The sequence below is a fragment of the Streptomyces sp. NPDC028305 genome, assembly GCF_055569495.1.
The window spans coordinates 1-55,875 of record NZ_JBVHTN010000001.1 but is presented as its reverse complement, the minus strand read 5'-3'; the positions used below and the strand labels follow the sequence as shown (position 1 = coordinate 55,875).

Below are 55,875 nucleotides of genomic sequence, written 5' to 3'. Positions count from 1 at the left end.
TTCCGCAGACCTCGCAACGTGCCATGGGGCACAGGGTGCGGGCTGCGGGGCGCGGTGGGGGAGCGGCGGGCGGGCGTGTTGGGCCGACTTCACCTGTTTGGTGCGGGGGCCACATCCCGCAGCAGCTGGGTGAAGGCCGCCTCGTCGATGACCGGGGTGGAGAACGACCGGGCCTTGGTGAGCTTGGAGGTGAAGGACTCCGGGTCATTGGTGACCAGCAGGCTGGTGAGCCGGGAGACACTGGTGGCCACGTGCAGCCCGGCCTCGGTCGCCTGATCCTCCAGCAGCTCGCGGTCGATCGAGGTGTCGCCGGAGAACGCCACCCGCATGCCCTGGACGAGCTGCCCGCCCGGCTCGTAGCGCCCCGGGTTGGGGTACGGGCAGGCCGGGCGCTTGCGGCTGGGGCGCCAGCCCGTCTGGCGGTACGACCGCTGGTAGCCGATCGCCGCCCGGGGGGTGTCGGACCACTCGGCCAGCGGCTGGCAGGCCAGCAGGGGCAGCCGCAACCCGCCCGCGGCGGCCGCGTGCAGACTCGGCTGGAAGGTCTCGGCGAGCACCCGCGCGTCGTCCAGGGCGTGGTGGGCGCGCTGCTGGACCACTCCGTAGTGCGCGGCCAGGGACTCCAGCTTGTGGTTGGGCAGCGGCAGGCCCAGCTCCTTGGAGAGCGCGATGGTGCACAGCCGCTGCCGCACCGGCGCGGCGCTCCTGGCGCGCGCGTACTCCCGGGCGAGCATCGACCAGTCGAACACCGCGTTGTGCGCGACCAGCACCCGGCCGTCCAGGCGCCCGGCCAGCTCGCCCGCGATGTCCGCGAAGAGCGGGGCGCCGGCCAGCACATCGGCGGTCAGGCCGTGGATCCACACCGGGCCCGGGTCGCGCTGCGGGTTGACCAGGGTGTACCAGTGGTCCTGCACCGCGCCCCGCGCGTCCAGCTGGTAGACCGCGGCGGACACGATCCGGTCGTCTCGGGCGAGGCCGGTCGTCTCGACGTCGACGACCGCGTATCCCTCCGGATAGTCGGCCGGCCACGGGGAGGGCGGCGGTGCGAACCGTGGTGCGGCTGCCATGCGGTCATCGAGCATGGTCAATGAGGATACGGGCCGCCGCCGACACCCACGCGCGCCCGGGCCCGAAACGGAGCCGGCTACGGGGATGTGACGGCGCCTCGGGTTGTGGCCGAGGGGCCGCGGATCACGGGGTGGTGCGGCACGGTCACTTCAGGGCTCCCATCGTGACGCCGGTCCGCCAGTAGCGGCGCATCGCCACCATCATGATCGCCATGGGCACGATGGACAGCAGCGCGCCCGTCAGCACCAGGCTGGTCAGGTCGACGCCGGACTCCAGGCGGTTGCCGGTCCAGTTGTACAGGCCCAGGTTGAGGGTCCAGTTCCGCTCACCGCGCAGCACGGTCAGCGGGAGGAAGAAGGCGTTCCAAGTGTTGACGAAGGCGAGCAGGAACACGGTGGCGCCGCCCGTCGTCATCATCCGCAGCACGATGCTGAAGAAGATCCGCAGCTCGCCGGCGCCGTCGAGGCGGGCCGCTTCCAGGAGTTCGTAGGGGATCGTGGACTCGGTGTACACCTTGGCCAGGTACACGCTGAACGGGTTGATCAAGCAGGGGATCAGCATCGCCCAGGGCGTGTCGACCAGTCCGATCTCCGAGAACAGCAGGTACAGCGGCAGGGTGAGCAGGGCGAGCGGAATCAGGAACGAGCCCACTACGCACGCGAACACCACGTTGCGCCCCGGAAACTCGAAGCGGGCGAGGCCGTAGCCCGCGGCGAGGGCGACGAGGGTGCCCCCGAGGGATCCGACGCCCGCGTACAGGAACGAGTTGAACGTCCAGCGCAGGAAGATGCCGTCGTGGTAGGTGAACAGCTGGTGCAGGTTGTCCCACAGGTGCATGCCGGAGAACCACAGGCCGTTCGTCTGGTACAGCCCGACCCGGTCCTTGGTCGCGGCGACGATCAGCCACCACACCGGGAACATGCTGTACACGCTGGCCAGGATCAACCCGATCAGCAGGAAGCGCTGACCACCCCGCCCGCGGGAGGCGCCGTCCGGGCGGGTCAGCCGCCGGACGGTAGGGACGGGGGGCCGTTTGGTGTCGTTGTCCATCAGCATCATGAGTCGGCCTTCCTCGAGGTCAGCCGGTAGAAGAGGAAGGAGGCCACGCCGAGGATGAGGGCGAGCAGCACCGACAGGGCCGCGGCGTAGTGGTAGTTGCCGGAGTTGAACGCCTGGTTGTAGATGACCATGATCGGGGTGAAGCTGTCGCTGACCGTCTGCGGAGTGACGTTCCGGAACAGGGCGGGCTCGTTGAAGATCTGGAGCATCTGGATGATCGAGAGCAGACCGGTCAGGACGAGGGCGCCGCGCACATGGGGGATCTTGATGCTCCGGGCGATGCGGATCTCCGAGGCACCGTCCAGCCGGGCCGCCTCGAACAGCTCACGGGGCACACCCTGGAGCGCCGAGTAGATGATCACCATGTTGTAGCCGATGCCGTGCCAGGTCAGCAGGTTGCCTATGGACGGCCAGACCATCGAAGGCGCGAAGAAGTTCCAGTCGAACCCGAAGAACTCGCCGAGCGGCGTCAGCGGCCCCACGGCGGGGCTGTAGAGGTTGACCCATACGATCGCCGCGACCACCCCGGGGATCATGTAAGGGACCAGCAGGAGGATCCGGAACCGGCCGGCCGCCCGCGAGGTGAGCGCGTCCAGGAGCAGCGCCAGCACCAGGCTGATGAGCAGCATCACCGGGATCTGCACGCAGGCGAACAGCACGACCCGCAGGATGGAGTTCATGAACGCCGAGTCGGTCAGGCCATGCTGGTAGTTGTCCAGGCCGACGAACTCCTTGGTGGCGCCGCCGAGCCCGAGTCCCGACTGCTTCTCCAGGAACAGCGACTGGTAGACGGCGTACCCGATGGGGAGCAGGTACAGGAAGACGAAGCCGAGCTGGAAGGGCACCGTGAAGGCGGCGCCCTTCCAGCGCTGGGAACGGACCATCGGGTGCGCCTCAGCCCTTGACGTTGATGCCGCGGGACTTCAGGTCGTCGACCGTCCACTTCTGCATGTGCGCGAGCAGGTCGGTGACCTTCTGCTCCTTGTTCATGACCTTCGCCCAGCCGCTCTGCAGTTCGGTGAACATCGCGGTCCAGTTCGGCCCGAAGGTCCAGTCGGTGGTGACCGTGGCCAGACTGTCCGTGACGACCTTCTTGGCCGGTTCGTAGTTCTTGCCGAGCAGCTTGGAGGAGATCGCCTCGGCGATGTACGCGTTGCTGTCGGCCAGTGCGGGCATCACGCCGTTGCCGGTCTCCGGGCTCGCCATCGTCTTGACCGCGCCGGTGTTGGTGGACATCCACAGCGCGGCTTCGGCGGCCTGCTGCTGGTTCTTGCACTGCTTGGTCACCAGGGTCACGCCGCCGCTCTGGTTGGTGCCGGCCGGCGTTTTGGCCGCCTCGCCCTGGAACGTCGGCCACGGCGACAGCGCCCACTGGCCGTTGGACTTGGTGAAGTTCTGCACCATGCCCGCCATCTGCCAGGTGGAGATCTGCCGGGTCGCCGTGCCGCCCTTGTCGTAGTTGCGCTGCACGGCCGCGTAATCCGCGAAGGACAGCTTGGAATTCAGGTCGTTGTCGATGATCTCCTGGATCACCTTCGCCGCCTTGAGGGTGCCCTCGTCCTGGAAGTTCACCTTCCAGGAGTTGCCGTCGATGGCGTACCAGTGCGCTCCCGCCTGCATGGCGAGCACCTCCAGGGTGCTCGGGTCCTCACCGGCGTAGTTGGTGATCTTGATGCCGTGCTTCTTCAGCACCTTGCCCGCGGCGATGAAGTCGTCCCAGGTCGCGGGCGGCTTGAGACCGTACTTCTCGAAGATGTCGGTGCGGTAGATGGTGAAGGCGGGCGCCGAGCTGGTGGGGACGCCGTAGATCTTGCCCTGCACCTGCGCGCCGGCCCACGACCCGGCGTTGAACTTGTCCTTGCTCGGCTCCACGTACGTGGTGATGTCGGCGAGCGCGCCCTGGGAGACCCAGGTCGTCACATACTCGGCGGTGTTCTGCACCAGGCAGGGCGCGTTGCCGGCCTTGACCGCGTTGGTCAGCTGCTTCTGCATGGTCAGCTGGTCGGTGACCTTCGTGTACTCGAGCTTGACGTCCTTGTGGCTGGCGTTGAACGCCTTGACGACGGCTTCTTGGCCGTTGGCCCAGCCCCAGAAGGGGAGGGTCACCGGACCGGAAGACCCGGAGGACGCGTCGTCCCCGGATCCGCCGCAGGCGGAGAGCAGACCTGTCAGTGCGAGACCGGCGACGGCGGCGCGGGCGAACCTTCGCCTGGGGCTGGTGAAGTTCATCGGACCGTAATCCTTCGGAAAGTGGGCGTCTCAGAACGAGAGGACGGCGGCTCGGGGCGTTGGCCAGGAACGGCGTTCCGGAGACCGTCGGCTTGCGGGTGCGGGGACCCGCCAAGCAAAAGCTGTAGTAAGCGGTTCCAGGACGGTAGGCCGACGGCTCCGCAGATAGCAAGAGGCGTGCGGGAAATTGTTACGGCCGGCTGTCCGTGGGATCACGTTCGAGCGAGGGTCGGCCGCCCCTCGACTGTGCGAAGTCACCACAGCTCATAGCGGGTCTTGCCCAGGTCGTCGCGGCCTCGGGCGAATGCCGGGCACCGACTCGGTGGGGCGGGTGAACAGTGCCGGTAAACGCTTTCGTAACGTGGTGCTGGGAGCGGCGTTACGCGGGCCGGGCGGGCGGTTGCACGGAGTGTCGTACGACGACATGGGTGCCCAGCACCAGATGGTCGCCGTCGCTGCCCCGGCGGCGACCCGGTCCGGCCTCGCGCCGGTCGGCCACGGCGCGCAGCGCCACGCGGCCCATTTCCTCGTACGGCACGTGCACGGTGGTCAGCTGGGGGGTGAGCTGAGAGGCCAGCGGGATGTCGTCGTAGCCGACGATCGACACGTCCTCGGGCACCCTGAGGCCCGCCGCGCGCAGCGCCTGCATGGCCCCCGCGGCGACCACGTCGGTTCCGGCGAGTACCGCTGTGAAGTCCACTCCCTCCCGCAGGCTCGCCTCCACCGCGTCGTACCCGTGCCTGTAGTCGTAGGAGCCGTGCCGCACCATGCCCGGATCGAAGGGCACGCCGTACGCCTCGAAGGCCCGCTGGGCGCCGCTCAACCGGTCCTGGGCCGTGGTGAGGTCGGCAGGGCCCGGCAGCACCAGGACCCGCCGGTGGCCGACCGACAGGAGGTGGCTGGCCATGGCGTACGCGCCGCCCCCGTTGTCGTAGTCGACCGTCGTCGCCGGGACGTCGCCCTCCAGCGGCGGTCTGCCGACCAGCACGAGGTGTGAGCCCGCCGCGTCCAAGGAGCGCGCGAACCGACCCATCCGTAGCTGGTACTCGTCGAAGTCGTAGGCACCGCCGAGCAGGACGACCGCGGCCACGCCCTGCTGGCGCATCAGGTTCACCAGCGCCAGCTCCCGCTCGGGATCGTCCCCGGTCGTGCCGACCAGCGAGAGCCAGCCGCGCAGCGAGGCGGCCCCCTCGACACCCTGAGCCACGTGGGCGAAGGCCGCGCCGGTGATGTTGTTGATGAGGATCGCCACGGTCGGTGTGCCGCCACCGGCCAGGGAGCGGGCGTGGGCGTTGGTGACGTAGTCCAGGTCCTGTACGACCTTCATCACCCGGCGGCGCAGGTCGTCCGACACCGGATAGTTGCCGGACAGCACGCGCGACACGCTCGCCACGGAGACGCCCGCGCGCTCCGCCACGTCGCGGATGGTTGCCCGCCCGGCGTCAGCCGGCGCCTTACGCTGACTCACGTTGCGGCTCCTTCGCCGTAGTGACCGGTCGGTGCTGAAACCGTATCCCATCGTTACTCCTGGCAGGACTGCTTGTGGACGGCAGGACCGCCTGTCGGCCGCGGGGCGTCAGGCCACCCGGGCGAGATCCGCGTGCCGCACCTCGTGTGCCAGCGGAAGGCCCGCGGCCAGGCGCTCCAGCTCCTCCGTGACGATGCGGCCGAGCCGCTCCATCTCGTTGCCGAGCGAGCCCGCGATATGCGGGGTGAGGAAGACGTTGGGGAGCGTGTACAGCGGGGAGTCGGCCGACAGCGGCTCGGGTTCCGTGACGTCGAGGACCGCGTGCAGCCGGCCCGTGGCCAGCTCGTCGGTGAGCGCTTCGGGGTCGACCAGCGCGCCCCGGGAGGTGTTGATCAGCACACCGCCGTCCCGGATCAGGGCGAGCCGGGCCCGGTCGAGCATGCGGTGGGTCTCAGGGATGTCGGGGGCGTGGAGGGAGACGATGTCGCTGCGGCGCAGCAGATCTTCCAGGGACAGGAGGCCGACGCCGAGCGCGGCGGCCTCGGCGGCGTTCACATAGGGGTCGTAGAGCAGGACCTCGAAGTCGAACGGCCGCAGCAGGTCGAGGAGGCGACGGCCGACGCGCGAGGCGCCGATGATCCCGATCCGGCGGCCGAGGTTGCCGGTGGTGGCGGTCTCGGCGGGGGAGGGGCGGGCGTGTGTGGCGCGAAAGCGCTCGCGGTGCGTGAACGCGTCCTTCCCGGTCAGCAGGATCATCGCGAGCGTGTACTCGGCGACCGGCAGCGCGTTGCCGGTGACCGCGCTGGAGACGCTGATGCCGCGTTCCCACAGGGCCTCGCCGATGAGCGAGCGGACGGAGCCCCCGGCGTGCAGGACCGCGCGCAGGCGGGGCGCCGCGGTCAGGGTGTCCGCGTCGAGACGGGGGCAGTCCCAGCCGGTGATCAGCACCTCGGCGTCGGCCAGCGCCGCGATGGCACGCGGTGGGGTGAAGTCCTGGAGGACCAGCGAGGGGTCGATCTCGGCTGTCTGCTTCAGCCGTGCCATGAGAGGCGGGGGGAGGAGCAGGGGGAGGTGCACCGGATCCATGGCGAACACGGCCCTCGGCAGCTGGGCGCTGGGCATGACCCTCCTGAGGTGCGTGCGGGAAACATTTTCTGAAAGCGTCTTCTACGCTATATCCGGCCCGAACGAGGGTCAATCGATGGGCCCGGTGGCCGGGGCCCAGAAGCCGGGGCGGAAGCGACCTGGTGGTTCCCGGGGTTTTTCGAAAGTGTGAGAGGACTCTTGACGTACTTTCCGGACAGGCAGACACTCTGGCCACCGGTTGTAGGAACCGTTTGCTACCTGTTACTTCGCCTCACTCCGGAGGGAGCACGGATCCGTCGCCGGGATGTCGACGTCCGGCGTCAAGCGACCTGCCTGGAGTGACCTCCCGTATCTCTCATCTCCCTCTGTAAGCGCAAGGAGTTACGCATGTCCCCGTCCCCGTCACGCCGCACCGCCCTCCAGGCGGCCGGCGCCACCGTGCTCGCCGCCGGTCTCACCAACCTGACGGCCACGGCGGCCCGGGCGGAGGATCCCTCGCCCGGCGTGCCCCAGTTGGTGACGTACACCGTTCCGGCGGGAGCCCCGGTCAACACCGGCAGCTTCACCGTAAAGGTCCGTGTTCCCGGCGGCAGTTGGCAGACCCTCGGCGTCTACCGGCCCACCCTCGCCGAGATCAATCCCGCCACGGGCAGCAAGAAGCAGTACAACTCGAGCCTCGCCCACTTCGACTTCTCGGGGCAGGTCGAGGTCGAGGTGACGTACATCAAGGGCGGTGTGCAAAAGGTCCGGGTGCGGCCCGATTCCTACGGCATCAAGCCCGACGTACTCGCCGACACGCTCCGGTTCACCCTGGACAGACCGCGCAACATCGTCGTCCAGATCAACGACGACATCTTCGACTCCCTGCACCTGTTCGCCCGTGAGATCGAGAAGAAGCGGCCCAAGGCCGACGACCCCGACGTCATCTACTTCGGCCCCGGCATCCACAACACCGCCGACGGCTTCCTGAACGTCCCCTCCGGCAAGACCGTGTACGTCCACGGTGGCGCTGTCCTCAAGGCCACGGTCGTTTTCCGGGACGTGCGGAACTCCCAGCTCATCGGCCGGGGCATGCTCGCGGGGACGAAGGACGGCGGCACCCTCGTCGAGAGCTCGAAGAACATCGACATCGGCGCCGTCACCATGCTCAACCCCAACGGCTACGCCCTCAAGATCGCGGAGTCCACCGACGTCTCCGTCGAGGGCATGTGCTCCTTCAGCTCCAAGGGCTGGGGCGACGGCATCGACATCTTCTCCAGCACCCATGTCACCATCGACGGCGTCTTCATGCGCAACTCCGACGACTGCATCGCGATCTACACCCACCGCTGGGACTACTACGGCGACACCAAGAACATCACCGTCAAGAACTCCACCCTCTGGGCGGACGTCGCCCACCCCATCAACGTGGGCACGCACGGCAACACCGATGACCCCGAGGTCCTGGAGAACCTCACCTTCAAGAACCTCGACATCTGCGACCACCGCGAACCCCAGATGGGCTACCAGGGCTGCCTCGCGCTCAACGCGGGCGACTCCAACCTGATCAGGAACGTGCGCGTCGACGGCATGCGCGTCGAGGACTTCCGCTGGGGCCAGCTCATCCACATGCGCGTCATGTACAACACGAAGTACAACACCTCGGTCGGCCGCGGCATCGAGAACGTCTACGTCAAGGACCTCTCCTACACCGGCAAACCGCTCGCGACCTGCATGGTGCTCGGCTACGACGCCGACCACCCGATCAAGGACGTCACCTTCGAGAACCTCGTCCTGGGCGGCGCGGTCATCGCCGACTCGATGAAGAAGCCCGGCTGGTACCTCACCACCGACTTCGTGCCGATGCACGTCAACGAGCACGTCACGAACCTCAGGTTCATCACCACCGCCGAGGCAGAGGCGGCCGCAGCGTCATGACGACCCCCGCACCGAGCCGCCGCGGCTTCCTCGGCGGCACCGCGGCCCTGCTGCTGGCCTCGGGCGCGAGCGGACTGCTCGCGCCCGGCCCGGCGCAGGCCCAGGACAACACCGGCCTCCGGGCCTTCGCCCACCCCGGGCTGCTGCACAGTGCCGCGGACCTCGCCCGGATGAAGTCGGCGGTCGCCGCCAAGGAATCCCCCGTCTACGACGGATACCTGGCGCTCGCCGCCAACGCCCGCTCCCAGGCGTCGTACACCGTGCAGAACACCGGCCAGATCACCTCCTGGGGCCGTGGCCCCTCCAACTTCATGAACCAGGCCGTGGCCGACTCGGCCGCCGCCTACCAGAACGCCCTCATGTGGTGCGTGACCGGCGAGCGCGCCCATGCCGACAAGGCCCGCGACATTCTGGGCGCCTGGTCGGCCTCGCTCACCGCCGTCACCGGAGCGGACGGCCCGCTCGGCGCCGGGCTCCAGGCCTTCAAGTTCGTCAACGCGGCAGAGCTGCTGCGGCACACCGGCTACGACGGCTGGGACATGGCCGACATCACGCGCTGTGAGGAGTCCTTCCTGCGCGTGTGGTATCCGGCCGTGTCGCCGTACATGCTGTACGCCAACGGCAACTGGGACCTCACCTCCCTCCAGACCATCCTCGCCATCGGCGTCTTCTGTGAGGAGCCCGCGCTCTTCGAGGACGCCCTGCGCTTCGCCGCGGCCGGCGCGGGCAACGGCAGCGTCCGGAACCGCGTCGTCACCGACGAGGGCCAGGGCCAGGAGAGCGGCCGCGACCAGGCCCATGAACAGCTCGCCGTCGGCCTGATGGGTGACGCCGCGCAGGTCGCCTGGAACCAGGGCGTCGACCTGTGGGGCTTCGACGACCATCGCATCCTGGCCAACGCCGAGTACGCAGCCCGCTACAACCTGGGCGGCGATGTCCCCTTCACACCCGACCTCGACCGCACCGGCAAATACATCAAGACGACCGTCTCGAACAAGGTCCGCGGCACGCTGCCGCCGATCTACGAGATGTACTACGCCCACTACGCCGGTGTGCGGGGCCTGGACACCCCGTACACGAAGAGCGCGGTCTTCCGGGGCACGGACGGCGCCCGCGTCGTCGAGGGCGGCAACGACGACCTGCCGAGCTGGGGCACCCTCGCCTACGCGGGGGCCAAGGCCCCCTCGCCGGCCGCGCCCACACCGCCGGCCGGCGTCACAGCGGTGGGGAAGGACCAGGCCGTCACCGTGACCTGGCTGCCCTCCGCCTGGGCGGACTCGTACGCGGTCCTGCGCGCCACCAGCCCCGAGGGCTCGTACGAGCGGATCGCCTCCGGCATCGACAAGCCGACGTACACCGACAGCGACGTACATGCCGGACGGATGTACTACTACACAGTCAGCGCCACCAACGCGCTGGGCACGAGCGGCCACTCGGGCCGGGCGTCGGCCACCGCCGGGCTCCCGGGCCCCTGGTCCACCCGGGACGTGGGGGACGTCGCGATCCCCGGCTCCGCCGCCTTCGACGGCGAGCGCTTCGTCCTGGAGGCGAGCGGCACCGCGGACACCTACCGCCTGGCGCACCTCCCGCTGTCCGGCGACGGCACGGTCACCGCGCGGATCGTGTGGCCGCTCAGCTCGCAGTACTCCAAGATCGGCGTCACCGTGCGCGGCTCCCTCGACGCGGCCGCCCCGCACGCCTCGATGCTGATCCAGGGGCTGCCGCTGCACACCTGGAGCGGCGTGTGGACCGTGCGCCCGAAGGCCGGGGCGTCCGTCTCGGCCACCGGCAGCACCCCCGTGCCGCCGTCCCAGCAGGAGTCGATCACCACCAAGGCCTCCTTCCCGATCTCCGACCTCGGTGAGCTGCCCGAGTCGGCCACACCGCTGGAGGCCCCGTACGTCGAGGGCGCGGGCGACGGCTACCGGCTGCGGGCGCCGTACTGGGTGCGGGTGACCCGGAAGGGCAGCCGCTGCACCGGAGCCATCTCCCCGGATGGCATCCGGTGGACGGAAGTCGGCTCCACCGAGGTCGACCTGGGGGGTACCGCGTACGCGGGGCTCGCGCTCACCTCCTGCCTGGGCGTCGACGAGGACTACGCCGAGACCGGCACCGGCGCCTTCGACAACGTCACCGTGACCTCCGCCTCCGGCGAGGGCTGGTCGGTGCCGCGCCCCGCGCGCACCGCCACCGACCTGCGGGCCCGGGCCGGCGCCGACGCCGTCGAGCTCGCCTGGACGGATTCCGACCCCGCCGCCCGCTACACCGTGCTGAGAGCGGCGCGCGCGGGCGGCCCCTACGGGACGCTCGCCACCGGCGTCCAAGCGGTCGGCTTCGGCACCCGGGTCCGGTACGCGGACGCGACCGGGACGCCCGGGAAGACGTACCACTACGCCGTCGCGAAGACCAGCACGAGCGGGCGCGGACCGCGTTCGACCTCGGCGAGCGCCGAGATGCCGAGGCCGTCCATTCCCCGACTCACCTCCCCAACCACCGCTTTCGCCAACAAGGGCGCCGACTTTCGCCATCTGCTGCGGGCCTCGCACGAGCCCATACGGTTCACCGCGGTCGGTCTGCCCGAAGGCCTGCGCATCGACAAGCGCACCGGACTCGTCTCCGGAATCCCCACCGAGACCGGAGAGTTCTCGGTCACGACCACCGCGGGCAACGCCTCCGGGACGGCATCCGGCACCCTGACCCTTACGGTCGGCACGCCCCCACCCGACCCGTGGTCCCACGGCGATCTCGGCGATGTCGTCCTCGACGACCGTGCCTTCGGGACCTTCGGCGTGGTGGCGATCCGTACCCCGGGCAGCACGTCGTACCACGAAGGGACCTTCACCGTCCGCGGCGCCGGTGTGGACCTGACCGTCAACAACCAGGGGATGACCGGGCAGTTCGTGCGGCAGCCCGTCATCGGGGACTGTCAGGTCACCGCCCGTCTCATCTCTGGTACCGGTGCCACCGCCGACCGCGTCGGCCTGCTGATGGCCAAGTCCCTGTCCCCCTTCGACCAGGCGGCCGGAGCGATCGTCACGGCCGGGACCAGCGCGCAGCTCATGCTGCGCACCACCGTGGCGGGCGCCTCCGCGTTCTCCGGCACCACCACCGTCCGACTCCCTCTGCTGCTGCGGCTGACGCGCACCGGGACCGCCTTCGCCGCGGCTGTCTCGGCCGATGACGGCGCCACGTGGACCTCCCTCGCCTCCGGGGAGATCTCCGGCTTCGGTGACGCCCCCTACTACGTGGGTCTCGTGGTCTGCTCCCGCAGCCCGCTGGCCCACAGCGCCACGCGGTTCGAGGAGGTGAGCGTCAGCGCACCGGGCTGAAGGTGCCCCTCACTCCGCGACCGGCAGCCGGCGCAGCCTGACCACGCTCGCCGGGTCCGAGTGCCGGTCGTGGCTCAGCTCCCAGCCCAGCTCGCGGGCCGCCCGGACGACGTACTCGGCGCCGACGCCGCGGAAGCAGCGCAGCTCGACGTCGTACGGGCCGGGCGGCGGGGGCTTCTTGGCGGCACGGGCGTCCGCTTCCTTGCGGGTCCACTCGGCGAGCTTCTTGTCGACGCGCGCCCGGTAGAAATCCGCGTCGCCCTCGTGCAGCAGCTCGGGGAGCGTCACACACCAGCGCGGCCACACCGCCACGCGGTCCCCGGCCCAGTCGATCAGTGAGAAGAAGCCCTTCTCGAACCCGGGTATCAGCGCGAGCACCTCCCCGACGACCGCGACCGCGAGGAGGACCAGGAAGCCGGCCACCAGCAGCACCCACCACACCGGCAGGACCAGCACGGTGAGCAGGAACACGGGCACCAGCAGGGCCAGGGGACGGGCGGGGAGCGGCCCCCAGGCGTCGTCGCGCTCCACGGACGGTCCTCTCACGGCATCGGGCATACGTACGGGCCGCCGGGCGGAACCCGCCCGACGGCCCGTGCATTGTGTCAGTCTCCTACTTGGCGACCGCGTCCAGGGCGTCCGCGATGCCGGCCCCGTAGAAGCCGTTGTACGCGGGGCTGCCCTCGCACACCGCGTCGACCTTGCCGTCACCGTTGATGTCGTACGGGTCGGGGCAGGCGGTGTCGTCGGCCTGGGCCTTGAGCAGCGCCTTGACCTGCCCGGCGGAGGCGTGCGGGTGGGTGCTCTTGATGAGCGCCGCCACACCGGCCACATGCGGGGAGGCCATGGAGGTGCCCGCCATGTAGCCGTACTTGCCGCCCGGGAGGGTGTTGTAGATGAGCCCGCTCTCCGCCGGGGGCGCCGGCTTCTGGTACACGGTGCTGTCGCCGCCGGGGGCGGCGATGTCGATCACACCGAGACCGTAGTTGGAGAAGGAGGACTTGAGCCCCTTGGCCCCGGTCGAGGCCACGGTGACCACGCCCGGCAGCTGGGTGGGGATGTCCAGGCAGGTGCGCGGGTCGATCTCGCGGTCGCCCGGGGTGGTGTCGTTGGGGCTGGAGGGGTCGGTGATGGAGTCGGCGGCCAGGTCGTAGCTCTCGTTGCCCGCCGCGGCCACATTGACCACGCCCTTGCGCTCCGCGTAGCGCGTGGCGCGGGTGACGGCGTCGACGAGGGCCTTCTGGTCCGGGTCGGTGGTGCAGTTGAAGTACCAGGGGTCGGTGTAATAGCTGTTGTTGGTGACGTCCACGCCGTGCTCGGCGGCCCAGACGAAGCCGCACACCACGGCCTCGGTGTAGAAGAAGCCGTCGGTCGTGGACACCTTGATGCCGGAGACCTTGACGCCCGGGGCCACCCCGGTGACGCCGATGCCGTTCTTCGCGGCGGCGATCTCCCCGGCGACATGGGTGCCGTGCGGGCTCTCGGAGGCCGAGGGCCGCCAGGCGCCGTCGGCGGTGTTCGGCTTGCCGCCGACGCAGTTGACCGACGCCTTGCGGTCGAAGTTGGGGGCGAGGTCGGGGTGGGTGTCGTCCACGCCGGTGTCGATCACGCCCACGGTGACGTCCCGGCTGCCCAGGCTCTTCTCGTGGGCCTTGTCCGCCTTTATGGCGGGCAGGTCCCACTGGAGCGGCTCCAGCGGGTCCTGCCCGGCGGCGGCCCGCGCGGCGACGGCCTTCTGCTGCTTCTCGGTCAGCATCTGCGGCGCGCCCATGTCGGTGGTGGACTGGGCCGACAGCGGGGCGGTGCGGGTGGAGCCCGCGGAGGCCACGCCGCGCACGGTGCGGATGGTCTTGGCGAAGTCGGGGTTGGCGGAGTGGACGACGATGACGCCGATCCGGTCGTACGAGATGACCACGCTGCCGCCGGCCTCGGCGATGGCCTTCTTCACCCGGGCCGCGTTCCCGTGGCCGGGCCGGGTGTTGACGACATAGCTCAGCGACGGGCCGTCGGCCGTGGCGCCCGAGGCCGTGGCCGGGCCGTCGCCGGAGCCGCCGGCGGCGGTGGCGGTCGTGGGCAGGAAGGCCAGGGCGGCCGTCAGCGCCAGGGCGGCCGGTATGGCGGCGGTGCGCGGCGGCAGGGCGGAGGAGCGTGACGTCATGGGTACTCCGGTTCTGATGGTTGGGCGGGCTGGGGCGTGGGGCGTGACGCTGCGGCCGCTCACTTGGTGACCGCGTCCAGCGCGTCGACGATGCCGTAGCCGTAGAAGCTGTTGATGTGCTTGGTGCCGGCGCAGGCGGCGTCTATGTCACCGTCGCCGTCCGGGTCGTACGGGCCGGTGGGGCAGCCCGGGTTGTCCGCCTGGGCCTTCAGCAGCCACTGGATCTCCTGCGGGCTCGCCTTGGGGTGCGTGCTCTTCAGGAGCGCCGCGACCCCCGCCACATGCGGCGAGGCCATCGAGGTGCCCTGGAGATAGGCGTAGTCGCCGCCGGGCATGGTGGACAGGATGCGGCCGTCCTTGGCGGGCAGCTCGGGCACCTGGTACTTGTCGCCGCCGGGGCCCGCCACATCGATCTGCCCCAGGCCGTAGTTGGAGTAGTACGACTTCAGGGAGGTCACGCCGGTCGCGGCGACCGTGACCACGCCGGGCAGCTGGGTGGGCACGTCCGGGCAGGCCGACGGGTCGACGGTGCGCTCGACGGGGGTGGTGTCGTTGGGGCTGCTGGTGTCCGTGAGCGAGCCGGCCGCGAGGTCCTGGCTGGAGTTGCCCGCCGAGGCGACGTTGACCACGCCCTTGCGCTGCGCGTACGCCGTGGCCCTGCCGACGGCGTCGACGATCGCCTTCTGGTCCGGGTCGGCCACGCAGTTGTACTTCCACGGGTCCACGTAGTAGCTGTTGTTCGTCACCTCGACGCCGTGGTCGGCGGCGAAGACGAAGGCGCACACCACGCTCTCCGCGTAGAACAGGCTCGTCGTCGGCTCGCTGACCTTGATGGCGGAGACCTTCACCCCGGGCGCGACCCCGGCCACGCCCACGCCGTTGCGCGCGGCGGCGATCTCCCCGGCCACATGCGTGCCGTGGTAGTCCTCGGCCGGGTCCCACGGGCGCCAGGCACCGGGGCTGGTGTCGGCCACGCCGCCGACGCAGCTGGCCGACTGGGCGCGCGAGAAGTTGGGGGCCAGGTCGGGGTGGGTGTCGTCCACGCCGGTGTCGATGACCGCGACGGTGACCTTGCGGCTGCCCGGGTTGACCTTGGCGGCCTGGTCGGCCTTGATGGCGGGGATGTCCCACTGGAGGGACTCCAGCGGCTCCTGCCCGGCGGCCCGCGCCTTCGCCGCGGCGGTCTCCGAGGTACGGGGCGCCGCCACCTTCTCGGGTTGGCCGACCTCGGTGGTGGCGGCGGCGGTCAGCGGCGCGGTGCGGGACGCACCCGCGGACTGGACGCCGCGCACCTGACGGATCGTCTTGGCGAAATCGGGGTCAGCCGAACGGGCGACGATGACTCCTATTCGGTCATAGGTGGCCACCACCGAGCCGTGAGCGGCGGTGATCGCCTTCTCCACCTTGCCGACGGTGCCCTGGTCGGTGGCGGTGTTGACCACGTACGACAGCGACGGGCCGTCGGCCGTGGCCGAAGAGGTGGGCGCGCCCCGGGGGATGGCCGAGGCCGCCTGGGGGAGCAGGACGAGGGACGCGGTGAGCGCCAGCCCGGCCGGCACCGCCGCCAGGGCGCGCCGTCGTCTGATGCCCGGATGTGCCGGTCTGCGATGAGCCATGGGGTCTCCACATCATCCGTACAGACCGCCCGGCGCGAGTCGCGCGTAGGCGGGTACATGACGAGCGAAACTATCGTTGATCAAGGGCCTCATCAAGGCATTCCGGAGGAAATCGCGCCACAGTACCCGGAGTCAAACACTCCATCGGCTTATTCCTCCCTTTCAACTACCAGCCTCTGTCGAACGGCCCGGCCTCCCCCTACCATGCGTGATCTGGATCACGAGAACCACCGTACTTACGTCCCGTCAGAACGCCAGTCACCGGGAGAGACCGTGGACACCGCGCCGGCCAGCGATCGCCCTGACGATCAGCGACAGCAAGAAGATTCCCCGTACGTCGAGGTGCAAGCGAGTGCGGAGTTCGGCGAACTGCGCCGCACCCACCGCTCGTTCGCCTTTCCGCTCACCATCGCGTTCGTCAGCTGGTACCTGCTGTACGTGCTGCTGTCCAACTACGCGGACGGCTTCATGGACACCAAGGTGGCCGGCAACGTCAACGTCGCTCTGGTGTTCGGCCTCGCTCAGTTCCTGACCACCTTCCTCATCGCCTGGTGGTACTCCCGGCACGCCGCCGCCAAGCTCGACCCGCAGTCGGCGGCGATCAAGTCAACTCTGGACGGTGGCGCATGAGTATCCATCAGCTCGCGGTCGACAGCGCGTCCGACAACCGGCCGCTGATCATCACACTGTTCTCGGTCTTCGTCCTCGCGACCCTCGGCATCACCGTGTGGGCCGGCCGCCAGACCAAGGACGCCAACGACTTCTACGCCGGCGGCCGCTCCTTCAGCGGCTTCCAGAACGGCCTGGCCATCTCCGGCGACTACATGTCCGCCGCATCCTTCCTCGGCATCGCCGGTGCCATCGCGCTGGCCGGCTACGACGGATTCCTGTACTCGATCGGCTTCCTCGTCGCCTGGCTGGTCGCCCTCCTGCTGGTCGCCGAGCCGCTGCGCAACACCGGCCGCTACACGATGGGCGATGTGCTCGCCTACCGGATGCGCCAGCGCCCGGTCCGCACCGCCGCGGGCGTCTCCACCATCGTCGTGTCGATCTTCTATCTGCTGGCCCAGATGGCGGGCGCGGGCGTGCTGGTCTCCCTGCTGCTGGGCATCACCAACGAGGCGGGGAAGGTCCTCATCGTCGTCCTGGTCGGCGTGGTGATGATCCTCTATGTGACCATCGGCGGTATGAAGGGCACCACCTGGGTGCAGATGGTCAAGGCCGTCATGCTGATCGCGGGCGCCCTGCTGATGACCTTCCTGGTGCTGCTCAAGTTCGACTTCAACGTGTCCGACCTGCTGGGCGAGGCGGCGAAGAACAGCGGCATCGGTCACGCGTTCCTGGAGCCCGGCCTCAAGTACGGGCTCACCCCCACCACCAAGCTCGACTTCATCTCGCTCGGCATCGCCCTGGTGCTGGGCACCGCGGGCCTGCCGCACATCCTCATCCGCTTCTACACCGTCCCCACGGCCAAGGCCGCCCGTACGTCGGTGAACTGGGCGATCGGCATCATCGGCGCGTTCTATCTGATGACCATCGCGCTGGGTTTCGGCGCCGCCGCGCTGCTGGACCGGAACGACATCACGACATCGAACAAGGCCGGGAACACCGCCGCGCCGCTGCTCGCCGAGGAACTCGGCGGCCCGGTGCTGCTCGCCGTGATCTCCGCGGTGGCGTTCGCGACGATCCTCGCCGTCGTCGCCGGGCTCACCCTCGCCTCCTCGTCCTCCTTCGCGCACGACCTGTACGCCAACGTCATCCGCAAGGGCCAGGCCACGCAAGCGGAGGAGGTCAGGGCCGCGCGCTGGGCGACCGTCGGCATCGGCATCGTCGCCGTCGTGCTCGGGGTCTTCGCCCGCGACCTCAACGTCGCCGGACTCGTCGCACTGGCCTTCGCGGTCGCCGCGTCCGCCAACCTGCCGACGATCCTCTACAGCCTGTTCTGGAAGCGGTTCACCACCCAGGGCGCGCTGTGGTCCATCTACGGCGGGCTGGTCTCCTCGGTCGTCCTGGTGCTCTTCTCGCCGGTCGTCTCCGGCAAGGAGACCTCCATGTTCAAGCACGCCGACTTCTACTGGTTCCCGCTGGAGAACCCGGGACTGATCTCCATCCCGCTGGGCTTCCTGCTCGGCTGGGTGGGGTCCCTGCTGTCCAAGGAGGAGCCGGACAAGGCCAAGTACGCCGAGCTGGAGGTGCGCTCGCTCACCGGCCACGGCGCGCACTGACACCCCACCCGGCTGCGGCCCCGCCGCGGACCGGCCCGATGGCGCGGTGAGATTCACGAAACCCTGAATGTCACAGGCGTCGCGTACGCTGCGGGATAACTGACCGAAGCGTAGAGAAGGCGCGACATCGGGCACCAGTCCAGTCCGCGGAGGGGCCGCCATGCTGATCGACACGTACGGTCGTATCGCCACGGACCTGCGCGTATCGCTCACCGACCGGTGCAATCTGCGCTGCACCTATTGCATGCCGGAAGAGGGCCTTCAGTGGCTCGCCAAGCCGGACCTGCTCACCGACGACGAGATCGTCCGGCTGATCCGGATAGCCGTCGCGGACCTCGGGGTCACCGAGGTCCGCTTCACCGGCGGCGAGCCGCTGCTGCGCCCCGGGCTGGTCTCCATCGTCGAGCGCTGCGCCGCCCTCGACCCGCGCCCCCGGATGTCGCTCACCACCAACGGCATCGGCCTGGAGCGCACCGCGGCCGCCCTGCGCGGCGCCGGCCTGGACCGGGTCAATGTCTCGCTGGACACCCTGCGCCCCGAGGTCTTCCAGACCATGACCCGGCGCAAGCGCCACGCCGACGTCCTGCGCGGCCTGGAGGCCGCCCACGCCGCCGGGCTCACCCCGGTCAAGGTCAACGCCGTGCTGATGCCCGGGCTCAATGACGACGAGGCCCCCGACCTGCTCGCCTGGGCCATCGGACACGGCTACGAGCTGCGCTTCATCGAGCAGATGCCGCTGGACGCCCAGCACGGCTGGAAGCGCGACGGCATGATCACCGCCGGGGACATCCTGGCGAGTCTGCGCACGCGCTTCGAACTCACCTCCGAAGGCGACGGGGAGCGCGGCTCCGCCCCCGCCGAGCGCTGGCTGGTCGACGGCGGCCCGGCCCGCGTCGGGGTCATCGCCTCGGTCACCCGCCCCTTCTGCCGAGCCTGCGACCGCACCCGGCTCACCGCCGACGGACAGGTGCGCACCTGCCTGTTCGCCCGCGAGGAGTCCGACCTGCGCGGCGCGCTGCGCTCCGGCGCGCCGGATGAGGAGATCGCCCGGCTCTGGCGGCTGGCCATGTGGGGCAAGAAGGCCGGATCCGGCCTGGACGACCCCTCGTTCCTCCAGCCCGACCGCCCGATGTCAGCGATCGGCGGCTGACGCCCACTCCTCCAGGGGCACCACGTCCTTGAGGAAGCCGCGCACCCCGAGGAAGTCGGACAGATAGCCGCGGTGCTCCTCGCAGGCCAGCCAGGTCTTGCGGCGCTCCGGCGTGTGGATCTTCGGGTTGTTCCAGGCCAGCACCCACACGGCGGGGGCGCGGCAACCCTTCGCGGAGCAGATGACGACGTCGGGCTCGGAGGCGGACTCGGGAGTGTTCACACCGCAAACTCTACGGAAGCCGCGCTGGACATGGCGACGCCGGGCAGCCACGGGGGGAGCCGCCCGGCGTCGGTCCATCGCTCCGACGGGGGATGCGGAGCGCGTACGAAGTATGTCACGAGCGGCGGGGCACAGTGCACCGGAACCGCGCAATTGATCTGAGGAAATCCTGAGCTTACGGAAACAGTCCAGGTCAGCCGCGTTCGGAGCGTCCATCTTCGGAGGGCGCTCCACCGTCTTCCGCCGAGGCTTCCGCCTGGCCCGACTTGGAACGCCCGTTCTCCTGGCCGGAGATGAGCATCGGGCGCTGTGGCACGGGGATGAAGGTCCCGGGGAGCGACGGGGCGTTCTCCCGGCCCGCGTTCGCTATCACCACGGCGATGTACGGCAGCACCGCACCGAGCACCAGGGCCACGATGGCCACATGCCGCTCCACGTTCCACAGCACCGCGGCCAGCACGACGGACAGAGTCCGTACCGACATCGAGATGATGTAGCGCCGCTGCCGGCCCCGCACATCCTCGGCCAGCCCCTGCCGGGCCCCGGTGATCCGGAAGACCTCGGTTTCGCTGTGCTTCCGCATCACGTTCCACCACCCGATCGCCACACCGGAACTCCCCGCTTCCGGACGTACCCAACGTTACGCCCGGCGCCCAGGGGGTACGCGAGCGGGGCACCCTCGTGAGGGGTGATATCGCTACGCCGTACCGCGTATGGCGGACTACGAAATGCGTCGCAGCTTCATCTCCCGCAAGCTGACAAGAGGAGGCGACCATGAACTGGCTGTGGGCGATCATCGTAGGCCTGGTGCTCGGGGTACTCGCCAGGGCCATCCTGCCCGGCAGACAGCACATCCCGCTCTGGCTGACGACGATCTACGGCATCGGGGGCGCCATCCTGGGCAACGCGGTGGCCGGCTGGCTGGGGGTCCGGCACACCTCGGGCGTCGACTGGGTACGGCACATCCTCCAGCTCGCCGGAGCGGTGCTGATCGTCGCGCTGGGCACGCCGATGTACGCCGCGATCCGCGGCGACCGGAGACGGCGGGAACGGGCCTGAGGCCATACCTCAGACCCGCAGCTCAGGCCCGTGGCGCGCTACAGCCCCCGCAGCCGGGCGATCTTCCGCCCCGCCTTGAGGTACACGCTGCCCGAATCGGCCGTGAGCCCGGCGCCCGCCAGGACCTCCGCCGCCACCTCGGCCAGCGGCCGCACCGCCTGCGCCTCGGTGAGCACCGCGGACTCCTGCCCGCCCTCGGTCTCGACGACCAGGCGCAGCCCGTTCTGCTTGGCGACCCGCCGGGCCGCCGAGGCGCTCGGCTGGAACCCGAGCACCTTGCTCAGCACGGTCGCGACCGACTCGGCACCGTGCTCCGCCGCGTCGACCTCCGGCAGCGTCCCGACGTCCGTGAAGGACTTCTTCGAGAACTGCGCCACGAACCCGGCGCGCGCCGCCATCGCCGCCGTGAGGCCGTACAGCGCCGCCACCACCTCGCCCCCCAGCACCTTCTTCAGGTCCATCGGGTGCAGCGACCGGTCCTCCAGCCGCCCCTTGACGAGGTCGATCTCGCTGTCGGTCCACTCCGTCCAGGCCCGCAGGTACGGAGCCATCAGCCGGTCCGGGATCGACATGATCTTGCCGAAGACATCCTCGGCGGTCGCCGACAGCGGGATGTAGTTGCCCTTGGACTTGGACATCTTGGCGCCCGTGCCGTCCGTGCCCTCGATCAGCGGCATGGTGACGACCAGCTGCGGCTTCTGCCCGCGCAGCTCCATCAGCTTGCGGCCCATCTGGAGATTGAGCAGCTGGTCCGCGCCGCCCAGCTCGACATCGCACTCCAGCGCGACCGAGTCGAGACCCTGGGCGATCGGGTAGAGCAGCTCCGACATGGTCAGCCCGGAGCCCTCGGCCAGCCGGTTGCGGAAGTCGTCGCGCTGGAGCAGCTGGGACGCCGGCACCTGGGCGAGCAGCCCCAGCAGCTCCGGGAAGGTGTACGGCGCCAGCCACTCGCTGTTCTGCCGGAAGCTGACCTTCTCGAAGTCGAAGAAGGGCCGGACCTGCTCCCGGTAGCCCGCCAGATTCCGGGCGATGTCCTCGTCGGTGAGCGGCGGCCGCTCGGCCGTACGCCCGGTGGGGTCGCCGATCTTGGCGGTGAAGTCACCGATGAGCAGGGTGACGTCGTGCCCCATCCGCTGGAAGCGGCTGAGGATGATCACCGGCACGGCGTGGCCGAGGTGCACATCGGCGGCCGTCGGGTCGATGCCCAGCTTGAGCCGCAGGCCCCGGCCCGCCGTCCGGCGCTCCTCGATCCGCTCGGCCAGCTTGTCCACGCCCGGCAGGATCTCGACCGTACGCGCCGCGATCAGCTCGGCCTGCTCCTTCGCCGACAGGTCCGTCAGGTCCAGATAGCGCCGGGAGCCCGTCTCCTCGAGCAGCTTCTCCACGGTCGTGTCGGAGGAGAGGTCTGCGGTGAGCAGTGCGCTGGCGCGGGCGACGGATTCGCCGAGGCGTGTCATGGCGTTCCTGGTAGTAGTCGGGAATCGATGGATGGTGAATGGGCGTGGACCAGTCTATTCGGCCGATTCGTACGGCCGGATCACACGCCCTTGCTCACGGAACTCATATTGAAGTCCGGGACCCGCAGCGCGGGCATCGCGGCACGGGTGAACCAGTCGCCCCACTCGCGGGGCAGCGTCCGCTCGGTGCGGCCCGCCTCGGTGGCCCGGGACAGCAGGCTCACCGGCGACTCGTTGAATCGGAAGTTGTTCACCTCGCCGACGACCTCACCGCCCTCCACGAGATAGACCCCGTCCCGGGTCAGCCCGGTGAGCAGCAGCGTGGCCGGGTCGACCTCGCGGATGTACCACAGGCAGGTCAGCAACAGGCAGCGCCCGCCGTGGTCCGTAGCCGCCACCATCTCCTCCAGCGAGCGCGGCCCGCCCCCGTCCAGGATCAGATTGTCGATCCCGGGGGCCACCGGCAGATCCGTCAGGCCCGCCGTGTGGCGCGTGGTGATCAGCTGGTTGAGCACGCCGTCCCGGATCCAGTCGGTCGCGGTCAGCGGCAGCCCGTTGTCGAACACCGACGCGTCGTCCCCGGAGGAGTGCGTGATCACGAACGGCGCCGCCTCGACACCGGGCGCCGCCGGGTCGCTGCTCAGCGTCAGCGGCAGCTCGGTCAGCTTCTCGCCGACCCGCGTGCCGCCGCCCGGCTTGGAGAAGACCGTGCGGCCCTCCGCCGCGTCCCGCGCCGCCGACGACCAGAACTGGTAGATCAGCAGATCGGCGACCGCCGTCGGGGGCAGCAGCGTCTCGTACCGCCCGGCCGGGAGGTCGACCTTCCGCTGTGCCCACCCCAGCCGCCGGGCCAGCTCGGCGTCGATCGCGCCCGGGTCCACGTCCTTGAAGTCCCGCGTCGCCTGACCGGCCCAGGCCGAGCGGGTGCGGTCCGGGGACTTGGCGTTGATCTCCAGCGTGCCGGTCGGCTGGTCGTGGCGCAGCCGCAGCCCGGTGGAGGTGCCCAGATAGCTGGTGACGACCTCGTGGTTGGCGAACCCGTACAGCTCCCGGCCGCCCGCGCGCGCCTGCGCGAAGGACTCGCCGAGGGCCGGCGCGAAGGCCGCGAACACCTCCGACGACGTCTCGTCGGGCGCGTCGGTGTAGGCGGCCGAGATGGCCGCCTCGCCGGCCGCCTCCACCAGCGGCTGGGCATCCTCGGCCGGCCCGGCCTCCCGGGCGGCGGCCTCGGCGGCGCGCACCAGCGGCTCCAGGTCCTCGGCGGTGACGGCCGACCGGGACACCACGCCGGAGGCGGCGCCCTGGCCGCCGTCGACCGTGGCCACGACCGTGAGCGTGCGGCCGCGGGTCACGCCATTGGTCGTCAGGGCGTTGCCCGCCCAGCGCAGATTGGCGGTGGAGCGCTCGTTGGCGATCACCACACAGCCGTCCGCCCGGGACAGCTCCAGGGCCCGCTCGACGATCTCGTGGGGCTTGTTCACGCCGCTCATGCACCCGCCTCCTGCGTGGTGTTCAAAATGTTGACGTTCCTGAACAGGGCGGACGGGCAGCCGTGCGAGACGGCGGCGACCTGGCCCGGCTGGGCCTTGCCGCAGTTGAAGGCGCCACCCAGGACATACGTCTGCGGGCCGCCCACCGCGGCCATCGAGCCCCAGAAGTCGGTGGTGGTGGCCTGGTACGCGAAGTCCCGCACCTGGCCCGCCAGCCGCCCGTTCTCGATCCGGAACGCCCGCTGCGCGGTGAACTGGAAGTTGTAGCGCTGCATGTCGATGGACCAGGAGCGGTCGCCCACCAGATACAGCCCCCGCTCCACGCCGCCGATCAGCTCCTCGGTCGAGGGCCCGTCCGGCGCGGGCTGAAGCGATACGTTCGCCATCCGCTGGACCGGCACATGGCCGGGGGAGTCGGCGAAGGCGCACCCGTTGGACCGCTCGAAGCCGGTCAGCCTGGCGATCCTGCGGTCCAGCTGATACCCGACCAGCGTGCCGTCGCTGACCAGGTCCCAGGACTGCGCTGCCACGCCCTCGTCGTCGTAGCCGATGGTGGCCAGCCCGTGCTCGGCGGTCCGGTCGCCCGTCACGTTCATGATCTCGGAGCCGTACTTGAGCTTGCCCAGCTGGTCGAACGTGGCGAACGAGGTGCCCGCGTACGCCGCCTCGTAGCCGAGTGCGCGGTCCAGCTCGGTCGCGTGACCGATCGACTCATGGATGGTCAGCCACAGATTCGACGGGTCGATCACCAGGTCGTACGCCCCCGCCTCGACCGACGGCGCGCGCATCTTCTCCGCCAGCAGCTCAGGGATCTCGGCCAGCTCCGCGTCCCAGTCCCAGCCGCCCTCCCCGGTCAGATACTCCCAGCCGCGCCCGACCGGCGGGGCGAGGGTGCGCATCGAGTCGAACTCGCCGCTGTCCGGGTCCACCGCCACCGCGGTGAGCTGCGGGTGCACGCGGACGCGCTGCTGGGTGGTCGTGGTGCCCGCGGTGTCCGCGTAGAACTTGTTCTCCTGCACGGTCAGCAGCGACGCGTCCGCGTGCGCGACCCCGTCGGCCCTCAGCAGCCGCTCGCTCCAGTCGGTGAGCAGCCCGGTCTTGTCGGCGTCCGGCACATCGAAGGGGTTGATCTCGTAGGACGAGACCCAGGTCCGGTCCGCGTGCACCGGCTCGTCCGCCAGTTCCACCCGCTCCTCGGACCCCGAAGCCTGGATCACCTTCCCCGACAGCTTCGCCATCGCCACCGCCTGCGCGGCCACCCGCGCCGCCGCGTCCATGCTCAGGTCCACCCCCGACGCGAACCCCCAACTCCCGCCGTGCACCACCCGCACCGCGTACCCCAGGTCGGTGGTGTCCGAAGACCCCGCGGGCTTGCCGTCCCGCAGCCGCCAGGCGGCACTGCGCACCCGCTCAAAACGGAAGTCGGCGTGATCGGCCCCCAGCGCGCGAGCGCGCGCGAGCGCCGCGTCAGCGAGCGCGCGCAGCGGCAGCGCGAGGAAGGACGGATCGATCTCATGCGGCACGGGCGACTCCCCTTCGTCGGTGGTTCGGTGTGCGTCCGGTCGATATGTGTTCGTCCGCAGTGAACCATGCCGCTACGCCTCAGGGCGCGGTTAATTCCCCTCGATGTCTTGACCTGGGGAGCGGGCGGCGACGCGTCTCCGCGCCATGTCGCCAACCGTGCTCGCCGGCGGTAGGACAGCTGACGGCACTCCCAGGGAGCCGCTACAGCATATTCGGCAGAATATTTCGCCGAAGATCACCAGGCTGCGAATGCGTCCAAAGCGGCGACTTGTGGACATACTCGTTCCAGTGCGGCCTTGAAGTCGCGTGCAAGCGTCAAGAGCAGGTTTCTGGCCTCACCGAGAGAGATTTCTTCAGTATCCGGATCCGGGGTCCATGCGGTGTTTGATGTGCATTTAATTACTACCGTCTCTCCTTGGGGAGTGAAGGTAACGAGCCTTTCAATTCCCTGTCCATAGAAATCGATCTGTGCGGACTCTCCATGTTTCAGTGCCTCGATCGCCTCCGGCAGATTCTCAATTGCTGAGGAGAGGTCGTAGGAAACATCTACCGGCCACGGGTCCTGACCGAATCCTGACACGTGAAACTGGCAGTCCGTCCGTGACAGAATTTGGCATGCGTCCATGACCAAGGATTCGAAATCTTCGTCGAGTTCGAATTCGGGAGTCAACGCGAAATCGCTCGTCGGAGGGGTCACGGACAGCCGGAAATTCACTGATGCGCTCACTCTGTGATTGGGAATGTTGTCTTGTAGGTCCCGTCAGGCTTGGGGACCAATCTCGCATGGGTCGCTTCTACTATCTTGCCGTCGGGCATGATGACTTGACCCATTCCCTCTGGTATTTCCACCTCGCGAACTCCGCCATTAGGGTCATAATGGTCCTTGAGGAATTCGAAGGCCTTCTCGTTGTTCAGCCATTGTCCCTGTGGGGTGCCGGTGCTGCGGGCGCGATCCGTCAAACTTCGCGTGATCTCCGGTTCGGCACCGTGTTCACTGAAGCTGTGGCCGAATGTCGGGCGACTCTTTATGTTCCAATTCAGTTCACTGGCTTGCTTTTTTGGCTTCTTTTTCTTGCAGGCCAGCCCGAGAGGGTCAAGCCAGGTGTATGGATTGGGGGTGTACGAATAATGGTTGGGGTAGGGGGCCAGCCCGAGCGGATCCGCGGAAATGAATGTGCTTTTTTCGGGGTCATAGTATCGCAAGTAGTTGTAGTGCAGGCCGGTTTCGGGGTCGGCGTATTGGCCGGGGAAGCGGAGTGGGCAGTTGGCTGTGCCGGGTGGGGTGGGGAGTGGGGTGCCCCAGAGGGTGGTGCGGTGTTGCCAGGCGAGGGTGCCGTCGGGTGCGACGAGTTCGGTGGGGGTGCCGACGAGGTCGGTGATGATGGCGTGGAAGCGGGTGTCGTACTCCGATTGGGGGGTGGTGTCGGCCAGGTGGAGGATGGACGACGTTTCGTACTCCATCGGCTCTAGCGGAGGGGTTCGGCGCTCGGATTGGGATAGGGGGCGGTGGGTTCCTGGGGCGTAGTCCCAGGTTGTCGTGTCGCCGTCCGTTGTGGTTTGTTCGGCCAGGCGGGTGTCGTCCCAGGTGAAGTGGATCTGGTCGGCGGGTGTGCCGTCCTCGGTGAGGCGATGTTTGGTGGTGCGGCGGCCGAGCGGGTCGTAGGTGTAGTGCCAGTGTTCGCCGTCGGGGGTGGTGGCGTGGGTGAGGCGGTCTTCGGTGTTCCAGGTGTAGGTCCAGGTGCGGGTCTGGCCGTTGAGGAGTTTGCGGGTCTTGCGGGTCAGGCGGCCTTGGGTGTCGTGTTCGTAGGTGGTGCGGCCGGCGCGGTGGAGGATTGTGCCGGTGAACTGGCGGTCGCCGGGGGCTTGGTGGTCGGGGGCGGTGGCGTGGGTGAGGTTGCCCGTGCTGTCGTAGGCGTAGGTCTCGGTCCAGCCGTGGGCGTGGACCGCCGTGACGCGGCCGACCGGGTCGAGGTCGAAGCGCCGGGTGCCGGACGTCAGCTCGCGGATTTCGGTCAAGTAGTCGTCCGCGCGGTAGGCGTAGGCGCGGTGTTGGAGCAACACCTCGGCGGCGTCGGGGGCATGGGTGAGGGACTGGGCCGTGAGGCGATCCAGGGAGTCCCAGGTCTGGGTCAGGCCTACGTTCTCGCCGAACGTGCGCGTTGTTTCGCGGCCCGCCGCGTCGTAGGCGAAGTGCAGCGAGTTGTCCGCCGTGGTGAGGGATGTGGGGTGTCCGGTCGCGTCGTACCTCCACGCCGAGCGCAGACCGCTCGGTGTAATCCGTTCGGTACGGTTGCCCGCCGCGTCGTACCCATACGTCGTCGTACGGTCGTTGACCGTCTCGGTCAGCACTCGATCTCGCGCGTCGTAGGTGCGGCGCAGGTCCGTATCCGGGTTCGCTGCCTGCGTCAGGCGGCCCGCCTCGTCGTAGGTGAATGTGGTCTCTGTGCCGTCCACCGTGCGCGTGGCGACTGTGCGGCCTAGTGTGTCGCGTGTGTAGATGAGGGTCTCACCTGCGCCGTTGGTGCGGGATATCAGGCGGCTCGCCGCGTCGTGCGTGTAAGTGAAAGTCCGGCCGTTGAAGTCGGTTTCGGCGACCAGGCGGCCGACCGCGTCGTATTCGTAACGCCACTGCTCGCCCAGGGGGTTGGTGACCTGGGTGAGGCGGAGTTCGGTGTCGTGGGTGAAGGTGTAGGTGGCGCCGTCGGGGTCGGTGCGGGCGGCGGGCAGGTCGAAGTAGGTGTGGGTGTAGGTGGTGGCGTGCCCGGCCGTGTCGGTGTGGTGGGCGAGGTTGCCTTCGGTGTCCCACTGCCACACCTCGCGGGCGCCGTCCGGCCCCTCGCGCCAGGCGGGCTTGCCCTCGATGGTCCAGCCGTAGCGGGTGGTGTGCCCCAGCGGGTCGGTGACCGCCGTGACCTGGCCGTGCGGGCCGCGGCGGATGCGGGTGGTGTGGCCCAGGGGGTCGGTGACGGCGACCGGGAGGCCCGCCGCGTCGGTGGTGACCTGGGTGGTGTGGCCCAGCGGGTCGGTGACCGACGACAGGTGGCCGGAGTCGTCGTAGGCGTAGTGCGTGGTGGCGCCACTCGGGTCGGTCGTGGACGTGCGGGTCCCGCGCTGGTCGTAGGCATGGCGCCACACCGCGCCGTTCGGCTCGCGACCCTCTACTGGGAGACCCCAGTGGTCGTAGACGACCTCCGTCACGGTGCCATCGGGCTTTTCGACGGCTGCGAAGCGGCCCTCGTCGTCGTAGCGGTAACGCGTCGTATGGCCCAGGGGGTCGGTGACGGCGACGGGGTGCCGGTTGTCCTCGTCCCACTCGGTGCGGGTGGTGTTTCCCAGCGGGTCGATCTCTGCGAGGACTTTGTAGGCCTCGTTGTAGACGTAGGTGGTGGTGTTGCCCTGCGAGTCGGTGTAGCGGGTGGTACGGGCCTCGGTGTCGTAGTGGAGGCGGCCGGAGAGGATGCCGTCCGGGCCGATGCCGCGCAGCACCCGGCCCCGGTGGTCGTAGACGTAGCCGTACGTCGTGCCGTTGCGGTCGGTCCAGGACGTGACGCGGCGCCGGTCGTCGTACTGGTACCGCAGCGGCAGGCCCGTGGAGTTGATGACCTCGGCGAGATTTCCGGCTTTGTCGTAGCCGTAGGAGATCAGTGTGGTGCTGTGCTCGTGGTCGTCGCCATGCAGCAGGCGCAGGGAGGTGATTCGCAGCAACGTGGGGTCGGTGTCGACGGCGATGCGGTAGCCGCCGGAGTGGACGATCTCGGCAGGCGCGCCCTGTGTGTTGTAGGTGATGTCGATGCGGTCGCCGTCGCCGTTGCCGGTGCGGTCGGTGATCGTGGTCAGGGCGAGTTCGCGGCCGCCTGCCGGGAGGGGGGCGAAGTGGAGGGTGCGGTTGTGTTCGGGGGCGGTGATGGTGAAGGTGCTGTCGGGCTTGCCGTCCCAGCGCAGCGGCCAGCGCGGCCCTGACGTGGGGAGCGCCGGGATGCCGGGCTGGGGGACGGGGTAGGTGAGGAGCATGCCGTCGTCGGCGATGAAGACGACGCCGGCGTCGTCGATCTCCAGACGCTGGTCGAGCGTGCCCGCCCAGGTGCGGCCGAACCAGCCCCCACACGGGTGCCCTGAGACGTAATGCCGCTCCAGAACCAGGGGGAGTACGCCGGGCAGGCTGACGTCGGTGGCGGACATCACCATCTCGCCGGTCGCCACATCGATCGGTTCACCGGTGGTGCACTTGTCCCCGCCGGGCGTGCAGTTCCGCTTGGGATCGCTGTCGGTGCGCCTGCGGGCGCTGCCGTCCCGGCGCAGCCCGCGCTCCCGGTTGAGGAGGCGTTGCGCGGCGTTCTTGGCGGTGGAGCCGGCGCGGCGGGCGGTGCCGGCTCCGCCGGTGGCCAGGGCGAGGAGGAGTTCGGGGGTGAGCTGGCCGGCGGCGCGGGCGGGGTTGCGCTGCCACTCGTCCCAGTTCGTGACGGCCTTCGCGAACTCCTTGGGGTGTTCGGCGGCATAGGCGATGCCGTCCTGGATACCCGCCAGGTGGAGGCCGAGGCCCTCGGGCCCGTCGTTGACGAGGTCGTCGAACCCCTCGTACCACCCGTACACGGTGTCGCCCGCGCCGCCGGCGAAGTCCCCGAGCCCCTTCTTGAGCTTGTTCCAGCCCTTGGGGGCCGGGGGCTTGTCCGGGGCCTTCTCCGCCGCCTTCGCGAGTTTCTTCTTCGCCGCGTCGATGACCGGCTGAAGCTCGCCCTCCAGCTTGTCCAGCCGCCGGTAACACCCCTCCAGCGCGGCGATCCCCGGATCATCCTCCGGCGGGCGCTGGGGCAGCGGATCGTCCTTGCGGTTCTCGGCGTCGATGTAGTCGTTGACGTCCTTCCAGTACTGCTTGGACGCCGCCCGCGCCGCGTCCGCGTCCCGGATGATCGGCTCGACCCGCTTCTGCACCGAGCGCAGCTTGTCCGCGTACGAGTCCAGGGCGTTCGCGGCGGCGTGGAAGTAGGTCTGCGCGGACTCCAGCTCCCGGGGAAGCTTCTCCGTCGCCTTCTCGAACCCTTCCGAGCCGGCTCCGGTCCAGTCCATCAGCATCAGGGCGTCCAGCTGGTCGCGCCCGTCCTTGAACGCGCCCGCGTAGGCCCGGAGTTTGACCACCAGGTCATCGACATCGGCCGGATTGCCGTAGATGACGTCCGAGGGTTCCGCGCCCGGGGGTATGCGCTCGGCGGAACCGTCCCCTGCCGAATCACCCCGGGTCATGCAATCGTCCCCTTCGAGCCGCCGTCGACTTCCCAGCCGCCGTCGTAGCGCTTGCGGGGGTTGGTCGGCACGTCATAGGTCCCACCGGACCCGTGATCATCGAGCCAGGGCTCCTGGTAGATCTGCGGCGGCGGGTCGAACTTCGGCCGGGACCCGTTCTGCCACGCCCTCAGCCCGTGCTCACCGAACGGCAGCTTGGCGATGTTGTCCGCAGTTGGCGCGAAATCCTTGATCCGCAGCAAATCAGCCATCACATAGGCCGCGATGACCTGCCGGAGCGTCTCGACCACCGTGTCTGTGTGCTCGGCCACCCGCCCCATCCCGAACCCCCAGGCCGAGAGCATATTCTCCGCCGCGTCATAGACGTCGAAATCGGCCGAATTACCAATGTGATCGGCCAGCGTCTTCCAATCGCCTTTGATCTTGCGCGCCGCGACGACCGACTCCTCCAGCGGCGTCAACACCGCACGCACCGAAGCGATCTCGATCTTGTAGCCATCACCCGGCTTCGGCCCACCCGAAGACGGTCCCCCGTCGTGATCGGTCATTCCGCTCCCCCCGCGCCCATGGCTGTGAGTATTTTCGCGTCCAGCAAGAAGGGACGCTTACCCAGCGGGTCCACCAACGCCCGCACACCTTCGGGCAACAGACCCACCAGGTCCTCGACCGTCGTCGACGCCCACCCGCACGCCCCCGCAAAGCGCGCGAGCCCTTCGAGCGAGGTGAACACCGGCACGAGCGGCCCGGCCTCCGCCGTCTCCGAGACCAGGAACCCCGGGTTCTCCGGGCGCTGGAAGTACAGCCGTGCCTCTCGCAGAGCCACCCGCTTCTCCTGCTCCGACAACTGCGCGGCGGTCTCCTGGCGCACAAGGTCCGCCAGGCTCTCCCTGCCGCCCTGACCAGACAATCTGTTGCCCCCTCCCCCGAGCTTGAGGGCAATCTTCACACAGGTGACCGACACCATGAGCGACCGCCGCGCCACGCCCTTGGCAGCCGCGCCACGCACGCCGGGTAATGGGTTGAGTGCGGGCTGAGCCCGTGTTACCACTGGCGGCGGGTCCGCGAACGGGGATCGTGAAGACATCGAAAGGCAGGCCGGGCAGCGTGCTTGGAGACCTGATCCGGCTACGGCCGATGGAGCCGTCGGACGCCGAGGCGCTGTGGCGGTGGAACCATGACCCCGACGTCATGCGATGGATGAGCGATGGCTACGCCCAGCCGCTGTCCCAGGTGAGGAAGCGGTTGGAGGAACGGCCGCGCAATGCCTACGGCGAGGTGCTCTACGGAGTCGAAGTCCTCACTGACGCAAAGCTCATCGGCTTGGTCCGACTGCGCGATGCCGAGCCGGAAGCGGGCAGGGCCGAGCTCGACATCTACCTCGGTGAGAAGGAGTACTGGGGGCGCGGCTACGGCACCGACGCGATGCGGACGATATGCCGCTACGGCTTCGACAAGATGCGGCTGCACAAGATCACGCTGACCGTCGTCACCGAGAACCTTGCCGCTCATCGCGTCTACCAGAAGATCGGCTTTGTTGACGAAGGCAGGCTGCGTCAGGAGTTCCGACGCGATGGCCAGTGGTACGACATGTTCACAATGGGGCTGCTGGAAGGCGAGCTGCGCTGACGCGCTGTCGGTTTCTACGCGTCGAACTCCCCGGCGCTGAGGCTGCCGATGAACGCGCCCCACTCACGTATGTGGAAAGCGAGTTGCGGTCCCTGCGCGTGCTTCGAGTCCCGTATGCGGATGGCGGTCGGGCCCGTGGCCACCTCGACGCACATGCCTCCCTCGCTGCTGCTGTAGCTGCTCTTGATCCACACCAGCTCGGTTTTGCTGTTCATAGTTCTCCCCGCAGCTTCTCGATGAACTCCAGTGACTCTCGGGGCCTGAGAGCCTGTGCCCTGATGATGCCGTAACGTTGCTCGATCTCACGGACCGATTTTCGGTCCGCGATCAGCCTGCTGACGTTCTGGGCCTCAACGTAGGCCATGGTCTGCCGCCCTTGTGGTTCCAGCAAGGCAAAGGGGCCAGCCGTTCCAGCATGATCCTCCAGGGCTGTGGGCATGACCTGGAGCTCCACGTTTCGCATTTGCCCGATGTGCAGCAGTCGTTCCAACTGCCCACGCAGCACCTCTGCGCTGCCGTAGGGGCGACGTAGCACCGCCTCTTCGGTCACAAAGCTCATGATGGGTGAAGGGCGACGATTGAGGAGTTCCTGTCGGGCTAGCCGGGCGGCGACCCGCTGCTCGACCGTCTCCTCCTCCAGCAACGGCCGCTGCATGTTGAGTACGGCGCGGGCGTAGTCCTCGGTCTGGAGCAACCCGTTGACCACCAGGCACTCATACGCGTGGAACTCCGTCGCCTGCGCCTCCAGCCTCGCCGCCCCACGAAAGAACGCCGGAAGCCGCGCCTTGGACACCTCCTCCTTCGCCGCCCGCAGCACCCCGAACGCGTTCAGCACGTCGTCCGCCGCGTCCAGGAACTCCGGCTGTGGCACCCGCCGCCCCTGCTCCACCGAGGACACCTGCTCCTCGCTGTACCCGATGGCCTCACCCAGCTGCGCCTGCGTGAGCCCCGCCCGCTCGCGGAAGAGCTTCACCTGCTTGCCCAGGAACTTGAGGAAGTCCGCCCCGTACTCGTCCTGCCCCGGCCGCTCCGTATCTGCCATGTCCCGCCACCTCCCGTGCGCAAGAACGTCATGTCTCCCCACCCGCGTCACGGCACCACTCCCGTACGGGCACTTTCCGTGCCCGTACGGCGACCCTGGGTACTCGCGAGCTGTCTGGTCAGGCTATGCACGCTTCGCCACGCTCGGTGACGTGAATGGCGAAAATCCCCCTGGTAATACGCTCGGCACGTTCGAGATGTTCTTCACTTCCTCCCGGCATGGCGCACGGCTCGCCCGGCGGCTCGTGGTCCGCCGGTTGGAGGAATGGGGCATTCCGCGGGACAGCGACGCCTCGTACGGCATCGCCCTGCTCGCGGGCGAGCTCACGGCGAATGCGGTGAGCCATGGACATGTGCCCGGCCGGAACTTCCACTTCCGCCTCACCGTCCAGCCCGCGCCCGGAGCGCGTCGGACCCCGATCACCGCCCGTATCGAGGTGTCCGACGCCCGGGGCGAGCGGCGCCCTGAGCTCCGCGATCACACCACTGCGGCCGTGGCCCACCAGGAGGAGCACGGACGCGGGCTGATGCTCGTGGACGCGCTCGCGTCCAAATGGGGGGTGACGGATCGCACCGTCGGCAAGACGGTGTGGTGCGAGTACGCCGTGGAATGACAGGCGAACGCAGAAGCGGCCCGTCATGAGGCTTCTGGGGGGCTTCTGTAGGAAGTCGACAGTGACCGGGTGGCGCCCCTGTGCGTGCTCGATTCCCCGCACCGGGCCTTTGCCCGATAGTTTGCGTACACAAGGGTTGCCACACATAGTGACGCCCGGCACGACATCCAACAGAGAGGGTGGTCCCTTGAGCCGCTCGGTTCTCGTCACCGGAGGAAACCGCGGCATCGGCCTCGCCGTCGCCCGCGCCTTCGCCGACGCAGGCGACAAGGTCGCCATCACCTACCGGTCCGGTGAGCCGCCGGCCGGCTTTCTCGCGGTCAAGTGCGACATCACCGAGCCCGAGCAGGTCGAGCAGGCGTACAAGGAGATCGAGGAGAAGCACGGCCCGGTCGAGGTGCTGGTGGCCAACGCCGGCATCACCCGCGACCAGCTGCTGATGCGGATGACGGAGGAGGACTTCTCCACCGTCCTCGACACGAACCTCACCGGCACGTTCCGTGTCGTCAAGCGGGCCAACCGCGGCATGCTGCGCGCCCGCAAGGGGCGTATCGTGCTGATCTCGTCCGTGGTCGGTCTGCTGGGTTCCGCGGGCCAGGCGAATTACGCCGCGTCCAAGGCCGGCCTGGTGGGCTTCGCCCGCTCCCTCGCCCGTGAGCTGGGCTCCCGCAACATCACGGTCAACGTGGTCGCGCCCGGTTTCGTCGACACCGACATGACCCGCGCGCTCGACGAGAAGCAGCGGGAGGCATACGTCAAGCAGGTGCCGCTCGCGCGTTACGCGCAGCCCGAGGAGATCGCGGCCTCGGTTCGCTTCCTGGCCTCCGACGAGGCCGCGTACATCACTGGAGCCGTCATCCCTGTCGACGGCGGATTGGGCATGGGTCACTGAACGTCATGAGTGGAATTCTCGCCGGTAAGCGCATCCTGGTCACGGGCGTCCTCACCGAGGCCTCCATCGCCTTCCACGCCGCCAGGCTCGCCCAGGACGAGGGCGCCGAGGTCATCCTCACCGGCTTCGGCCGGCTCTCCCTCGTCGAGCGGATCGCCAAGCGGCTGCCCAAGCCCGCGCCGGTCATCGAGCTGGATGTGCAGAACCAGGAGCACCTGGACGGGCTGGCCGGCAAGGTGCGCGAGCACCTCGGCGAGGGTGTCGACCTCGACGGCGTGGTGCACTCCATCGCCTTCGGCCCGCAGGGCGCGTTCAACTTCCTGGAGGGCTCCTGGGAGGACGTGTCCACCGCCGTGCATGTCTCGGCGTACTCCCTCAAGGCGCTGACCATGGCCTGCCTGCCGGTCATGCCGCGGGGCGGCTCGATCGTCGGCCTGACCTTCGACGCACAGTTCGCCTGGCCGAAGTACGACTGGATGGGCGTGGCCAAGGCGGCGCTGGAGTCCACCAGCCGCTACCTCGCCCGCGACCTGGGCGAGAAGAACGTCCGCTGCAACCTGGTCTCCGCGGGTCCCCTCAAGTCCATGGCCGCGAAGTCCATCCCGGGCTTCGAGGACCTGGCCGATGTGTGGAACCACCGCGCGCCCATCGGCTGGGACCTGAGCGACCCGGAGCCGGCCGGCCGTGGCGTCGTCGCCCTGCTGTCGGACTGGTTCCCGCGCACCACGGGCGAGATCGTGCACGTCGACGGCGGTGTGCACATGATGGGCGCCTGAGCCCGCCTGCCCGCACCCCGCTCCGCCTTTTTCGGCCCGCCGCCCCGGCTCCCGCGCTCCGCGGGGCCGGGGCGGCGGGCCGTTCGCCCGTTCGGGCCAGTGCGCCGAGCGCACCGGGCGGTGTCACGCGCACTGTGGAGTGAGTATCGGGTGCGGCGGCTTGAGGCGCGGCGGTTCAGCACGGTCGAGGAGGTCCTGCCATGCGTACGTCCCGTTGCGTCGCGGCCGCAGTACTGGTCGCGGCCGTGGTCGGCTTCATCGCCGTCGCGTCGAACGCCTCGAACTCGGCCGCCCAGGAGCGCCCCCGGCCCCGCGAGGCGGCGTGCAGCACCTGGGTGCGCGGCTCGCACGCCACGGCCAGCTGCTTCAACCCCAACCCGGACGCGGACCGGGTCCAGCTGCATGTCGAGTGCGCGCGCTGGTGGGACCCGGACATGGACAGCCGGCCCATCGAGGTCGGCCCCGCCCAGCACGTACGGCTCGCGGAGCGCTGCTGGAAGGAGATACGGAAGGCTTGGGTGAGCCACCGCTGATCGGCCGGCCCGTTGAGCAGGCGGTGGTCAGCCGGTGGTCAGCCGTGGTCAGCCGGTGGTTCGGGCCCGGCCCGACCGGCCCGACCGGTCGGCGTAGCGGCAGCTGAAGGGGTGGGTGCTCGCCTCGGCCGCGGCCCGCTCCCCGTCCCCGTCCCGGATCGCCTCCACCAGCCGCGCGTGGTCCACATGCACCTCGGGCCGCAGCCCGCCCTCCACGTCCCCGTGCAGGAACTGCCGGACCACCCCGCCCAGGTCGGCGTACAGCTCCGCCAGCACCTCGTTGTGCGAGGCCGCGACGACGGCCATGTGCAGCGTGGCGTCGGCCTCGACGAAGGCCATGGCGTCCCCGGAGGCCCAGGCCCGCTCGCGCCGGTCCAGCAGGGCGTCGATCTGCTTGAGGTCCTGCTCGGTACGGCGCTCCGCGGCCAGCCGCGCCGCCTTCGTCTCCAGGGCGCTGCGCAACTCGGCGACGTGCAGCGGGTCGGCGTCCGCGAAGCGGCGGTGCATCACCCCGGCCAGCTCGCTGGTCGCCAGCACATAGGTGCCGGAGCCCTGCCGGATGTCCAGCAGGCCGTTGTGCGCCAGCGCGCGCACCGCCTCGCGTACGGTGTTGCGGGCCACCCCCAGCTGCTCGACCAGCTCGGGCTCGGTGGGGATCCGGGACCCCACGGGCCACTCGCCCGATGTGATCTGGGCGCGTAGTTGGGCGATCACCTGGTCGGCGAGCGCGGAGCGCCGGGGCGAGGTCAGCGGCATGACTCTCCTGTGCCTGAGCCGGGGAAACGGGTGTTCCCATGATGCCGTCCGCCTGTCATCGGGTGGTTGCAAACCACTGGACAGCCATTCATCCCATCATTCTATGATGACGGGCATGGCCGACCACAATCTCGCGACTCCCGACATCGCCGCCCCGGGACGACAGCAGGGCGCACCGGAGCCCGAGCGCGGCGCACCCGAGCCCGAGCGCGGCGTGTCGCAACCCGCCACCGCCCGGTGGCGGCGGCGTCTGGTGGTCCTCGGCCTGGTCCTCGCCGCGGTCAACCTCCGCCCCGCCGTCACCAGCCTCGGCCCGCTCCTCGAAGAGGTACGGGCCGACCTGGGCATGAGCGGCACCGTCGCCGGGCTGCTCACCTCGATGCCCGCGGCCTGCTTCGCCCTGTTCGGCATCGCCGCGCCCCGGCTGGCCCGCCGCTGGGGGCCGGGCGCCGTCGTGTGCGCCGGGCTCGCCGCCATCACCGCGGGCCTGGCCATACGCCCCCTGGTGGGCGGGACCGCCGCCTTCCTCGCCGCCAGCGCGCTCACGCTCGCCGGGATAGCCGTGGGCAACGTCCTCATGCCGGTGATCGTCAAGCACTGGTTCCCCGACCGGGTGGGGCCGATGACCGGCGTCTACTCGATGGCCCTGTCGCTGGGCACGGCCGTCGCGGCCGCCGTCACGGTCCCCATGACCGACGCCCTGGGCGGCGGCTGGCGGGCCGGGCTCGGAGTGTGGGCGGCGCTCGCGGCCGTCGCCGTGCTGCCCTGGCCGATGCTCGCCCGCCACCGGGGCGGCGACGGCGACCGTGGCCGCGACCGTATGCCGGCGGCCGTCCCCTCTTCCAAGGCTGCCCGGACCCGGATCACCAAGAGCCGCACCGCCTGGGCGCTGGCCGTCTTCTTCGGCCTCCAGGCCACCGCCGCCTACATCACCATGGGCTGGATGCCGCAGGTCTTCCGGGACGCCGGGGTCTCCGCCTCCACCGCGGGCCTGCTGCTCGCGGTCACCATGGTGATGGGCGTGCCGCTGTCGTTCGTCCTGCCCCCGCTCGCGGCCAGGCTGCGCAGCCAGGGCCCGCTGGTGGCGGTCCTGGGGTCCTTCGGGCTCGCCGGGTACGCCGGGCTGTGGCTCGCCCCGGCCCAGGGGGCCTGGGTGTGGGCGGTGCTGCTCGGCGTCTCCAACTGCTCCTTCCCGCTCGCCCTGACGATGATCGGCATGCGGGCCAGGACCCACGCGGGTGTGGTGCGGCTGTCCGCCTTCGCCCAGAGCACCGGCTATCTGCTGTCCATCCCCGGGCCGCTGCTGGTCGGCGCGCTCTACCAGCACAGCGGCGGCTGGGACCTGCCCATCGCGCTGATGGCCGGGCTGATGGTGCCGCAGATCGCCGCCGGTCTCCTCGCGGGGCGCGACCGTACCGTCGAGGACGAGATCGACACCGGGGCGGCGCCGACCGCGGGGCGGTGACGGGGCGGCGGCGGGGCGATGGGACACTTGGGCCATGCCAGTGCTCGACGAGAACCCGCCGAACGGCCAGAAGAAGCTGCTCATCATCCTGGGCGTGATGCTCGGCATCACCGTGGTCATCGGCGTGATCGCGACCATCGCCTCGCCCTGAGGGCGCAGCAGGGTGTAGTAAACCCCACCATCCCTTAGGGGGCCAGGGTCAGGGGCAACTGGGTGGTTCACCGGATGGGACCGGCCCCCGCCGCTCCGTAGATTCGTACGCGTCGGAAGAACTGCGGTGGCCGATGGCCCGGCGTCCGTCGCCGGCCGCCGGTCACGCACCCGTTCGCACCCCGGAGGCGATCCCCATGTCCGAGCGTGAAGAGTGCAGCATGGACAGCCGGCTGCCATGGTGGGCACTCGCGCTCCCGACGCTGGCCTTCACCGCCCTCCTGCTGCTCGCGGGCTCCGCCGACGCCCGCGCAGCGGGCGGCTCCGGGACGCTCTCGTGCGTCTTCGAGCTGGTGCGGGGCGCCCTCACGCATCAGCCGTGACACCTCGCCGCCGCCGTGCCCGTCCGCCCCGTCCTCAGACCGTCCGGCAGTAGGGCCCGCGGCGTCGCGCTCCCAGACTCGGCCCTCGACCCTCCCCCTCGGCCCTGGCGGGCCTGGGCGGCGCCGCCTCCTTCACCCGCGCTCCCTACTACCGGACGGTCTTACTCACCTGAGGACGAGGTCCGCTTCAACACCCTGCGCCAGGCACCCGGTTTCATGCGAAGCTGGGATACATGAGCGTCGATGTGCCCCGCAGGATCGTCCTTCTCCGACACGCCAAGGCCGACTGGCCCCAGGTATCCGACCATGACCGGCCGCTCGCGGAGCGCGGCCGCAAAGACGCCCCGCTGGCCGGCCGCCGGCTCGCCGAAGCCGGGATCAGCCCGGACCTCACCCTCTGCTCCACCGCCGTCCGCACGCGGGAGACCTGGAAGCTCGTGGTGCACGAGCTGCCGCAGCGGCCGAAGACCGTCTACGAGGAGCGGCTGTACGAGGCCTCGCTCGGCGAGCTCATCGCCCTGCTCAACGAGACGTCCGACGACGTGAGCGATCTGCTGCTGGTCGGCCACAACCCCGGCATGCACGCCCTGGCGGACGCGCTCGCGGGCGAGGCCGAGGAGGGCACGCGGGAGCGGATGTCCCGGAGCGGATTCCCGACCTCCGCCGTCGCGGTGGTGACCTTCACCGGGTCCTGGAAGTCGGTGGAGCACGGCGTCGGCCGCCTCAGCTTCTTCTGGGCGCCCCACGAGTGATGATCACGAACGGTCGGGCCCGGGCAGCCTTGCCGCCCGGGCCCGACCCGTACTGTGACGCCTTCGCTCAGCCGTCGGCTCGGTCGTCTCCGCCGACCGTGTCCGCCGCCTCCACCTCTTCGCGGGTGATCCCCAGCAGATACAGCACGGTGTCCAGGAACGGCACGTTCACGGCGGTGTGCGCGGCCTCCCGCACCACCGGCTTGGCGTTGAACGCGACCCCGAGCCCGGCCGCGTTGAGCATGTCCAGGTCGTTGGCCCCGTCCCCGATCGCGACGGTCTGCACCAGCGGCACCCCGGCCTCGGCCGCGAAGCGCCTCAGCAGCCGCGCCTTGCCCGCCCGGTCCACGACCTCCCCGACCACGCGCCCGGTCAGCTTGCCGTCCACCACCTCCAGGGTGTTGGCGGAGGCGAAGTCCAGGCCCAGCCGCTCCTTGAGGTCGTCGGTCACCTGCGTGAAGCCGCCGGAGACCACGCCGACCTGGTAGCCGAGGCGCTTGAGCGTACGGATCAGGGTGCGGGCGCCGGGCGTGAGCCGCACCTCCGCGCGCACCTTGTCCACCACGGACTCGTCGATCCCCGCCAGCAGCGCGACCCGCGCGTGCAGCGACTGCTCGAAGTCCAGCTCACCGCGCATGGCCCGCGCCGTGACCTCGGCGACCTCCGCCTCGCACCCCGCGTGCGCCGCGAAGAGCTCGATCACCTCGTCCTGGATCAGGGTGGAGTCCACGTCCATGACCACCAGGCGCTGCGCCCGGCGCTGGAGACCCGACGCCACCACGGCCACGTCCACGCCGATCCCGGCGGCCTCGGTGACCAGCGCGGTGCGCAGCGCGCTCGTCTCGGTGCCGGACACCTCGAACTCCACGGCCGTCACGGGGTACTTCGCGAGCCGGAAGATCCGGTCGATGTTGCCGCCGCTGCCGGTGATGCTGGCCGCGATCCGCGCCGTCGACTCGGCGGTCAGCGGATGGCCCAGCACGGTGACATGGGACCGGCCCGTGCCACGGGGGCGGTTGTCGCCCCGCCCGGAGATGATCTCGGCCTGAAGCCGCATCGAGTCGGCCCAGCTGTGCACGGTCGCCCGCAGGTCACCCTCGGAGGTCCAGCCGCCGGTGGGCGCGGTCACCAGCACGCAGAGCACGATGCGGCCGCGCGTGACCACCTGCTCTATGTCGACTATGTTCACGCCGTAGGCGGCGAGGGTGTCGCAGAGCCCGGCGGTGATGCCGGGGCGGTCCTTGCCGAAGATCTTGACGAGGAGAGTGGGGACATCGTCGTCCGGGACGGCGGTGGCAGGGGGGATCTGCGATGTGCTCATGGTCTTCCCACCGTATCCGCCCACTCGGGACGATCGCGCGGCAGTCCGCGCTACGGACGGCTGTACGGTACAAAACGTTCATTTCGCTGTAGCCGGGCCGTCATGCGCCGTTGAGTCGCGACCCGGGCGCCGACCCGTGAGCCGACCCGCGCGCCGAGTCGAGCGCGAACCGGGAAGCCTGCCCGCCCGCGGCCCCCGTGGCCCAGGCCGCCAGCGCCCCGGCGGCCCCCGCCGCCGCGCCCCACCCGGCGCCCAGCGCCAGCGCCGCCGGGCCGTTGCCGTACAGCTCGATCCCGGCGCCGAAGGCGTCGAAGCCCAGCACCGACAGGCTCGCCCCGGCGGACACTCCCGTCAGCCGGACCAGCAGCGGCAGCGTGAGCGCCGTGACGATCCCCAGCCACAGCGCGCACCGTCCCACAAAACCCGCCCGCGAGGTCCGGCCGACGGGCGTACGGACCGCGGTCAGCACCCCGGCCGCCAGGATCATCAGCACACAGGCCACCGCCAGCAGCCACACCCGGCCGTCCAGCTCCGCGAGGCGCGCCACCGTGATCGGCTCGTCCTTCTCGTCGGCCAGCAGCTTGTCGAGCGGATCGGGCAGCACCCGCACCAGCGCCCCGCTCGCCCCGCCGTGCCAGGGCACGAACAGCCCCAGTGGCACCCCGAGCCACACCCCGTTCGGCGCGCCGAGCAGCGCCGACCCGAGGACCAGGCGGGGGTGGTCGTCGCCGATCGCCGCGTACAGCGCCGCCGCGAGACCCGCCCCGACCGCGAGCACCAGCACCCCGTACAGCGCGGAGGCGGCCGGCCGGACGGTGCGGTGCGCCGCCTCGAGCCCGCGCGGCATCGGCGCGCGGCGCGCCACCAGCACCGCGATGAGCAGCACCGCGACGACCCAGACCGCGCCGCCCAGCACGGAGCGCCCCGCCTCGACGGTGAACCCGACCGCCGCCTTGGCGTCGATGAGCCGCTGGATCCGGTCCGGCAGCAGCCCGCTGCCGATGTCCGCGATATCGCCCAGCTCGCCCGGGAGTTTACCGAGCAGTCCCTCCTGTTCCGGTTTGCCCTTCAGGCCGAGCGAGGCGGCGTCGATTGTGACGGTATCGTTGCCCACCCACGTGAGCCCGGCGAGCACCAGCAGGAAGAGCAGGGCCACCGCCCCTGCCCGCGCGGCCAGTTCGGCCCCGCCGATCACCGCGCCGGCCCCGCGCAGCGACCGTACGAACACCCAGCCCAGCAGCAGCGCGCCCACCAGGCCGATGCCCAGCGACACCACGTCGATGGCCGAATGGGCCTGGGCGCCCTGGAGTCCGAACGCCTCCACATCCCCGGACGGGATGACGGAGCCGCCGACCGCGAGCACCACCGCGGCCGCTGTCATGGGGCCGAGCGCGCCCGCCCCGTCCGCGCCGACCAGGTGCAGCCCGAGCGCGGCGACGCCGGCCATGGCCAGAAATGCCCAGCTCACCGCGGCCACCGCGGCGAGCAACACCTCTCCCGGGCGCGCTCGCCCTCCACCGCTCGCACCCATGGCGTCGGTCCCCCCGATCGTGATGAGTTGCCCGGGTGATCCATGATCTGTCCCATCGATGGGCTCTCACCACTTTCCGGGGGCCTTTCGGATGAGTCAACGCCGCCCCCGGGCGGTCCTGCCAATGCCCGACTTCCGGTTCTGTGACTGAGCCTGAAATAGTTCCTCACGATGTTCGACATCCCTAGACTCCCCGCACAGGGGATCTATCGGGGGACAAGTAGTGGGGCGTGGAGTGCCGGAACTTGTACTGGAATTGAACGGACAGACCTGGACACTTGATCCATCCAGGTCATATAGCCTCGGACGTGATCCGCAGGGCGACATGGTGCTGGACGACGCCAGGGTGTCCTGGCGGCACGCCACCGTGCGCTGGGGCGGGCGCAGTTGGGTCATCGAGGACCACGGCAGTACCAACGGCACTTATGTGCAGGGCCAGCGGGTCCAGCAGATGGAGATCGGTGCGGGATCGGCCGTCCATCTCGGGAACGCCACCGACGGTCCCCGGCTGACCCTCTCCGGCGGGGCGGCGGGCGCGGTCGGCGCTCCCGGGGTCGCCGCGGGCGCCTACAGCGCGCCGCAGGCGATGGCCGCGCCGCCGCAGGCGCCCCACCAGCAGCCTCCGTACCAGCAGCAGCCCGGCGGCCCCGCCTGGCCCCAGGCCGGCCAGCAGCAGCCGCAGCCCCAGGGGTGGCCACAGCCGCAGGGCGGGCCGCAGCAGCCGCCCCACCAGCAGCAGCCCTTCGTACCGCAGCAGCAGGCTCCTCAGCACCAGGCTCCCCAGCAGCCGGCCCCGCAGGCGCACGCCCCGCAGCAGAGCCCGGCCCAGTACCCGGCGCAGAAAGTCCCCGGCGCCGGCGCCGGGGCCCCGCCGGCCCAGGGCGACCGCAGCCCGACCACCTTCCACCAGCTGGCCGTCGGCCGGGTGATGCGCATCGGTCGTGCCCTGGAGAACGAGCTGGTCGTCTCCGACCTCCAGGTCTCCCGCAACCACGCGGAGTTCCGGGCCCTGCCCGACGGCCGCTTCGAGATCCGCGACCTCGGCAGCCACAACGGCACGTACGTCAACGGTCAGCCGGTCCGCCAGCAGATCATCGGCCCGAGCGACATCGTCGGTGTCGGTCACTCCACCTTCCGGCTCGTCGGCGACCGCCTCGAGGAGTTCGTCGACACCGGTGCGGTGTCCTTCTCGGCCCGCCATCTGACGGTGACGGTCGACGGCGGCAAGCAGATCCTCAAGGACGTCTCCTTCGGCGTCCCCGAGAAGTCGCTGGTCGCGGTCATCGGCCCGTCCGGTTCCGGCAAGTCCACCCTGCTCAAGGCGCTCACCGGCTACCGCCCGGCCAACCAGGGCGATGTCCTCTACGACAACCGGAACCTCTACAAGCAGTTCGCCGAGCTGCGCCAGCGCATCGGTCTGGTTCCGCAGGACGACATCCTGCACAAGGAGCTGTCCGTCCGTAAGGCGCTGCGCTACGCCGCCAAGCTCCGGTTCCCCGGCGACACCGCCGAGGCCGAGCGCGAGGCCCGGATCGGCGAGGTGCTGCGCGAGCTCAAGCTGGACATACACGCCGACAAGAAGGTCACCTCGCTCTCCGGCGGCCAGCGCAAGCGCGTCTCCGTGGCGCTGGAGCTGCTCACCAAGCCGTCGCTGATCTTCCTGGACGAGCCGACCTCCGGCCTCGACCCGGGCATGGACCGCGATGTGATGCAGCTGCTGCGCGGCCTCGCCGACGACGGCCGCACCGTGCTGGTCGTCACCCACTCGGTGGCCGAGCTGGCGCTCTGCGACAAGCTGCTGGTCATGGCGCCGGGCGGCTCGGTCGCCTACTTCGGCCCGCCCGAGGAGGCGCTCAACTTCTTCGGGTACGAGACCTGGGCGGATGTCTTCTCCGCCTTCGAGAACTACCGCGACTACGACTGGGCGGGCCGCTGGCGCGGTTCACAGCACTACCAGATGTACGCCGCGGACCTCGACGCCGTCGCCCCGCAGTCCGTACACGTCCAGCCGCCCCCGGCGCGTGTGCAGAAGCCGCAGAGCTGGGGCTCCCAGCTGTGGACCCTGATGCGCCGCTACACCTCGGTGATCGCCTCGGACAAGGGCTTCCTGGGGCTGATGGTGATCCTGCCCGCCGTCCTCGGCGCGGTGAGCATCGTGATCCCCTCGGACTTCGGCCTCACCAAGGCGCCGAAGGGCCAGTTCAACCAGGACTCGGGCACCATCATGCTGATCCTCGTGGTCGGCATGTGCTTCTCCGGCGCGGCCAACTCCGTACGAGAACTGATCAAGGAGCGGGTGATCTACGAACGGGAACGGGCGGTCGGCCTGTCCCGCTCGGCCTATCTGATGTCGAAGGTGATCGTGCTCGGCGTGATCACCGCCTTCCAGGCCGTGATCATCTGCGCCATCGGGTTCTCGACCCGCGAGCTGCCGGAGGAGGGCCTGATCATGCCCCCGGCCCTCGAGCTGTGCCTGGCCATCATCGCGATCGGCTTCACCTCGATGATGGTCGGCCTGGTGATCTCCGCGCTGGTGAAGACCGCCGAGAAGACCATGCCGCTGCTGGTCATGTTCGCGATCGTCCAGGTCGTCTTCACCGGCATCCTGTTCAAGATCTACGGATCGCCGGGCATCGAGCAGTTCGCCTATCTGATGCCGTCCCGCTGGGCGGTCGGCGCGGCCGGAGCGACCCTGGACCTCGGTCCCGGCCCCGGCCACATGATGGCGCCCTGGGACCGCAAGAAGCCCAATGACACCGACCCCCTGTGGGAGCACGCCGCGTCGCAGTGGACCATCGACGTCCTGGTGCTGCTCGCGCTCGGCGTCATCTGCGCCGTCCTGGTCGCCCGGCTGCTGCGCCGCCACGAGCCGGAGGTCATGCGCAAGTAGCGGAACGCCTCACGCCCGCAACACGGAAGGGCGGCGGCACCCCTCGCAACGTGAGGGTGCCGCCGCCCTTCGGCGTGTCAGGCGTCCGGTTCGGCCGATTCAGCCGGATAATCCGGTTTAGTACGGGCCGTTGACGTTGTCCATCGAGCCGTAGCGGTGGTACGCGTAGTTGCACGCGGCGGTGATGTTGGCGACCGGGTCGTAGATGTCCCAGGAGGTGCCGTCGACGTGGTAGGCCTTGAAGGTCGGGTCTATGACCTGGAGCAGGCCCTTCGAGGGAATGCCGTTCTTGGCGTTGATGTCCCACAGGTTGATGGCGCGCGGGTTGCCGCTCGACTCCCGCATGAGGTTCCGGTAGATCCCGTTGTAGCTGCCCGGGATGCCCTTCTCCTTCATGACCGCGAGCGACTCCTTGATCCAGCCGTCGAGGTTGTTCGCGTAGACCGGCTTGCGGGCGGCGGCGCGGCTCGCGGCCTCCTTGGCGGCCCGCTCCTTGTCCGCCTTCTCCTTGGCGGCCTTCTCCTCGGCGGCCTTCTTGGCGGCGGCCTCCTCGGCCGCCTTCTTCTTCGCCGCTTCCTCGGCGGCCTTCTTCTTGGCGGCTTCCTCAGCGGCCTTCTTCTCCGCCGCTTCCTCGGCCGCCTTCTTCTTCGCGGCCTCCTCCTTCGCCTGCTGCGAGGCGAGCTCGGACTGCTTGACGAGGCTCTCGTGCTGGGCCTCGTGGTTGACGACCTGCTTGCTCCAGGCCACGGGTTTGGCGGGCAGTTCCTTGGTGGCGGTCGTGTGGCCATCGGACTGGCCCGGGACGACGGCGAACGCGAGGGCGGCGGCGCCCGCGGCGGCGATGCCGGCGGCGGAGAACTTGTGAGTCTTGGTCAGACGGCTGTAACCGGGAATGCGGGGGACAGGCATGGCGGACTAAACCTCTTCCAATCGCTCGTGTCGCAGGCCAAAACGGCGCTCGTGAACGCCGTGTTCTGAGCTACGGCGCGATGCGACTGGGAAATTCTTAGCGTCCGCAAAATGTTGTGGCAAAGGTGTGACATACGACCCTGCTTAGTGGACACCTGGGCCGCTCCCGCCTGTCCGAGCGGCCGTCTTCCCCGCTCACGACTGCTTTCAAACGTCCACTATTCGTGGTCGTACGTGATTCAGGTCCTGTGTCAGGGGTCACAACACCGAGGCTTCCGTATCGCGTGATGTGCCTGAGCAAATACATACTGTGGTCGCCATTCAGGGGCAGCGCGACGCGCCGTTCCAAAGCGATTCCCTCCCTCCTCGGGACTAGGGCTTTGGTCCCGAGGAGTGGCGTCGACCGGCCGATATGCCCGAGTCGAGTCCGCCGGTACGGTGAGGCTCATGACAAAGGGACGCGGTGGCGGGGCAGGGGCGGGCCTGGCCAATGTGAGCGGTGCGCTGCTCGCCATGAGCAGACACCTGGAAGTCCGCGATGTCCTAAAGACGATCGTTGTGTCCGCTCGTGAGCTGCTTGATGCGGAGTATGCGGCGCTGGGTGTTCCGGACGACCACGGGGGCTTTGCCCAGTTCGTAGTAGATGGGGTCAGTGACGAGCAGTGGAAGGCCATCGGCCCGCTGCCTCGCCAGCACGGCATCCTGGCCGCGATGCTGCGGGATGCCACCCCGCAGCGGCTCGCCGATGTCCGCCGGGATCCGCGCTTCGAGGGCTGGCCCGACGCGCACCCCGAAATGTCTGACTTCATCGGACTTCCGATCGCGGATGACGACGAAGTCCTCGGCGCGCTCTTCCTGGCCAACAAGCGCTGCCCCAAGCCCAGCGGAAGCTGCGGATTCACCGTGAAGGACGAGGAGCTGCTGGGCATCCTCGCCCAGCACGCCGCCATCGCCCTCACCAACGCCCGGCTCTACGAGCGCAGCCGCGAGCTCACCATCGCCGGAGAGCGGGCCCGGCTCGCCCATGAGCTGCACGACGCCGTCTCCCAGAAGCTCTTCTCGCTGCGGCTGACCGCCCAGGCCGCCGCCGCGCTCGTGGACCGCGACCCCGCCCGGGCCAAGGGCGAGCTCCAGCAGATAGCCGCCCTCGCCGCCGAGGCGGCCGACGAGCTGCGCTCCGCCGTCGTCGAGCTGCGCCCGGCCGCCCTCGACGAGGACGGCCTCGTCGCCACCCTGCGCACCCAGATACGGGTCCTGGACCGCGCCCACAGCGCCCGCGTCACCTTCGCCGCCCGCGGCGTCCGGGCGCTGCCCGCGGCCCAGGACGAGGCGCTGCTGCGGGTGGCGCAGGAGGCCCTGCACAACGCGCTGCGCCACGCGGACGCCGAACGGGTCGAGGTCACCCTGTCCCGCCACGGCCAGGGCGTGCTGCTCCGCGTGGCCGACGACGGCGGGGGCTTCGACCCGTCGGCCGTCCGGCGGGCGGGGCGCCATCTGGGCCTGGTCTCGATGCGCGACCGGGCGAGCGGCGTGGGCGGCCGTCTGACCGTGGAGTCGGAGCCCGGAAAGGGCACCGTGATCGAAATGGAGGTGCCCGGTGGCTGAGCCGGTCCGAGGGATCCGGGTGTTGCTCGTGGACGACCACCAAGTGGTGCGGCGCGGGCTCCGGACGTTCCTGGAGGTGCAGGACGACATCGAGGTGGTGGGGGAGGCGGCCGACGGCGAGGAGGGCGTGGCCCGCGCCGAGGAGCTGCGGCCCGATGTGATCCTGATGGATGTGAAGATGCCCGGCACCGACGGCGTCGAGGCGCTGCGCCGGCTGCGCGGCCTCGACAACCCCGCCCGGGTGCTGGTCGTCACCAGCTTCACCGAGCAGCGCACCGTCGTCCCCGCCCTGCGTGCGGGCGCGGCCGGATATGTCTACAAGGACGTGGACCCCGAGGCCCTCGCGGGCGCCATCAGGTCCGTACACGCCGGGCATGTGCTGCTTCAGCCCGAGGTGGCCCTGGCGCTGCTCTCCCAGGAGGAGACGGGCGGCGGCCATGGGCGGGGCGGCACGCTCACCGAGCGGGAGCGCGAGGTGCTGGCGCTGATCGCGGACGGCCGGTCCAACCGGGAGATCGCCCGCGCGCTGGTCCTGTCCGAAAAGACCGTGAAGACCCATGTGTCCAACATTCTGATGAAGCTGGACCTCGCCGACCGGACCCAGGCGGCGCTGTGGGCCGTGCGCCACGGGATCGGGGCCTAGGCCGAGGCGGGCTCGGGCGAAGGGGTGGATTGCCTGGATTGTCGCACTAAGCGGCGATCTGTTGGTGATACGGGAGTGCGGTCGGTCGAGCCGAGATTCATACCGTCGTGTGTATGTCCCCCGGACAGCGCAACCGAGCCCGCCTCGAGCCGTTCTCCAAGGCGGCCGCGGCGGACCGCCGCGGTGTTGCGTGAGAAGGGTCTTATCAAGTGAAGAGCATCAAGAAGTTCGCGGCCGTCACCATCGCGGCGGGCGGCCTCGCCATCGCGGGGGCCGGTGCCGCCTCGGCCGAAGGCCCCCAGGCTCACGGCCAGGCCGTGGACTCCCCTGGCGTCGTCGCCGGCAACCACGCCCAGGTGCCCGCGTACGTCCCCGTCAACGCCTGCAACAACACCGTCAGCGCCGTCGGGGTGCTGAACGAGTTCCTCGGCACCCCCTGCGGCAACCGCTGAGCATCGCCCTCGCGGGCACCTCGACATCCCGACACCCCGGCGGTCCGGCCGCCGGGGTGTCGCCGCGCCCGGGCGGGCCTCAGGACCCGCCGCGCTCCAGCTCCTCCACATACGCGTTGTACGCCGCCACCTGCGCCCGCCGCGCCGTACGCTCCACCGGCCGCAGCGCCTCGGCCCGCGCCGCGATCTCCGACGCGCTCACCGCCGCGCCGTGCTCCCCGGCCGCCGCGCCCGGCCCATGCGCGATCTCGACCAGCGCGCCCACCCGCTGGGCCAGCTCCAACACCCGCAGCGCCCGCGGCGGATAGCCCGGCGCGAGCACCTCGCGCCCCCGCCCCGCCCGCGCCCGGTACGCCTCCAGGGCCGCCTGCGCGGCCGGGCCCGCCCCGGCGACATTCAGCCGCGACAGCACCTCGGTGGCATCGCGCAGCGCCTCCGCCAGCTCCCGCTCGGCCTCGCCCAGCGACGGCACATCGGCCGGCGGCGCCTCCCGCACCGGCAGGGAGTGCCACACCACCTCGACATGCACATCGCCCTCGGGCCCTGCCTGGAACACCTCCGGCACCAGGCCCACCGCCACCCCCGTGACGATCACCGCCTCGCCCGCGTCCAGCGCCCGCGCGTTGAACTCGGGCGGGCCGCAGAGCCCCAGCGGATGCCCCGCTATCGGCAGTGCCACCCGCAGCCCCTTGGCCCCGAGCGCCCGCAGCCGCCCGAGCGCGAGCGTCAGCCCGACCGGGGCGGTTTCCCCCGGCAAATCGGCCACGCGGTGCGAAACGTCGTCGGCCGCGATGCGATGCGCGGCCTCATCCGGGGAGACAAGTCCGGCGAGAAGGGCATTTCCCCAGGCGGCAAGGCGCCCTGAGCGCGGTTCATCGAGCATGCCACCAGCCTAAGGACTGGCGCTGACAATACGTGGCGTAGGTTTTCCTCTGGGGGCGGCGCCTACAGGCGCACGCGACACTCGAGACTGCAATGGGAGACAACGCGCTCATGAGCGATGTTCTGGAGCTGGTGGACGTATCCGTGGTCCGCGATGGTCGGGCTCTGGTGGACGAGGTCTCCTGGTCGATCAAAGAGGGGGAGCGCTGGGTGATCCTCGGGCCCAACGGTGCCGGCAAGACCACCCTGCTCAATGTGGCCTCGAGCTATCTCTTCCCGAGCACCGGGACCGTCCGGATCCTCAGCGAGCAGCTCGGCGCGGTCGACGTCTTCGAACTGCGCCCCCGCATCGGCATGGCCGGCATCGCCATGGCCGACAAGCTGCCCCGCCGCCAGACCGTGCTCCAGACCGTGCTCACCGCCGCGTACGGCATGACCGCCCACTGGCACGAGGACTACGAGGCCGTCGACGAGCAGCGCGCCCGCGCGTTCCTGGACCGCCTCGGCATGACCGACCACCTCGACCGGAAGTTCGGCACCCTCTCCGAGGGCGAGCGCAAGCGCACCCTCATCGCCCGGGCCATGATGACCGACCCCGAGCTGCTGCTCCTCGACGAGCCCGCGGCCGGCCTGGACCTCGGCGGCCGCGAGGACCTCGTACGGCGCCTGGGCCGGCTCGCCCGCGACCCGCTCGCCCCCTCGATGATCATGGTGACACATCATGTGGAGGAGATCGCCCCCGGCTTCACCCACGTCCTGATGATCCGCCAGGGCAAGGTGCTGGCCGCCGGCCCGGTCGAGACCGAGCTGACCTCCCGCAACCTCTCGCACTGCTTCGGACTCCCGCTGGTCGTGGAGCGCAACGGCGACCGCTGGACGGCCCAGGGTCTGCCGCTGAGCTGAGCCCCCCTTTCTTTCAGGTCTCGATTTACCGAAGCGCTCCCGGTGGGTGATCCGCGCTCTGTTCCCGGACACATCCCGAGAACTACCATGACCTTGTGGATCCTTGGGTGTGGTGGCTGGTCGCCGCCGTAGGGCTGGGCATTCCGCTCGTGCTGACCGCGATGCCGGAATTCGGCATGGTCGCGGTCGGTGCCGTCGCCGCCGCGATCACCGATGCGCTCGGCGGCGGCGCGGTGTTCCAGGTCGTGGTCTTCTCCGTGGTCTCCGTCGCCCTGGTCGCCGTCGTCCGGCCGATCGCGGTCCGCAGCCGCACTCAGCGGCCCGAGCTGGTCAGCGGGGTGGAGGCGCTGAAGGGCCGCCAGGCCGTCGTCCTCGAGCGCGTGGACGAAAGCGGCGGCGGACGGATCAAACTCGCCGGCGAAGTGTGGTCGGCCCGCGCGCTCGACCCGGACCAGGCCTACGAACCGGGCCAGCAGGTCGACGTCGTGGACATCGACGGCGCCACGGCTGTGGTCATGTGAACCACGGAGGCCATGTGAACCACCGAGCCGTCATACGCCGATACGAGCCGGATACCAGCACTGGACGGCCCGGCTGCCAACTGGCCCTCAGATCTGACAAACTCAGACCGAGATCGACATCGACATCAAGATCGACGTCGAGATCGACGACCAGACCTGATCATCACGGATCAACCGGAAGCATGAAGGGCACGGGGAAGCCGCTGTGGAACCGATCATCATCGTCCTGATCATCCTGGTGGTGCTCGTCTTCATCGCACTCATCAAGACGATCCAGGTCATCCCCCAGGCGAGCGCCGCCATCGTCGAGCGCTTCGGCCGCTACACCCGCACGCTGAACGCGGGCCTCAACATCGTCGTGCCGTTCATCGACTCGATCCGCAACCGCGTCGACCTGCGGGAACAGGTCGTGCCGTTCCCGCCGCAGCCGGTGATCACCCAGGACAACCTGGTGGTGAACATCGACACCGTCATCTACTACCAGGTGACCGACGCCCGCGCCGCCACCTACGAGGTCGCCAGCTACATCCAGGCGATCGAGCAGCTGACCGTCACCACCCTGCGGAACATCATCGGCGGCATGGACCTGGAGCGCACCCTGACCTCCCGCGAGGAGATCAACGCGGCGCTGCGCGGAGTGCTCGACGAGGCCACCGGCAAGTGGGGCATCCGCGTCAACCGCGTCGAGCTCAAGGCGATCGAGCCGCCGACCTCCATCCAGGACTCGATGGAGAAGCAGATGCGCGCCGACCGTGACAAGCGCGCCGCGATCCTCCAGGCCGAAGGTGTCCGGCAGTCCGAGATCCTGCGCGCCGAAGGTGAGAAGCAGTCCTCGATCCTGCGGGCCGAGGGTGACGCCAAGGCAGCCGCGCTGCGCGCCGAGGGCGAGGCGCAGGCGATCCGTACGGTCTTCGAGTCCATCCACGCCGGAGACCCGGACCAGAAGCTGCTCTCGTACCAGTACCTCCAGATGCTGCCGAAGATCGCCGAGGGCGACGCCAACAAGCTCTGGATCGTGCCCAGCGAGATCGGCGACGCCCTCAAGGGACTCGGCGGGGCCATCGGCAACTTCGGCCCGATGGGGGGCGGCAACGGCGGCGGCGCCCCGGCCGCCACGGGCAAGGAGGCCGCCCCGCGCCGCGAACAGCCCAGGATCGACTGACGCCGGTCGCCCGAAGTCCGGTCCTCTGACACATACGAACCCCCCGCGCTTGAGACATGCGCGGGGGGTTCGTACGTATCAGGGGCCGGGCCACCCGGTCATCAGGCGGGGAGCGCCAGCCACTCCGGCAGACCATCGCGCTCCGCCGCGCCCAGCGCCAGCAGCAGCGCATCCGACGGCGTCGGCTCGAACGGCGTGCTCAGCAGCCGCATCCCGGCCTGCTCCGGAGTCCGGTCCGCCTTGCGGTGGTTGTCCTCCGCGCAGGAGGCCACCGTATTGAGCCAGGTGTCCCCACCGCCGTGCGACCGCGGCACCACATGGTCGACGGTCGTCGCCCGACGGCCGCAGTAGGCGCACCGGTGCCGGTCCCGTACCAGCACACCGCGCCGCGACCACGGAGCGCGTCTTCGGAACGGCACGCGTACGTACCGGCACAGCCGGATCACCAGCGGCACGGGCAGATCGACGTCCGCGGCACGCACCCGCATTCCGGGGTGGGCGTGTTCGATGACGGCCTTGTTCTGAAGGACGAGCACCACCGCGCGGCGCAGCGACACCGCCGACAGCGGCTCGAAGCTTGCGTTCAAAACCAGCGTCTCGCGCATCCCGACCACCTCCGCATCCGGCCAACCCCGGCCCGCACGGACGGGCGGGCCGGGATACATCTTTCGCCGGGAGCGACGCCGAGGACAACGCAATTTAGGCCTCGGACAAGGCCCGAGGGCGGGCCCGATCGATCAGCTGGAAGCCGACTGGAAGCGTCAGCCGGCGGCCGGGTTCTCGTACTCGCCGATCAGCTGGGCGCGCGCCAGCGTGTGGAAGCGCAGATTGAAGCCGACGACCGCGGGCGAGGCATCGGCGTCCGGGCCCAGCTTCTCCGTGTCCACCGCGTAGACGGTGAACACATAGCGGTGCGAACCGTCCCCGGGCGGCGGCGCGGCCCCGCCGAAGTCGCGCGAGCCGTAGTCGTTCCGGGCATGCACCGCGCCCTCGGGCAGCCCCTCGAAGCTGTTGCCGCCCGCATCGGCCGGCAACTCGGTGACGTCCGCCGGGATGTCGAACAACACCCAGTGCCAGAACCCGCTGCCCGTCGGCGCGTCCGGGTCGTAGCAGGTGACGGCGAAGCTCTTGGTCTCCGCGGGGAACCCCTCCCAGCGCAGCTGCGGCGAGGCGTTCCCCTCGGCGTACACCTGGGCGGACTTGAGGGTGCCCCCGGGTTCGACGTCATCGCTCACCACGGTGAACGACGGCACCGGCGGGTGGAAGTCATGGGGGAGCGGGCGCCGGTTCTGGTCGGACACGTCGGAACCTCCTGCTGCTCGGGCTGGTCGTATCGGCGGCCAGCCTAACGAGACCACCACGGCCCGGGCTGACACCATGCCCCCATGACCGGACCGACACGGCACACCGCCTCGCTGCACCTGGACGAGGTCCGGGACAAGGCGGGCTTCCTCGACCGCTGCGCCCGCGACCTCGGCTTCCCCGAGTGGTTCGGCCACAACTGGGACGCGCTCGCCGACTGCCTCCACGACCTGTCCTGGTGGGGCCCGCAGGGGGAGGGCTTTGTGCTGCGCGTCCACGGCTGGGAGGCGTTCCGTACGGCCGCCCCCGAGGCCGCGGCGACGGCGGCCGAGGTGTTCACCGAGGCCACCGAGCACTGGGCCGGCCGCGGAACCCCGCTGACCGTGCACTACGAGTGACGGGCAGGCGGGTGACAGCGCGCGGGGCGCGCACCAAAAGAAACACGGTGCGCGCCCCGCGCGGGAACCGAAGCGGTCATGGACCTGAGGCGGCCCGGACCGGCCGCGGTCAGAACCAGTTGCGCTTCCCGCCGACCTCGGAGAGCCACTGGTTCAGGTACCCGGCCCAGTCGGTGTCGTGGAAGGACGCCAGGTTGACGGTGAACGACCGGTAGGAGTCGCTGCCCTCGGTGAACAGACCCGGCTTCTTGTCCATCTCCAGGACGACATCCATCTCGCGGTCGTCCGCGATGAAGGTCAGCTCGACCTGGTTGAGCCCGCGGTACTGCTGCGGCGCGTAGAACTCGATCTCCTGGTAGAACGGCAGCCGCTGCCGCGTCCCGCGGATGTGCCCGCGCTCCAGGTCGGCGCTCTTGAACCGGAAACCGAGCTGGCCGAAGGCGTCGAGAATCGCCTGCTGCGCGGGGATCGGGTGCACATTCACCGGGTCCAGGTCACCCGAGTCCACGGCGCGCGCGATCTGGAGCTCCGTGGTCACACCCACGTTCATTCCGGTGAGGTGCTGGCCCAGGAACGTCGTGATCGGCGTCTCCCAGGGGATCTCAAGACCGAACTGCACCGCGTGCACCGCACCCGGCTGCACCTCGAAGGCGCCGCCCAGCTGCTGCCTGGTGAACTCGACGTCCTGCTTGTACTCCTGGTCGTTGCTCTCCACCTCGACCCGCGCCTGAAGACCGACCGTCAGCCCCTCGATCTGCTGCGCCACGGAGCCGCCCTGGATCCGGACCTCGCCCTGGACGATGCCGCCGGGAACGACGTTCTCCTCCGTCAGCACCGTCTCCACCGAAGCGCCACCGGCACCCAGACTCGCGAGCAGCTTCTTGAAGCCCATGTTCTCCCTCTCAAGGACGCGCCTGCGTCTCGTTCTGATCGCACGACGACCACTGTTGAACCCTAGGAACGCGAAACGGCCGGAAGCGGTTCCGCCCGGCCCACCCTGTCAGCGGAGCGGCCCTGCTCCAACCGCCCGTTCATATCGCTTGCACTACGCTCGGGCCGCGTGATCGCAGCACCCGACCGTACGCCGCTGCCCCGCCGGTTCTTCGACCGTTCCGTCCTGGAGGTGGCACCTGACCTCCTAGGGCGCATCCTCGTCCGCCACACCCACACACCGGACGGACCGATCGAGCTGCGCCTGACCGAGGTCGAGGCGTACGCGGGCCCGGCAGACCCCGGGTCGCACGCCTACCGGGGCCGCACGGAGCGCAACGCCGTCATGTTCGGGCCCCCAGGCCATGCGTATGTCTACTTCACCTACGGCATGTGGCACTGCATGAATCTGGTGTGCGGCCCGGCAGGCTCGGCCAGTGGGGTGCTGTTGCGGGCCGGGGAGATCCTCAGCGGCCATGAGCGGGCCCACAAACACCGCCCGACCGCCCGCAACGATCGCGAGCTGGCCAAGGGGCCGGCGCGCCTGGCCACGGCTCTCGGCATCGACCGCCACCTGAACGGCGTCGACGTCTGCGCCGGCCCCCGGAGCCCGATGGAGATACTCACCGGCGCCCCCGCCCCGGCCGACCAGGTGCTGAGCGGCCCGCGCACGGGCGTCGGCGGCGAAGGCGCCACCCATCCATGGCGCTTCTGGATCGACGGCGACCCAACGGTGAGCCCGTACCGGGCCCACACCCCCCGCCGCCGCTCATCCGACGCGCCGTCAGACGGAACTTGACTCCGGGCACCCCGACGCCTAACGTAGCCCGAGCCGCTTGAGACGGGCACTGCTGTCGACACGACCTCGGTCGGGTCACAACACCCCGATCCACAGGCGGCCAACCACTACCGATGATCCCCGAACAGGGTCTATTTCCGCTGCGCGGAAATTCGATCCAAAGGCTCGATTAGGAGCCGGGCGGGAAATCAGCTAAAGTAGTGGACACAGCGAAGGGAAGCGCCCGGAGAAACCGGTGAAACGGTTTCAAAGGAAGCGTCCGTTCCTTGAGAACTCAACAGCGTGCCAAAAGTCAACGCCAGATATGTTGATACCCCGTACGGTCGGCCGGTTCCGGTTGATCG

General features: G+C 69.8%; 53 protein-coding genes (1 of these 53 only partly in view). 24 read left to right on the top strand and 29 right to left on the bottom strand.

Annotation, left to right across the window (positions count from 1 at the left end; translation table 11 throughout):
- The 7 genes from ACZ4WQ_RS00265 to ACZ4WQ_RS00235 form a co-directional block, all read right to left on the bottom strand.
- Positions 1–25: the start of a hypothetical protein gene (locus tag ACZ4WQ_RS00265; protein ID WP_076971072.1), read on the bottom strand. Its footprint begins 209 nt before the window's first position; only the first 25 of its 234 coding nucleotides appear in the window; its start codon is at positions 23–25; its stop codon lies beyond the left edge, outside the window.
- A 64-nt stretch (positions 26–89) separates the two neighbouring features.
- Positions 90–1,082, bottom strand: coding sequence for a DEDDh family exonuclease (locus tag ACZ4WQ_RS00260; protein ID WP_398370412.1), 993 nt, complete (start codon positions 1,080–1,082; stop codon positions 90–92).
- Positions 1,083–1,212: 130 nt separating this feature from the next.
- A complete protein-coding gene (locus ACZ4WQ_RS00255; protein ID WP_398370553.1) occupies positions 1,213–2,118 on the bottom strand; it encodes a carbohydrate ABC transporter permease in 906 nt (301 codons plus the stop codon).
- 5 nt (positions 2,119–2,123) lie between these two features.
- Positions 2,124–3,011 (bottom strand): carbohydrate ABC transporter permease, encoded by an 888-nt coding sequence (locus ACZ4WQ_RS00250; RefSeq protein ID WP_311725020.1) that lies wholly within the window; start codon positions 3,009–3,011, stop codon positions 2,124–2,126.
- A gap of 10 nt (positions 3,012–3,021) precedes the next feature.
- Entirely contained in the window at positions 3,022–4,356 is a 1,335-nt protein-coding gene (locus ACZ4WQ_RS00245; RefSeq protein ID WP_398370414.1) for an ABC transporter substrate-binding protein, read from the bottom strand.
- A gap of 379 nt (positions 4,357–4,735) precedes the next feature.
- Entirely contained in the window at positions 4,736–5,824 is a 1,089-nt protein-coding gene (locus ACZ4WQ_RS00240) for a LacI family DNA-binding transcriptional regulator (RefSeq protein ID WP_398370416.1), read from the bottom strand.
- 108 nt (positions 5,825–5,932) lie between these two features.
- A complete protein-coding gene (locus tag ACZ4WQ_RS00235) occupies positions 5,933–6,946 on the bottom strand; it encodes a hydroxyacid dehydrogenase (RefSeq protein ID WP_398370418.1) in 1,014 nt (337 codons plus the stop codon).
- A gap of 351 nt (positions 6,947–7,297) precedes the next feature.
- Here ACZ4WQ_RS00235 and ACZ4WQ_RS00230 point away from each other — a divergent pair, with 351 nt between their 5' ends.
- Both ACZ4WQ_RS00230 and ACZ4WQ_RS00225 read left to right on the top strand, forming a co-directional pair.
- Positions 7,298–8,827 carry a glycosyl hydrolase family 28 protein gene (locus tag ACZ4WQ_RS00230; protein WP_398370420.1) on the top strand — a complete coding sequence of 510 codons (1,530 nt, stop codon included), beginning with the start codon at positions 7,298–7,300 and terminating at the stop codon, positions 8,825–8,827.
- Positions 8,824–12,156, top strand: a complete 3,333-nt coding sequence (locus ACZ4WQ_RS00225) for an alginate lyase family protein (protein ID WP_398370422.1) — start codon at positions 8,824–8,826, stop codon at positions 12,154–12,156. Before ACZ4WQ_RS00230 ends, ACZ4WQ_RS00225 begins: the two co-directional genes overlap by 4 nt.
- 9 nt (positions 12,157–12,165) lie before the next feature.
- Here the strand turns inward: ACZ4WQ_RS00225 and ACZ4WQ_RS00220 are convergent, their stop codons facing one another.
- The 3 genes from ACZ4WQ_RS00220 to ACZ4WQ_RS00210 all read right to left on the bottom strand — a co-directional run bounded on the left by ACZ4WQ_RS00220 (position 12,166) and on the right by ACZ4WQ_RS00210 (position 15,930).
- On the bottom strand, positions 12,166–12,702 hold the full coding sequence (locus ACZ4WQ_RS00220; RefSeq protein ID WP_311725026.1) for a hypothetical protein: 537 nt from the start codon (positions 12,700–12,702) through the stop codon (positions 12,166–12,168).
- 67 nt (positions 12,703–12,769) lie between these two features.
- Complete coding sequence (locus ACZ4WQ_RS00215; protein ID WP_398370424.1) at positions 12,770–14,314, bottom strand: S8 family peptidase; 1,545 nt, start codon at positions 14,312–14,314, stop codon at positions 12,770–12,772.
- Positions 14,315–14,373: 59 nt separating this feature from the next.
- Positions 14,374–15,930: a S8 family serine peptidase gene (locus ACZ4WQ_RS00210; RefSeq protein ID WP_398370426.1), complete on the bottom strand. Its 1,557-nt coding sequence runs from the start codon at positions 15,928–15,930 to the stop codon at positions 14,374–14,376.
- Positions 15,931–16,203: 273 nt separating this feature from the next.
- Here ACZ4WQ_RS00210 and ACZ4WQ_RS00205 point away from each other — a divergent pair, with 273 nt between their 5' ends.
- The 3 genes from ACZ4WQ_RS00205 (at position 16,204) to moaA (ending at position 19,305) form a co-directional block, all read left to right on the top strand.
- The gene (locus ACZ4WQ_RS00205) at positions 16,204–16,560 is read left to right on the top strand and encodes a DUF485 domain-containing protein (RefSeq protein ID WP_311725029.1); all 357 of its coding nucleotides are present in this window, start codon (positions 16,204–16,206) and stop codon (positions 16,558–16,560) included.
- On the top strand, positions 16,557–18,155 hold the full coding sequence (locus ACZ4WQ_RS00200; protein ID WP_311725030.1) for a solute symporter family protein: 1,599 nt from the start codon (positions 16,557–16,559) through the stop codon (positions 18,153–18,155). Before ACZ4WQ_RS00205 ends, ACZ4WQ_RS00200 begins: the two co-directional genes overlap by 4 nt.
- A 160-nt stretch (positions 18,156–18,315) precedes the next feature.
- Entirely contained in the window at positions 18,316–19,305 is a 990-nt protein-coding gene (moaA, locus tag ACZ4WQ_RS00195) for a GTP 3',8-cyclase MoaA (RefSeq protein ID WP_358848494.1), read from the top strand.
- On the opposite strand, the gene ACZ4WQ_RS00190 is transcribed toward moaA, so the two are convergent.
- Together ACZ4WQ_RS00190 and ACZ4WQ_RS00185 are read right to left on the bottom strand one after the other, a co-directional pair.
- Positions 19,288–19,527 (bottom strand): hypothetical protein, encoded by a 240-nt coding sequence (locus ACZ4WQ_RS00190; RefSeq protein WP_361183762.1) that lies wholly within the window; start codon positions 19,525–19,527, stop codon positions 19,288–19,290. The genes moaA and ACZ4WQ_RS00190 overlap by 18 nt on opposite strands.
- Before the next feature lie 193 nt (positions 19,528–19,720).
- On the bottom strand, positions 19,721–20,110 hold the full coding sequence (locus ACZ4WQ_RS00185) for a DUF3099 domain-containing protein (RefSeq protein WP_311725064.1): 390 nt from the start codon (positions 20,108–20,110) through the stop codon (positions 19,721–19,723).
- A 191-nt stretch (positions 20,111–20,301) separates the two neighbouring features.
- Between ACZ4WQ_RS00185 and ACZ4WQ_RS00180 the strand changes: the two genes are divergently transcribed.
- Positions 20,302–20,586, top strand: coding sequence for a GlsB/YeaQ/YmgE family stress response membrane protein (locus tag ACZ4WQ_RS00180; protein WP_311725033.1), 285 nt, complete (start codon positions 20,302–20,304; stop codon positions 20,584–20,586).
- Between the two features lie 38 nt (positions 20,587–20,624).
- On the opposite strand, the gene tyrS is transcribed toward ACZ4WQ_RS00180, so the two are convergent.
- The 7 genes from tyrS to ACZ4WQ_RS00145 form a co-directional block, all read right to left on the bottom strand.
- Positions 20,625–22,043: a tyrosine--tRNA ligase gene (tyrS, locus tag ACZ4WQ_RS00175; protein ID WP_398370430.1), complete on the bottom strand. Its 1,419-nt coding sequence runs from the start codon at positions 22,041–22,043 to the stop codon at positions 20,625–20,627.
- Positions 22,044–22,123: 80 nt separating this feature from the next.
- Positions 22,124–23,533: a metallopeptidase TldD-related protein gene (locus tag ACZ4WQ_RS00170; protein WP_398370432.1), complete on the bottom strand. Its 1,410-nt coding sequence runs from the start codon at positions 23,531–23,533 to the stop codon at positions 22,124–22,126.
- The gene (locus tag ACZ4WQ_RS00165; protein ID WP_398370434.1) at positions 23,530–25,056 is read right to left on the bottom strand and encodes a TldD/PmbA family protein; all 1,527 of its coding nucleotides are present in this window, start codon (positions 25,054–25,056) and stop codon (positions 23,530–23,532) included. The genes ACZ4WQ_RS00170 and ACZ4WQ_RS00165 overlap by 4 nt, the downstream gene beginning before the upstream one ends.
- 236 nt (positions 25,057–25,292) lie before the next feature.
- Positions 25,293–25,784, bottom strand: a complete 492-nt coding sequence (locus tag ACZ4WQ_RS00160) for a hypothetical protein (RefSeq protein ID WP_311725037.1) — start codon at positions 25,782–25,784, stop codon at positions 25,293–25,295.
- The gene (locus ACZ4WQ_RS00155; protein WP_398370436.1) at positions 25,781–30,295 is read right to left on the bottom strand and encodes a DUF6531 domain-containing protein; all 4,515 of its coding nucleotides are present in this window, start codon (positions 30,293–30,295) and stop codon (positions 25,781–25,783) included. Before ACZ4WQ_RS00155 ends, ACZ4WQ_RS00160 begins: the two co-directional genes overlap by 4 nt.
- Complete coding sequence (locus ACZ4WQ_RS00150) at positions 30,292–30,843, bottom strand: hypothetical protein (RefSeq protein ID WP_311730888.1); 552 nt, start codon at positions 30,841–30,843, stop codon at positions 30,292–30,294. Before ACZ4WQ_RS00150 ends, ACZ4WQ_RS00155 begins: the two co-directional genes overlap by 4 nt.
- Positions 30,840–31,259, bottom strand: coding sequence for an SseB family protein (locus ACZ4WQ_RS00145; protein ID WP_361193651.1), 420 nt, complete (start codon positions 31,257–31,259; stop codon positions 30,840–30,842). The genes ACZ4WQ_RS00150 and ACZ4WQ_RS00145 overlap by 4 nt, the downstream gene beginning before the upstream one ends.
- A gap of 110 nt (positions 31,260–31,369) precedes the next feature.
- Here ACZ4WQ_RS00145 and ACZ4WQ_RS00140 point away from each other — a divergent pair, with 110 nt between their 5' ends.
- Positions 31,370–31,921: a GNAT family N-acetyltransferase gene (locus tag ACZ4WQ_RS00140; protein WP_468021875.1), complete on the top strand. Its 552-nt coding sequence runs from the start codon at positions 31,370–31,372 to the stop codon at positions 31,919–31,921.
- A 14-nt stretch (positions 31,922–31,935) separates the two neighbouring features.
- Here ACZ4WQ_RS00140 and ACZ4WQ_RS00135 read toward each other — a convergent pair whose 3' ends face one another.
- Both ACZ4WQ_RS00135 and ACZ4WQ_RS00130 read right to left on the bottom strand, forming a co-directional pair.
- Positions 31,936–32,136 carry a DUF397 domain-containing protein gene (locus tag ACZ4WQ_RS00135; protein ID WP_398370441.1) on the bottom strand — a complete coding sequence of 67 codons (201 nt, stop codon included), beginning with the start codon at positions 32,134–32,136 and terminating at the stop codon, positions 31,936–31,938.
- Positions 32,133–32,963 (bottom strand): helix-turn-helix domain-containing protein, encoded by an 831-nt coding sequence (locus tag ACZ4WQ_RS00130; protein WP_398370443.1) that lies wholly within the window; start codon positions 32,961–32,963, stop codon positions 32,133–32,135. The genes ACZ4WQ_RS00135 and ACZ4WQ_RS00130 overlap by 4 nt, the downstream gene beginning before the upstream one ends.
- Before the next feature lie 196 nt (positions 32,964–33,159).
- On the opposite strand from ACZ4WQ_RS00130, the gene ACZ4WQ_RS00125 reads away from it, so the two are divergent.
- The 4 genes from ACZ4WQ_RS00125 to ACZ4WQ_RS00110 all read left to right on the top strand — a co-directional run bounded on the left by ACZ4WQ_RS00125 (position 33,160) and on the right by ACZ4WQ_RS00110 (position 35,777).
- Complete coding sequence (locus ACZ4WQ_RS00125; protein ID WP_311730893.1) at positions 33,160–33,576, top strand: ATP-binding protein; 417 nt, start codon at positions 33,160–33,162, stop codon at positions 33,574–33,576.
- 187 nt (positions 33,577–33,763) lie between these two features.
- Entirely contained in the window at positions 33,764–34,468 is a 705-nt protein-coding gene (gene fabG, locus ACZ4WQ_RS00120) for a 3-oxoacyl-[acyl-carrier-protein] reductase (protein WP_311730894.1), read from the top strand.
- 5 nt (positions 34,469–34,473) lie between these two features.
- Positions 34,474–35,244, top strand: coding sequence for an enoyl-ACP reductase FabI (gene fabI, locus ACZ4WQ_RS00115; protein ID WP_311730895.1), 771 nt, complete (start codon positions 34,474–34,476; stop codon positions 35,242–35,244).
- A 200-nt stretch (positions 35,245–35,444) separates the two neighbouring features.
- Entirely contained in the window at positions 35,445–35,777 is a 333-nt protein-coding gene (locus ACZ4WQ_RS00110; RefSeq protein WP_311730896.1) for a hypothetical protein, read from the top strand.
- A 48-nt stretch (positions 35,778–35,825) separates the two neighbouring features.
- Here the strand turns inward: ACZ4WQ_RS00110 and ACZ4WQ_RS00105 are convergent, their stop codons facing one another.
- Positions 35,826–36,533, bottom strand: a complete 708-nt coding sequence (locus ACZ4WQ_RS00105) for a FadR/GntR family transcriptional regulator (RefSeq protein WP_311730897.1) — start codon at positions 36,531–36,533, stop codon at positions 35,826–35,828.
- 115 nt (positions 36,534–36,648) lie between these two features.
- On the opposite strand from ACZ4WQ_RS00105, the gene ACZ4WQ_RS00100 reads away from it, so the two are divergent.
- From ACZ4WQ_RS00100 to ACZ4WQ_RS00085, 4 genes are all read left to right on the top strand, one after another.
- Entirely contained in the window at positions 36,649–37,998 is a 1,350-nt protein-coding gene (locus ACZ4WQ_RS00100) for a CynX/NimT family MFS transporter (protein ID WP_398370449.1), read from the top strand.
- A gap of 34 nt (positions 37,999–38,032) precedes the next feature.
- Positions 38,033–38,149 (top strand): SGM_5486 family transporter-associated protein, encoded by a 117-nt coding sequence (locus tag ACZ4WQ_RS00095; protein WP_311730899.1) that lies wholly within the window; start codon positions 38,033–38,035, stop codon positions 38,147–38,149.
- Between the two features lie 196 nt (positions 38,150–38,345).
- Complete coding sequence (locus tag ACZ4WQ_RS00090; protein ID WP_358848863.1) at positions 38,346–38,531, top strand: hypothetical protein; 186 nt, start codon at positions 38,346–38,348, stop codon at positions 38,529–38,531.
- A 233-nt stretch (positions 38,532–38,764) separates the two neighbouring features.
- Positions 38,765–39,283 (top strand): SixA phosphatase family protein, encoded by a 519-nt coding sequence (locus ACZ4WQ_RS00085; RefSeq protein ID WP_311730901.1) that lies wholly within the window; start codon positions 38,765–38,767, stop codon positions 39,281–39,283.
- Positions 39,284–39,350: 67 nt separating this feature from the next.
- Here ACZ4WQ_RS00085 and serB read toward each other — a convergent pair whose 3' ends face one another.
- Together serB and ACZ4WQ_RS00075 are read right to left on the bottom strand one after the other, a co-directional pair.
- A complete protein-coding gene (serB, locus tag ACZ4WQ_RS00080; protein WP_358848861.1) occupies positions 39,351–40,604 on the bottom strand; it encodes a phosphoserine phosphatase SerB in 1,254 nt (417 codons plus the stop codon).
- A gap of 100 nt (positions 40,605–40,704) precedes the next feature.
- Positions 40,705–42,072: a streptophobe family protein gene (locus tag ACZ4WQ_RS00075; RefSeq protein ID WP_398370454.1), complete on the bottom strand. Its 1,368-nt coding sequence runs from the start codon at positions 42,070–42,072 to the stop codon at positions 40,705–40,707.
- 286 nt (positions 42,073–42,358) lie between these two features.
- Here ACZ4WQ_RS00075 and ACZ4WQ_RS00070 point away from each other — a divergent pair, with 286 nt between their 5' ends.
- Positions 42,359–45,025, top strand: coding sequence for an ABC transporter ATP-binding protein/permease (locus ACZ4WQ_RS00070; RefSeq protein WP_385350712.1), 2,667 nt, complete (start codon positions 42,359–42,361; stop codon positions 45,023–45,025).
- A 117-nt stretch (positions 45,026–45,142) separates the two neighbouring features.
- Here the strand turns inward: ACZ4WQ_RS00070 and ACZ4WQ_RS00065 are convergent, their stop codons facing one another.
- Positions 45,143–45,934 carry a transglycosylase SLT domain-containing protein gene (locus ACZ4WQ_RS00065; RefSeq protein WP_311730853.1) on the bottom strand — a complete coding sequence of 264 codons (792 nt, stop codon included), beginning with the start codon at positions 45,932–45,934 and terminating at the stop codon, positions 45,143–45,145.
- Positions 45,935–46,381: 447 nt separating this feature from the next.
- On the opposite strand from ACZ4WQ_RS00065, the gene ACZ4WQ_RS00060 reads away from it, so the two are divergent.
- From ACZ4WQ_RS00060 to ACZ4WQ_RS00050, 3 genes are all read left to right on the top strand, one after another.
- On the top strand, positions 46,382–47,539 hold the full coding sequence (locus tag ACZ4WQ_RS00060) for a GAF domain-containing sensor histidine kinase (protein ID WP_361193629.1): 1,158 nt from the start codon (positions 46,382–46,384) through the stop codon (positions 47,537–47,539).
- On the top strand, positions 47,532–48,182 hold the full coding sequence (locus ACZ4WQ_RS00055) for a response regulator transcription factor (RefSeq protein WP_358848856.1): 651 nt from the start codon (positions 47,532–47,534) through the stop codon (positions 48,180–48,182). Before ACZ4WQ_RS00060 ends, ACZ4WQ_RS00055 begins: the two co-directional genes overlap by 8 nt.
- A gap of 209 nt (positions 48,183–48,391) precedes the next feature.
- Complete coding sequence (locus tag ACZ4WQ_RS00050; protein ID WP_311730856.1) at positions 48,392–48,634, top strand: chaplin; 243 nt, start codon at positions 48,392–48,394, stop codon at positions 48,632–48,634.
- Positions 48,635–48,713: 79 nt separating this feature from the next.
- Here ACZ4WQ_RS00050 and ACZ4WQ_RS00045 read toward each other — a convergent pair whose 3' ends face one another.
- On the bottom strand, positions 48,714–49,517 hold the full coding sequence (locus tag ACZ4WQ_RS00045; protein WP_311730857.1) for a hypothetical protein: 804 nt from the start codon (positions 49,515–49,517) through the stop codon (positions 48,714–48,716).
- Positions 49,518–49,627: 110 nt separating this feature from the next.
- Between ACZ4WQ_RS00045 and ACZ4WQ_RS00040 the strand changes: the two genes are divergently transcribed.
- From ACZ4WQ_RS00040 to ACZ4WQ_RS00030, 3 genes are all read left to right on the top strand, one after another.
- Positions 49,628–50,419, top strand: coding sequence for an ABC transporter ATP-binding protein (locus tag ACZ4WQ_RS00040; protein WP_311730858.1), 792 nt, complete (start codon positions 49,628–49,630; stop codon positions 50,417–50,419).
- A 95-nt stretch (positions 50,420–50,514) separates the two neighbouring features.
- Positions 50,515–50,940 (top strand): NfeD family protein, encoded by a 426-nt coding sequence (locus ACZ4WQ_RS00035; RefSeq protein WP_311730859.1) that lies wholly within the window; start codon positions 50,515–50,517, stop codon positions 50,938–50,940.
- A gap of 205 nt (positions 50,941–51,145) precedes the next feature.
- A complete protein-coding gene (locus tag ACZ4WQ_RS00030; protein ID WP_311730860.1) occupies positions 51,146–52,102 on the top strand; it encodes an SPFH domain-containing protein in 957 nt (318 codons plus the stop codon).
- A gap of 101 nt (positions 52,103–52,203) precedes the next feature.
- Here the strand turns inward: ACZ4WQ_RS00030 and ACZ4WQ_RS00025 are convergent, their stop codons facing one another.
- Both ACZ4WQ_RS00025 and ACZ4WQ_RS00020 read right to left on the bottom strand, forming a co-directional pair.
- Positions 52,204–52,707 (bottom strand): HNH endonuclease, encoded by a 504-nt coding sequence (locus tag ACZ4WQ_RS00025; protein ID WP_311730861.1) that lies wholly within the window; start codon positions 52,705–52,707, stop codon positions 52,204–52,206.
- Positions 52,708–52,863: 156 nt separating this feature from the next.
- On the bottom strand, positions 52,864–53,403 hold the full coding sequence (locus tag ACZ4WQ_RS00020; RefSeq protein ID WP_398370460.1) for a YbhB/YbcL family Raf kinase inhibitor-like protein: 540 nt from the start codon (positions 53,401–53,403) through the stop codon (positions 52,864–52,866).
- An 84-nt stretch (positions 53,404–53,487) separates the two neighbouring features.
- Here ACZ4WQ_RS00020 and ACZ4WQ_RS00015 point away from each other — a divergent pair, with 84 nt between their 5' ends.
- Positions 53,488–53,802 carry a barstar family protein gene (locus ACZ4WQ_RS00015; protein WP_311730863.1) on the top strand — a complete coding sequence of 105 codons (315 nt, stop codon included), beginning with the start codon at positions 53,488–53,490 and terminating at the stop codon, positions 53,800–53,802.
- Between the two features lie 109 nt (positions 53,803–53,911).
- On the opposite strand, the gene ACZ4WQ_RS00010 is transcribed toward ACZ4WQ_RS00015, so the two are convergent.
- Positions 53,912–54,694 carry a sporulation protein gene (locus ACZ4WQ_RS00010; RefSeq protein WP_311730864.1) on the bottom strand — a complete coding sequence of 261 codons (783 nt, stop codon included), beginning with the start codon at positions 54,692–54,694 and terminating at the stop codon, positions 53,912–53,914.
- 168 nt (positions 54,695–54,862) lie between these two features.
- Between ACZ4WQ_RS00010 and ACZ4WQ_RS00005 the strand changes: the two genes are divergently transcribed.
- Positions 54,863–55,531 carry a DNA-3-methyladenine glycosylase gene (locus tag ACZ4WQ_RS00005; protein ID WP_398370463.1) on the top strand — a complete coding sequence of 223 codons (669 nt, stop codon included), beginning with the start codon at positions 54,863–54,865 and terminating at the stop codon, positions 55,529–55,531.
- The last annotated feature ends 344 nt before the right edge of the window (positions 55,532–55,875 follow it).

Coding starts and splice junctions, on each gene's coding strand:
- ACZ4WQ_RS00260 (WP_398370412.1), bottom strand. CDS start 1,082: ATGCTCGATGACCGCATGGCAGCCGCACCACGGTTCGCACCGCCGCCC.
- ACZ4WQ_RS00255 (WP_398370553.1), bottom strand. CDS start 2,118: ATGGACAACGACACCAAACGGCCCCCCGTCCCTACCGTCCGGCGGCTG.
- ACZ4WQ_RS00250 (WP_311725020.1), bottom strand. CDS start 3,011: ATGGTCCGTTCCCAGCGCTGGAAGGGCGCCGCCTTCACGGTGCCCTTC.
- ACZ4WQ_RS00245 (WP_398370414.1), bottom strand. CDS start 4,356: ATGAACTTCACCAGCCCCAGGCGAAGGTTCGCCCGCGCCGCCGTCGCC.
- ACZ4WQ_RS00235 (WP_398370418.1), bottom strand. CDS start 6,946: ATGCCCAGCGCCCAGCTGCCGAGGGCCGTGTTCGCCATGGATCCGGTG.
- ACZ4WQ_RS00230 (WP_398370420.1), top strand. CDS start 7,298: ATGTCCCCGTCCCCGTCACGCCGCACCGCCCTCCAGGCGGCCGGCGCC.
- ACZ4WQ_RS00225 (WP_398370422.1), top strand. CDS start 8,824: ATGACGACCCCCGCACCGAGCCGCCGCGGCTTCCTCGGCGGCACCGCG.
- ACZ4WQ_RS00215 (WP_398370424.1), bottom strand. CDS start 14,314: ATGACGTCACGCTCCTCCGCCCTGCCGCCGCGCACCGCCGCCATACCG.
- ACZ4WQ_RS00210 (WP_398370426.1), bottom strand. CDS start 15,930: ATGGCTCATCGCAGACCGGCACATCCGGGCATCAGACGACGGCGCGCC.
- ACZ4WQ_RS00200 (WP_311725030.1), top strand. CDS start 16,557: ATGAGTATCCATCAGCTCGCGGTCGACAGCGCGTCCGACAACCGGCCG.
- moaA (WP_358848494.1), top strand. CDS start 18,316: ATGCTGATCGACACGTACGGTCGTATCGCCACGGACCTGCGCGTATCG.
- ACZ4WQ_RS00185 (WP_311725064.1), bottom strand. CDS start 20,110: ATGCGGAAGCACAGCGAAACCGAGGTCTTCCGGATCACCGGGGCCCGG.
- ACZ4WQ_RS00180 (WP_311725033.1), top strand. CDS start 20,302: ATGAACTGGCTGTGGGCGATCATCGTAGGCCTGGTGCTCGGGGTACTC.
- tyrS (WP_398370430.1), bottom strand. CDS start 22,043: ATGACACGCCTCGGCGAATCCGTCGCCCGCGCCAGCGCACTGCTCACC.
- ACZ4WQ_RS00170 (WP_398370432.1), bottom strand. CDS start 23,533: ATGAGCGGCGTGAACAAGCCCCACGAGATCGTCGAGCGGGCCCTGGAG.
- ACZ4WQ_RS00155 (WP_398370436.1), bottom strand. CDS start 30,295: ATGACCCGGGGTGATTCGGCAGGGGACGGTTCCGCCGAGCGCATACCC.
- ACZ4WQ_RS00150 (WP_311730888.1), bottom strand. CDS start 30,843: ATGACCGATCACGACGGGGGACCGTCTTCGGGTGGGCCGAAGCCGGGT.
- ACZ4WQ_RS00145 (WP_361193651.1), bottom strand. CDS start 31,259: ATGGTGTCGGTCACCTGTGTGAAGATTGCCCTCAAGCTCGGGGGAGGG.
- ACZ4WQ_RS00135 (WP_398370441.1), bottom strand. CDS start 32,136: ATGAACAGCAAAACCGAGCTGGTGTGGATCAAGAGCAGCTACAGCAGC.
- ACZ4WQ_RS00130 (WP_398370443.1), bottom strand. CDS start 32,963: ATGGCAGATACGGAGCGGCCGGGGCAGGACGAGTACGGGGCGGACTTC.
- ACZ4WQ_RS00125 (WP_311730893.1), top strand. CDS start 33,160: ATGTTCTTCACTTCCTCCCGGCATGGCGCACGGCTCGCCCGGCGGCTC.
- fabI (WP_311730895.1), top strand. CDS start 34,474: ATGAGTGGAATTCTCGCCGGTAAGCGCATCCTGGTCACGGGCGTCCTC.
- ACZ4WQ_RS00110 (WP_311730896.1), top strand. CDS start 35,445: ATGCGTACGTCCCGTTGCGTCGCGGCCGCAGTACTGGTCGCGGCCGTG.
- ACZ4WQ_RS00105 (WP_311730897.1), bottom strand. CDS start 36,533: ATGCCGCTGACCTCGCCCCGGCGCTCCGCGCTCGCCGACCAGGTGATC.
- ACZ4WQ_RS00100 (WP_398370449.1), top strand. CDS start 36,649: ATGGCCGACCACAATCTCGCGACTCCCGACATCGCCGCCCCGGGACGA.
- ACZ4WQ_RS00095 (WP_311730899.1), top strand. CDS start 38,033: ATGCCAGTGCTCGACGAGAACCCGCCGAACGGCCAGAAGAAGCTGCTC.
- ACZ4WQ_RS00090 (WP_358848863.1), top strand. CDS start 38,346: ATGTCCGAGCGTGAAGAGTGCAGCATGGACAGCCGGCTGCCATGGTGG.
- ACZ4WQ_RS00085 (WP_311730901.1), top strand. CDS start 38,765: ATGAGCGTCGATGTGCCCCGCAGGATCGTCCTTCTCCGACACGCCAAG.
- serB (WP_358848861.1), bottom strand. CDS start 40,604: ATGAGCACATCGCAGATCCCCCCTGCCACCGCCGTCCCGGACGACGAT.
- ACZ4WQ_RS00065 (WP_311730853.1), bottom strand. CDS start 45,934: ATGCCTGTCCCCCGCATTCCCGGTTACAGCCGTCTGACCAAGACTCAC.
- ACZ4WQ_RS00060 (WP_361193629.1), top strand. CDS start 46,382: ATGACAAAGGGACGCGGTGGCGGGGCAGGGGCGGGCCTGGCCAATGTG.
- ACZ4WQ_RS00045 (WP_311730857.1), bottom strand. CDS start 49,517: ATGCTCGATGAACCGCGCTCAGGGCGCCTTGCCGCCTGGGGAAATGCC.
- ACZ4WQ_RS00040 (WP_311730858.1), top strand. CDS start 49,628: ATGAGCGATGTTCTGGAGCTGGTGGACGTATCCGTGGTCCGCGATGGT.
- ACZ4WQ_RS00025 (WP_311730861.1), bottom strand. CDS start 52,707: ATGCGCGAGACGCTGGTTTTGAACGCAAGCTTCGAGCCGCTGTCGGCG.
- ACZ4WQ_RS00015 (WP_311730863.1), top strand. CDS start 53,488: ATGACCGGACCGACACGGCACACCGCCTCGCTGCACCTGGACGAGGTC.
- ACZ4WQ_RS00010 (WP_311730864.1), bottom strand. CDS start 54,694: ATGGGCTTCAAGAAGCTGCTCGCGAGTCTGGGTGCCGGTGGCGCTTCG.